Source organism: Mixta calida, assembly GCF_002953215.1.
Classification (GTDB): Bacteria; Pseudomonadota; Gammaproteobacteria; order Enterobacterales; family Enterobacteriaceae; genus Mixta; species Mixta calida.
Map to the genome: position 1 here is coordinate 3821544 of NZ_CP026378.1, position 57523 is coordinate 3879066.

Annotated in this window: 51 protein-coding genes, 1 other RNA gene and 4 pseudogenes (2 of these 56 only partly in view); 13 read left to right on the plus strand and 43 right to left on the minus strand. The window is 58.2% G+C overall.

The window, feature by feature from the left end:
• The 4 genes in view from dolP to C2E16_RS18265 are tightly spaced (at most 14 nt apart) and all read right to left on the minus strand, a layout consistent with a single transcriptional unit that may run on beyond the window.
• A protein-coding gene (gene dolP / locus C2E16_RS18250; RefSeq protein WP_038623981.1) for a division/outer membrane stress-associated lipid-binding lipoprotein crosses the window boundary here: on the minus strand, positions 1–110 show its 5' portion. It extends 463 nt beyond the left edge of the window; the window shows 110 of its 573 coding nt (coding positions 1–110); it begins with the start codon at positions 108–110; its stop codon lies off the left edge, out of view.
• A 13-nt stretch (positions 111–123) separates the two neighbouring features.
• Positions 124–711 carry a DnaA initiator-associating protein DiaA gene (gene diaA, locus C2E16_RS18255; protein WP_038623979.1) on the minus strand — a complete coding sequence of 196 codons (588 nt, stop codon included), beginning with the start codon at positions 709–711 and terminating at the stop codon, positions 124–126.
• A 14-nt stretch (positions 712–725) separates the two neighbouring features.
• Positions 726–1121, minus strand: a complete 396-nt coding sequence (locus C2E16_RS18260) for a YraN family protein (RefSeq protein WP_038623977.1) — start codon at positions 1119–1121, stop codon at positions 726–728.
• A complete protein-coding gene (locus tag C2E16_RS18265) occupies positions 1079–3169 on the minus strand; it encodes a penicillin-binding protein activator (RefSeq protein ID WP_104951595.1) in 2091 nt (696 codons plus the stop codon). The genes C2E16_RS18260 and C2E16_RS18265 overlap by 43 nt, the downstream gene beginning before the upstream one ends.
• Positions 3170–3230: 61 nt before the next feature.
• Here C2E16_RS18265 and rsmI point away from each other — a divergent pair, with 61 nt between their 5' ends.
• Positions 3231–4094: a 16S rRNA (cytidine(1402)-2'-O)-methyltransferase gene (rsmI, locus tag C2E16_RS18270; protein WP_038623973.1), complete on the plus strand. Its 864-nt coding sequence runs from the start codon at positions 3231–3233 to the stop codon at positions 4092–4094.
• 32 nt (positions 4095–4126) lie between these two features.
• Positions 4127–4504, plus strand: an RNA gene (gene rnpB, locus C2E16_RS18275) — RNase P RNA component class A.
• Between the two features lie 43 nt (positions 4505–4547).
• Here rnpB and C2E16_RS18280 read toward each other — a convergent pair.
• The 11 genes from C2E16_RS18280 to pmbA form a co-directional block, all read right to left on the minus strand.
• Positions 4548–6458 (minus strand): BglG family transcription antiterminator, encoded by a 1911-nt coding sequence (locus C2E16_RS18280; RefSeq protein ID WP_084970343.1) that lies wholly within the window; start codon positions 6456–6458, stop codon positions 4548–4550.
• Positions 6459–6516: 58 nt separating this feature from the next.
• Positions 6517–7662: a lactonase family protein gene (locus tag C2E16_RS18285; RefSeq protein ID WP_084970344.1), complete on the minus strand. Its 1146-nt coding sequence runs from the start codon at positions 7660–7662 to the stop codon at positions 6517–6519.
• Positions 7663–7692: 30 nt separating this feature from the next.
• Positions 7693–8433: a 2-dehydro-3-deoxy-phosphogluconate aldolase gene (gene dagF, locus C2E16_RS18290; RefSeq protein WP_038623967.1), complete on the minus strand. Its 741-nt coding sequence runs from the start codon at positions 8431–8433 to the stop codon at positions 7693–7695.
• Positions 8430–9551 (minus strand): DgaE family pyridoxal phosphate-dependent ammonia lyase, encoded by a 1122-nt coding sequence (locus C2E16_RS18295; RefSeq protein WP_103790947.1) that lies wholly within the window; start codon positions 9549–9551, stop codon positions 8430–8432. The genes dagF and C2E16_RS18295 overlap by 4 nt, the downstream gene beginning before the upstream one ends.
• The gene (locus C2E16_RS18300) at positions 9535–10668 is read right to left on the minus strand and encodes an amidohydrolase/deacetylase family metallohydrolase (RefSeq protein WP_038623963.1); all 1134 of its coding nucleotides are present in this window, start codon (positions 10666–10668) and stop codon (positions 9535–9537) included. Before C2E16_RS18300 ends, C2E16_RS18295 begins: the two co-directional genes overlap by 17 nt.
• 49 nt (positions 10669–10717) lie before the next feature.
• Positions 10718–11362, minus strand: coding sequence for a DUF4310 family protein (locus tag C2E16_RS18305; protein ID WP_038623961.1), 645 nt, complete (start codon positions 11360–11362; stop codon positions 10718–10720).
• Positions 11363–11376: 14 nt separating this feature from the next.
• Positions 11377–12153: a DUF4311 domain-containing protein gene (locus tag C2E16_RS18310; RefSeq protein ID WP_084970345.1), complete on the minus strand. Its 777-nt coding sequence runs from the start codon at positions 12151–12153 to the stop codon at positions 11377–11379.
• A gap of 33 nt (positions 12154–12186) precedes the next feature.
• Positions 12187–12486, minus strand: a complete 300-nt coding sequence (locus C2E16_RS18315; RefSeq protein ID WP_038623957.1) for a DUF4312 family protein — start codon at positions 12484–12486, stop codon at positions 12187–12189.
• 2 nt (positions 12487–12488) lie between these two features.
• The gene (locus C2E16_RS18320) at positions 12489–12845 is read right to left on the minus strand and encodes an SFCGS family glycine-rich protein (RefSeq protein WP_038623955.1); all 357 of its coding nucleotides are present in this window, start codon (positions 12843–12845) and stop codon (positions 12489–12491) included.
• Between the two features lie 57 nt (positions 12846–12902).
• Entirely contained in the window at positions 12903–13232 is a 330-nt protein-coding gene (locus C2E16_RS18325; RefSeq protein ID WP_052133845.1) for a glycine dehydrogenase, read from the minus strand.
• A 405-nt stretch (positions 13233–13637) separates the two neighbouring features.
• Entirely contained in the window at positions 13638–14978 is a 1341-nt protein-coding gene (gene pmbA, locus C2E16_RS18330; RefSeq protein WP_038623953.1) for a metalloprotease PmbA, read from the minus strand.
• 176 nt (positions 14979–15154) lie between these two features.
• On the opposite strand from pmbA, the gene yjgA reads away from it, so the two are divergent.
• A complete protein-coding gene (yjgA, locus tag C2E16_RS18335; protein WP_038623951.1) occupies positions 15155–15700 on the plus strand; it encodes a ribosome biogenesis factor YjgA in 546 nt (181 codons plus the stop codon).
• 96 nt (positions 15701–15796) lie between these two features.
• Here yjgA and mpl read toward each other — a convergent pair whose 3' ends face one another.
• Complete coding sequence (gene mpl, locus C2E16_RS18340; RefSeq protein ID WP_084970346.1) at positions 15797–17152, minus strand: UDP-N-acetylmuramate:L-alanyl-gamma-D-glutamyl-meso-diaminopimelate ligase; 1356 nt, start codon at positions 17150–17152, stop codon at positions 15797–15799.
• A gap of 169 nt (positions 17153–17321) precedes the next feature.
• Between mpl and fbp the strand changes: the two genes are divergently transcribed.
• The 3 genes from fbp to ppa all read left to right on the plus strand — a co-directional run bounded on the left by fbp (position 17322) and on the right by ppa (position 19563).
• Complete coding sequence (fbp, locus tag C2E16_RS18345) at positions 17322–18329, plus strand: class 1 fructose-bisphosphatase (RefSeq protein WP_038623947.1); 1008 nt, start codon at positions 17322–17324, stop codon at positions 18327–18329.
• A gap of 151 nt (positions 18330–18480) precedes the next feature.
• A complete protein-coding gene (locus C2E16_RS18350) occupies positions 18481–18930 on the plus strand; it encodes a DUF441 domain-containing protein (RefSeq protein ID WP_038629860.1) in 450 nt (149 codons plus the stop codon).
• A 102-nt stretch (positions 18931–19032) separates the two neighbouring features.
• Entirely contained in the window at positions 19033–19563 is a 531-nt protein-coding gene (gene ppa, locus C2E16_RS18355; RefSeq protein ID WP_038623944.1) for an inorganic diphosphatase, read from the plus strand.
• A gap of 63 nt (positions 19564–19626) precedes the next feature.
• Here ppa and C2E16_RS18360 read toward each other — a convergent pair whose 3' ends face one another.
• The 3 genes and pseudogenes from C2E16_RS18360 to tamA all read right to left on the minus strand — a co-directional run bounded on the left by C2E16_RS18360 (position 19627) and on the right by tamA (position 25467).
• Positions 19627–19983: a gamma-glutamylcyclotransferase family protein gene (locus tag C2E16_RS18360; RefSeq protein ID WP_038623941.1), complete on the minus strand. Its 357-nt coding sequence runs from the start codon at positions 19981–19983 to the stop codon at positions 19627–19629.
• Between the two features lie 2 nt (positions 19984–19985).
• Positions 19986–23755, minus strand: a pseudogene (gene tamB, locus C2E16_RS18365) (autotransporter assembly complex protein TamB).
• Entirely contained in the window at positions 23752–25467 is a 1716-nt protein-coding gene (tamA, locus tag C2E16_RS18370) for an autotransporter assembly complex protein TamA (protein WP_174705334.1), read from the minus strand. Before tamA ends, tamB begins: the two are co-directional and overlap by 4 nt.
• A gap of 531 nt (positions 25468–25998) precedes the next feature.
• On the opposite strand from tamA, the gene C2E16_RS18375 reads away from it, so the two are divergent.
• Positions 25999–27321, plus strand: a complete 1323-nt coding sequence (locus C2E16_RS18375) for a polyamine export protein PaeA (RefSeq protein ID WP_038623935.1) — start codon at positions 25999–26001, stop codon at positions 27319–27321.
• A gap of 83 nt (positions 27322–27404) precedes the next feature.
• Here C2E16_RS18375 and C2E16_RS18380 read toward each other — a convergent pair whose 3' ends face one another.
• Positions 27405–27611, minus strand: coding sequence for a DUF1107 domain-containing protein (locus tag C2E16_RS18380; RefSeq protein ID WP_038623933.1), 207 nt, complete (start codon positions 27609–27611; stop codon positions 27405–27407).
• A gap of 319 nt (positions 27612–27930) precedes the next feature.
• Here C2E16_RS18380 and C2E16_RS18385 point away from each other — a divergent pair, with 319 nt between their 5' ends.
• Positions 27931–28485: a YtfJ family protein gene (locus C2E16_RS18385; protein WP_038623931.1), complete on the plus strand. Its 555-nt coding sequence runs from the start codon at positions 27931–27933 to the stop codon at positions 28483–28485.
• A 1-nt stretch (position 28486) separates the two neighbouring features.
• Here C2E16_RS18385 and cysQ read toward each other — a convergent pair whose 3' ends face one another.
• Positions 28487–29230 carry a 3'(2'),5'-bisphosphate nucleotidase CysQ gene (gene cysQ / locus C2E16_RS18390; protein WP_038623930.1) on the minus strand — a complete coding sequence of 248 codons (744 nt, stop codon included), beginning with the start codon at positions 29228–29230 and terminating at the stop codon, positions 28487–28489.
• Positions 29231–29553: 323 nt separating this feature from the next.
• Between cysQ and C2E16_RS18395 the strand changes: the two are divergent.
• Positions 29554–31499: pseudogene (locus C2E16_RS18395) on the plus strand (bifunctional 2',3'-cyclic-nucleotide 2'-phosphodiesterase/3'-nucleotidase).
• A gap of 101 nt (positions 31500–31600) precedes the next feature.
• Here the strand turns inward: C2E16_RS18395 and fklB are convergent.
• A complete protein-coding gene (fklB, locus tag C2E16_RS18400) occupies positions 31601–32221 on the minus strand; it encodes an FKBP-type peptidyl-prolyl cis-trans isomerase (protein WP_038623926.1) in 621 nt (206 codons plus the stop codon).
• A 217-nt stretch (positions 32222–32438) separates the two neighbouring features.
• On the opposite strand from fklB, the gene C2E16_RS18410 reads away from it, so the two are divergent.
• On the plus strand, positions 32439–32981 hold the full coding sequence (locus C2E16_RS18410; protein WP_084970348.1) for an OapA family protein: 543 nt from the start codon (positions 32439–32441) through the stop codon (positions 32979–32981).
• Between the two features lie 89 nt (positions 32982–33070).
• Here the strand turns inward: C2E16_RS18410 and rplI are convergent, their stop codons facing one another.
• From rplI to yjfP, 5 genes are all read right to left on the minus strand, one after another.
• Entirely contained in the window at positions 33071–33520 is a 450-nt protein-coding gene (gene rplI / locus C2E16_RS18415; protein ID WP_038623917.1) for a 50S ribosomal protein L9, read from the minus strand.
• A gap of 40 nt (positions 33521–33560) precedes the next feature.
• Positions 33561–33788 (minus strand): 30S ribosomal protein S18, encoded by a 228-nt coding sequence (rpsR, locus tag C2E16_RS18420; protein WP_000135199.1) that lies wholly within the window; start codon positions 33786–33788, stop codon positions 33561–33563.
• Positions 33789–33792: 4 nt separating this feature from the next.
• On the minus strand, positions 33793–34110 hold the full coding sequence (gene priB, locus C2E16_RS18425) for a primosomal replication protein N (protein ID WP_038623910.1): 318 nt from the start codon (positions 34108–34110) through the stop codon (positions 33793–33795).
• Between the two features lie 6 nt (positions 34111–34116).
• A complete protein-coding gene (gene rpsF / locus C2E16_RS18430) occupies positions 34117–34512 on the minus strand; it encodes a 30S ribosomal protein S6 (protein WP_038623908.1) in 396 nt (131 codons plus the stop codon).
• Between the two features lie 345 nt (positions 34513–34857).
• On the minus strand, positions 34858–35607 hold the full coding sequence (gene yjfP, locus C2E16_RS18435) for an esterase (RefSeq protein WP_038629858.1): 750 nt from the start codon (positions 35605–35607) through the stop codon (positions 34858–34860).
• Positions 35608–35816: 209 nt separating this feature from the next.
• Between yjfP and C2E16_RS18440 the strand changes: the two genes are divergently transcribed.
• Both C2E16_RS18440 and bsmA read left to right on the plus strand, forming a co-directional pair.
• Positions 35817–37748: a methyl-accepting chemotaxis protein gene (locus C2E16_RS18440; protein ID WP_038623906.1), complete on the plus strand. Its 1932-nt coding sequence runs from the start codon at positions 35817–35819 to the stop codon at positions 37746–37748.
• A gap of 53 nt (positions 37749–37801) precedes the next feature.
• A complete protein-coding gene (gene bsmA, locus C2E16_RS18445) occupies positions 37802–38134 on the plus strand; it encodes a biofilm peroxide resistance protein BsmA (protein ID WP_038623904.1) in 333 nt (110 codons plus the stop codon).
• On the opposite strand, the gene C2E16_RS18450 is transcribed toward bsmA, so the two are convergent.
• The 16 genes and pseudogenes from C2E16_RS18450 to nnr form a co-directional block, all read right to left on the minus strand.
• On the minus strand, positions 38108–39733 hold the full coding sequence (locus C2E16_RS18450) for an isovaleryl-CoA dehydrogenase (protein WP_084970349.1): 1626 nt from the start codon (positions 39731–39733) through the stop codon (positions 38108–38110). The two genes, bsmA and C2E16_RS18450, sit on opposite strands and share 27 nt — an antisense overlap.
• Positions 39734–39873: 140 nt before the next feature.
• The gene (gene rlmB / locus C2E16_RS18455) at positions 39874–40608 is read right to left on the minus strand and encodes a 23S rRNA (guanosine(2251)-2'-O)-methyltransferase RlmB (RefSeq protein WP_038623900.1); all 735 of its coding nucleotides are present in this window, start codon (positions 40606–40608) and stop codon (positions 39874–39876) included.
• A gap of 77 nt (positions 40609–40685) precedes the next feature.
• On the minus strand, positions 40686–43121 hold the full coding sequence (gene rnr, locus C2E16_RS18460; protein WP_038623898.1) for a ribonuclease R: 2436 nt from the start codon (positions 43119–43121) through the stop codon (positions 40686–40688).
• Between the two features lie 16 nt (positions 43122–43137).
• Complete coding sequence (gene nsrR, locus C2E16_RS18465) at positions 43138–43584, minus strand: nitric oxide-sensing transcriptional repressor NsrR (protein WP_038623896.1); 447 nt, start codon at positions 43582–43584, stop codon at positions 43138–43140.
• A 207-nt stretch (positions 43585–43791) separates the two neighbouring features.
• A complete protein-coding gene (locus C2E16_RS18470; protein WP_084970350.1) occupies positions 43792–45090 on the minus strand; it encodes an adenylosuccinate synthase in 1299 nt (432 codons plus the stop codon).
• Positions 45091–45246: 156 nt separating this feature from the next.
• A complete protein-coding gene (locus C2E16_RS18475; RefSeq protein ID WP_084970351.1) occupies positions 45247–45447 on the minus strand; it encodes a DUF2065 domain-containing protein in 201 nt (66 codons plus the stop codon).
• A gap of 127 nt (positions 45448–45574) precedes the next feature.
• Positions 45575–45904, minus strand: coding sequence for a DHCW motif cupin fold protein (locus C2E16_RS18480; protein ID WP_038623890.1), 330 nt, complete (start codon positions 45902–45904; stop codon positions 45575–45577).
• A gap of 138 nt (positions 45905–46042) precedes the next feature.
• A complete protein-coding gene (gene hflC, locus C2E16_RS18485; protein WP_038623887.1) occupies positions 46043–47050 on the minus strand; it encodes a protease modulator HflC in 1008 nt (335 codons plus the stop codon).
• 3 nt (positions 47051–47053) lie between these two features.
• Positions 47054–48294, minus strand: a pseudogene (gene hflK / locus C2E16_RS18490) (FtsH protease activity modulator HflK).
• A 68-nt stretch (positions 48295–48362) separates the two neighbouring features.
• The gene (gene hflX / locus C2E16_RS18495) at positions 48363–49643 is read right to left on the minus strand and encodes a ribosome rescue GTPase HflX (RefSeq protein WP_084970353.1); all 1281 of its coding nucleotides are present in this window, start codon (positions 49641–49643) and stop codon (positions 48363–48365) included.
• An 80-nt stretch (positions 49644–49723) separates the two neighbouring features.
• Positions 49724–50035 carry an RNA chaperone Hfq gene (gene hfq / locus C2E16_RS18500; RefSeq protein WP_038623882.1) on the minus strand — a complete coding sequence of 104 codons (312 nt, stop codon included), beginning with the start codon at positions 50033–50035 and terminating at the stop codon, positions 49724–49726.
• A gap of 102 nt (positions 50036–50137) precedes the next feature.
• A complete protein-coding gene (gene miaA, locus C2E16_RS18505) occupies positions 50138–51088 on the minus strand; it encodes a tRNA (adenosine(37)-N6)-dimethylallyltransferase MiaA (RefSeq protein ID WP_104951597.1) in 951 nt (316 codons plus the stop codon).
• Positions 51081–52988, minus strand: a complete 1908-nt coding sequence (mutL, locus tag C2E16_RS18510; protein WP_104951598.1) for a DNA mismatch repair endonuclease MutL — start codon at positions 52986–52988, stop codon at positions 51081–51083. The genes miaA and mutL overlap by 8 nt, the downstream gene beginning before the upstream one ends.
• 81 nt (positions 52989–53069) lie before the next feature.
• Positions 53070–54734 carry an N-acetylmuramoyl-L-alanine amidase AmiB gene (gene amiB, locus C2E16_RS18515; protein ID WP_373996397.1) on the minus strand — a complete coding sequence of 555 codons (1665 nt, stop codon included), beginning with the start codon at positions 54732–54734 and terminating at the stop codon, positions 53070–53072.
• Positions 54734–55207: a tRNA (adenosine(37)-N6)-threonylcarbamoyltransferase complex ATPase subunit type 1 TsaE gene (gene tsaE, locus C2E16_RS18520; protein WP_038623878.1), complete on the minus strand. Its 474-nt coding sequence runs from the start codon at positions 55205–55207 to the stop codon at positions 54734–54736. The genes amiB and tsaE overlap by 1 nt, the downstream gene beginning before the upstream one ends.
• Positions 55204–56727 carry a bifunctional ADP-dependent NAD(P)H-hydrate dehydratase/NAD(P)H-hydrate epimerase gene (gene nnr / locus C2E16_RS18525; RefSeq protein ID WP_104951599.1) on the minus strand — a complete coding sequence of 508 codons (1524 nt, stop codon included), beginning with the start codon at positions 56725–56727 and terminating at the stop codon, positions 55204–55206. The genes tsaE and nnr overlap by 4 nt, the downstream gene beginning before the upstream one ends.
• Between nnr and queG the strand changes: the two are divergent.
• Positions 56726–57523 (plus strand): annotated as a pseudogene (queG, locus tag C2E16_RS18530) (tRNA epoxyqueuosine(34) reductase QueG) (it continues 341 nt past the right edge of the window). The gene nnr and the pseudogene queG sit on opposite strands and share 2 nt — an antisense overlap.

The window sequence follows — 57523 nt, forward strand, 5'->3', positions numbered from 1 at the left end:
GGATCGGTCGCCGTCTTGGTGGCAACAGCCGCGCTGCCCACCACCACGGCGGCGCAGCCCTGTAATACCAGGGCGGCAAGAATCACTGCCAGTGCTGATAATGCCTTCATTGCATCTCCTTATTTATTCCTGGTGTGGAAACAGAGTGTTATCAATCAAATCACACAGGCAGTTCACGGTAAGCATATGCATTTCATGAATCCTGGCGCTTCTGTGTGATGGAATGCGAATCTCCACATCCTGCGGTCCCAGCAGGCCGGCCAGCTCGCCGCCGTCATAACCGGTCAGGGCGATAATGGTCATATCGCGCGTGACCGCCGCCTCGACTGCTTTAACGATATCCCGGCTGTTGCCGCGGGTTGAAATCGCCAGCAGCACATCGCCCGTCTGCCCCAGCGCGCGCACCTGTTTGGCGTAGACTTCGTTATGCAGCCGGTCGTTGCCGATGGCGGTCAGCAGCACATTATCCGCGTTCAGCGCCAGCGCCGGCAGGCTGGGACGCTCCGCTTCATAACGGTTAATCATGCTGGCGGCGAAATGCTGCGCATTGGCTGCCGACGTGCCGTTGCCGCAACAGAGGATCTTGTTGCCGTTCAGCAACGATTGCACCATGGCGATCGCCGCGCGGGAAATCGCGTCGGGCAACGCCTCCGCAGCGGCGATCTGCGTTTGTATACTCTCAGTAAAACAGGCTTTAATTCTTTCCAGCACACTACCACCTGGTTCTAATTGTGGGCTTGAAACGCATCGGGCAGCCATGACAGCTGCTGCCCGGTAATGGCGACCACGTCGAAACGACAGTCAACCGTATCAAAACTGGCGTTGCGCGCCGCCAGCCACAGGGCCGCGCTGCGCAACAGCTTCTGCTGCTTGCGCCAGGTGATGCTCATCGCCGCGCCGCCAAAACGCGCGTCGCGACGGTAGCGTACCTCGACGAAGACCCACTGTCGCCCGTCACGCATAATCAAATCAAGCTCGCCAACACGATATCGCACGTTGGCGGCGACGAACACCAGCCCTTTCTGCTCCAGATAACGCCGCGCCATCAGTTCATAGCGCGCGCCCTTTTGCTGACGGCTTAGCTGGCCGGGACCACCTGTCCCTGACGATACTGGCTCCATGTCAACTTCCTGTTGATGACGCAATCCTGCGTGGCGCTCAGCTGCCCGGTGTTGCCGTCGATATGGAAACCGGGCATCTGACGCATTTCGCTGAAGTGGTTAGCCAGCGTCCAGGCGTCAATGCCCATCGCATAGAGGCGAACCAGCGAGTAATCGTTGTTGAAGCTACGTGCCGCCTGCTGCATCAGCCCCGGATTGGCGCCCGACAGCAGCGGAATATCGCTAAACTGCAAGCCTTCCATCTCCAGACGGAAATCGGGGCCCGTGCCCGCCTGGAAACTACGGGAGCTGGCATAGAGCGCCACGTTGCTGCGGCTGCTGACGCGCATGGCGATCATCGGCTTGATCAGTTGCAGTTCGCTCTGCGTCGCCACGATATAGACCGCGTCCACGCTGCCGCCGCTGCTGGCGGCCGCTTCCGTCGGCGCGCTGCTCTGCGGCGCCGGGATAGTCAGGCCAGCGATGGTCACGCCCTGCGGCTCGCTGGGCGCGGCGGCGACCGGCGTGCCGCTCAGGCTAATGCCTGCGCCGCTGTTGATGCCTTGCTTCAGCTCGGCGGTGGAGCCAAACGACTGTTGCAGCACCGTGCCGCCGCCCAGCGTTTGCCACTCCTGCGCAAAGGCTTTGCTGACGCGATCGCCCAGCGAGCTGCGCGGCACCAGCATCAGCGGCATGCGTTTGCCCTGCTGCCAGATATGATGCGCGGCGTCTCGCGCTTCGTCTTCAGGAGAAAGCGCAAAGTAGCAAAGATTCGGATGGTTCTGGATCGTTTCCGGCTCGTTAAGCGCCAACACGTTCAGCGGCGTCGAAGCGTCCGCTACCTGCTGCACGCTGCTTTTCAGCAGCGGGCCGACCACCAGCGTCGCGCCATCCTGCTGCGCCTGCGCAAGCACCTGCTGAATCGGCTGAGAGCTGGTGTCGTAAACTTTGACTTCGGCATTGCTGGCCGGCGCGGTGGAGACCGATGCTGGCGTCGGCGCGGCGGCCTGCGGCTGAGCGTCAGCGTTATCTGCTGGCACGGCGGAAGGACTGACCACGGCGTTAGCGTCGGCGTTCTGCGTATCGCTCGCCGGGGCGGCCACGTTCTGGGCGTTATCTGCCGCGCCTGCACCGCTTTGCGCATCGCCGCTCGCCAGCGAGACCGGATTCTGCGCGCTGCCGATCGCAGAGGCAGGCGCCGCGTTCAACAGGCCGTTTTTCGCGTCGTTGAAACCTTTCTGGATTGCGCTGGCGAAGACCTGCGCCTGACCGCTTAACGGCAGCAGCAGCGCGATCTTGCCGGTAGAGGCTGGCTGGAAGTTCTGCACCTGCCCCAGCGCGGTGGGCAGCGTTTTCGCTGCGGGATTCTGCGGATAACGCGTCTGCCAGTCGCTAATGCCCGCTTTCAGCATATCGGGATCGGTGCGGTTCGCTTTATAGATGCTAAGCAGATCGAGCCAGCCCTGCAGCGTATTTTCATCGGCGTTAATCACCAGGCTGCTCATCTGCTCCGGCGGCAACTGTTGCAGCGCCTGCCAGGTGGCGTCGATATTGTCCTGATGCGCTTTATCGCTCAATAGCGGCTCCTGGGCGATCAGCGCGCGCACCAGATCGAGCGAAGGGCGTCCCTGGCTGGCGGCTATTTTCAGGCCGTAATAACGCTGCTGCTGATCTTTCGACATCGCGGCGGGATCGAGCTTCGCCAGAATCTCCTGCGCGGTGGCGATATCCTGGCCGCCGAGGCGCAGCTGCGCGGTCAATAGCTGCAGCTCAAGACGCTGCACGTCGCTCAGCTGTTGCGGAAGCTGGCTCATCTGCTGGTTTGCCTGGGGATACTTCCCTTCATTCAGCAATGCACGTATCGCAAGTAATTGCCAGTCAGCCTTGTTATCATCTGGGCTTTGCTGCACCTGCTGCAGATAATAGTCGGATGTGCCCGTTGCCGGTCCTTGCACGTTTACCGCGGGAGCCTGCGGCCCCTGGCCGGTACAGGCCGCCAGAATCAGGCCAGCCAGCAGAACAGGCACAAAGCGTCCTGCTTTTTTTCGAACGACTTTTGAAGGAAGCATACTGTATCCAGTAAGTTTTTTTCAGGATGCTCAATATTAAATCGGCAATTCGGATGAAACAATGAAACAACACGATCGGGCAGAGATTTCTGCCAGCACGCTCTATATCGTTCCTACTCCGATAGGCAACCTGGGCGACATCACCCAGCGGGCGCTGACGGTGCTTACGAGCGTCGATCTGGTGGCTGCGGAAGATACACGTCATACCGGACTGTTGCTACAACATTTCGCCATCAATGCGCGACTGTTCGCATTACACGATCATAATGAACAGCAAAAAGCGGAGCTGCTGCTGAGCAAGCTGCAGGAAGGCCAGAGCATTGCGCTGGTCTCCGACGCCGGTACGCCGCTGATTAACGATCCTGGCTATCATCTGGTGCGCCGCTGCCGCGAGGCGGGCGTGCGCGTGGTGCCCCTGCCCGGCCCCTGCGCCGCTATCGCCGCGCTGAGCGCCGCCGGTCTGCCCTCCGATCGCTTCTGCTACGAAGGCTTTCTGCCTGCGAAAAGCAAGGCGCGCTGCGATACCCTGCGCGCGCTGGCGCAGGAGACGCGCACGCTGATTTTCTATGAATCCACGCATCGTCTGCTCGACAGCCTGCGCGACATGGTCAGCGAGCTGGGCGCCGATCGCTACGTAGTGCTGGCGCGCGAGCTGACCAAAACCTGGGAGTCGATTCACGGCGCGCCGGTAGCGGAGCTGGTGGCCTGGATTGAAGAAGACGAAAATCGTCGTAAAGGCGAGATGGTGCTGATTGTCGAAGGGCATCACGCCGATGAAGAAGCGCTGCCGGCCGAGGCGCTGCGCACGCTGGCGCTGCTGCAAAAAGAGCTGCCGCTGAAAAAAGCCGCCGCGCTGACCGCGGAAATTCACGGCGTGAAGAAAAACGCGCTCTATAAATATGCGCTCGAACAGCAAGAAGGATGACAAAGCGGTCAGAATGACCTATTATCCGCGCCGAAGCTGACCAGACAGTCGCCGCTTTGTCGTCGTCCTCCTTCGGGGGAGACGGGCAAAGGGGAGGAAAGTCCGGGCTCCATAGGGCAGGGTGCCAGGTAACGCCTGGGAGGCGCAAGCCTACGACCAGTGCAACAGAGAGCAAACCGCCGATGGCTCATTCGTGAGTACAGGTAAGGGTGAAAGGGTGCGGTAAGAGCGCACCGCGCGGCTGGCAACAGTTCGTGGCACGGTAAACTCCACCCGGAGCAAGGCCAAATAGGGGTTCACATGGTACGGCCCGTACTGAACCCGGGTAGGCTGCTTGAGCCAGTGAGCGATTGCTGGCCTAGATGAATGACTGTCCAAGACAGAACCCGGCTTACCGGTCAGCTTCACTCTTTAAAAAACCCCGCTTCGGCGGGGTTTTTACTTTCCTCAGCGCTACAGTCGGCTCAGACAGTCGAGCGCCACCGCTTTAAAGCTGTCAAAATCACTGCTGTCGCGCAGACGCGTCATGGCGCGTTCGCGCATAAAGGTGACGAACAGATCGTAAATCGCCATCGCTTCTTCATAGTCATCCTTGCTGATGGCCAGCAGGAAAATAACATATGCCGTCTCATCGCCCCAGGCGATGCCGTGCGGCGCCAGTACGGTATACACCACGCTTTTTTTCGCCAGCAGGCCCAACGAGTGCGGCAGCGCTATTCCCTCGCCCAACATCGTGCTGAGGATCGCCTCGCGTTCCTCAACCGAGGAGTAAAACGTCTCATCAACGAAGCCTTCCTGCTCAAGCTGCTGGCACAGCAGGCGGAACAGCTGCGTCTGATCCATCGGCCTGTCGATAATGCGGAAATGCCGATCGTCGAAGAACTTTTCCAGCATATAGGGTTTAGTCCGATCCACCAGTACCAGCTTGCCGAGCTGCTCCAGCTGGTAATCAGTAGGAAACGGCGACATCACCACTACCGGTTTCCCCTTTTCGCTGAGCCGCACGGTGGATATGACGAAATCTTCTTCAATCGTCGCCTGCGCTTCATATTCCCGCAGCGAGATAATGCGCGTCACCACAAGTTGCGGATATTTGCGCAGCAGCATCGCCTGGATCATGCGCACAGTAGAGTTGCCGGTATCGCACACCAGCAGCACTTCAGGATGGCGCTCGTAGCCCACGTTATAGTGACGCTCCAGCCCTACGCCGATATGCAATACCAGAAAACCGATCTCATTTTCGCTGATGACATAAGGGGTATATTTGCTCCAGCTGGAGACCGCCGCCAGCGTGACGTCGTATGCCATCGGATAGTGCTGCTTAATATTAGAAAGCAGCGGGTTCGGGATGGTTATCTGGTAACGCACACGGGTAATCATGGTCTTGATGTGCGTTAGCAGATCGGCGCGCAGCTGCTGATCGTCCTGCAGATTGTAGTTGTAGTGGGTATTGATGTAGCTGAGGATATAGTCCACCAGCGAATCGCCGTCATCGGCGCTGATGGCGCTGGGCGCAATCTCCTCAACGCGGCGCGCGGCGATATTCAGGCGCAGCCAGGCCTCTTCCGCCGGCGCGATCGCCTTACCGGCTATCGGCCGCATCAGGTTGATGATATGGCGCGCTGCTTCGTACACATCCTTATCCACCTCCTCGGCGCTAAAGTCGGAAAGCGGATAGCCTTCGCTAATGCGGCGCACCGCCACCGCGCAATAAAGCCGCAGATAGAGTTCGCCCTCATCGGTCATACGAATATTAAAGCGCGCGAAACAGTGTTGCAGCAGCGGTTGAAGCGTCAGCAGCATGCCGCTGTTCAACGCCTCCATTTGCAGCAGCGGGCTTTCGCTGTTTTCCTGCGCAATCTGATACAGCAGGTCGGTCAGACAGGTACGAATCGCCATCTCGCTGCCGAACAGCTTCATGCCATAGCGCGGGCGCGCCTCAATCGTCAGCTGATAGCGGCTAAGCCACTCCCGCACCTCGGCCATATCGCTTTGCAGCGTGGCGCGGCTGACAAACCACTCCTCCGCCAGATCTTCCAGCTTAATGGCCCAGGCGGAGGTCAGAAAACGCGTCAGCAGATAGTGTATTCGCTCGTTCGACGTGCGCGGCACGCGCAGCCGCGACGGCGTTTGCTGACGCAGCCGCTGGTAGCGCGCCGGATCGTGAATGCGTAGCTGATAGCCTTCGCCGCGGCTGAGAACAAACAGCGCGCCATGTTCAGCCAGCATCTCATTCAGCATGTTGATGTCGGTGCGCACGGTGCGCGTAGAGACGGAAAAACGCCGCGCAAGCTCATCCTGCGGCAGCGTTTCGCTTTGCAGCGTATCAAACAGTTGCGCCAGTCGCTGGTTTGGAAATCTCACGGCAGCTCTCCCCTGCTGGCAGCGCCGATGCGCTGCAAATGAATCTGTCAGCTTACCATCAGGGCGCGATCACCATCTGTGATGGCGCGCCAATGGCAATATAGTCATCGCTGAAATGGAGCTTCCCGCTCTCCTTGTCCCGCTGGAAACGGGTGATATTATCGCTGCGCTGATTCAGCACATAGAGGGTCTGCTCATCCGGCGAAAGCGTCAAGGTGCGCGGATAGTCGCCGCGCGTCCAGATATGTTCGACCAACGTTAACGCCCCGTCAGCGCCGATTTGAAAATGGGCGATGCTGTTATGCAGCCGGTTCAGGACATAAAGATGCTTTCCGGCCTTATCGATCGCCAACCCTGAAGCGAAGCTGGTGCCTTTATAGCCCGGCGGCAGCGAGGAAACCGTTGCCCCTTCCGCCAGCGCGCCCGTTTCGCCGTTCAGCCGATAGCGGGTCAGCGTCGAAGCCTCTTCATTAATCAGATAAAGCGATTTTCCGTCCGGTGTAAAGACGAAATGCCGCGGCCCGGCGCCTGCTGAAGAGGCGGCGATCCACGGCGGCGTGTTCGGCGTCAGCTTGCCCTGCCGATCGATCCGGTATTGGTAAATACAATCTAACCCTAAGTCGGTGCTGAACACATAGCGGCCGGAAGGATCGCTGGCGATCATATGCGCATGCGGCCCGTTATGATCGCTGATGGCAAAGCTGCCTTCCACGGCGGCCTGTGGCTGCGCGGCGCCGGGCGGCCCCTGATGCTGTTTGCTGTCGCTCGCCGCATCCAGCCCGCCGTCGGCGCACACCGGCAGCACCGCGATGCTGCCGCTTACGTAGTTCGCCACCAGCAAAAATTTGCCGTCAGGCGTCAGCGAGAGATAAACCGGACCGCTGCCTTCGGCGCTGGCCTGATTAATTTCCGTCAGCCCGCCCACCTTATCCAGCCGGTAAGCGGTAATCGTGCCTGGATCGCTTTCGCTGGCGACATACAGCACGTCGCCCTGCGCGTTGATCGTCAGCTGCGCCGCATCAGGCAGGCGGCTTACTGCGGTTTTGTCATGCAGCGAGCCGTCCGATGCAACGCGAAAGCGATAGACGCCCTCGCCGTGCGGCTGATGGGTGCCGACAAAAGCCCAGGGAGACGCCTCCGCCAGCGGCGCAACGCTGATTAATACCATAAGTGCAGGAAACAGTCGCATCGCTTTTTTCCTCATTTCTGGCGCGTTCGCCGCTGGCGACGCGGGTTAGCCTACCAGTTTTTTAGTGATGGCCAGCAACGTCCTGACATCGTCAGGTCGCGTGTCGCCGGACGCTTTATCAATAATCGAGCTGTAGATATGCGGGATAATTTTGCTGACCCCAGCATCCAGCGCAATCTGCAAAATCGCCTCATAGTTGTCCAGATCGATGCCGCCGGTCGGCTCCAGCCAGAAGTCGTGCTTCGCACAGGCCTGCGCGACCGCCGTAAACTCATCGACCGCCTTCAGGCCGCCCATCGGAAAATATTTAATGGAGCTGCCGCCCATATCTTTCAGCATGGCGATAGCCGTTTCTACCGGCACAATGGCATCCGGCGCCTGCGCGCTCAGCGGGCCGGTTGAGATCTTAACCCTGCCGGGCGTGCCGGTAGGCGATACCAGACCGTTCACCACCGTTTGCTGTTGGCCCAGCAGAGCGCGGCTGGTGGCGACGCCGGTAAAGACCTGGTTAACGTGCTGCGGCTGCACTTCACGGCTGATTTCGCTGACCATCGCCGACTGACGCGGATCGCCGGCGCCAAGGCCGACGGAAAGCGCGTTGTTGATCAGCGCGGCGTATTCACGCATATCTTTCACGGCGTGCTCTACGCTGGCGTAGTTTTTTGACAGCACGCCGACCAGCACGTGACCTTCAGCCGCCTGCCAGATGGCCTGCGCGTTCGCTTTCGATCCTGCCAGTACGTTCAGGCAGACACGGTTTTGATAAAAATCAGGCGTCAGCTTCATGCTTGTTTCGCTCCTGTAATCAGTGCCTTAATGCTAAGGAAAATGGTGTTGAGCTGTTCCGGCGTCACGCTGCGCACGTCCGCTTCGACAATGCCTTCGTTCGCCTTATAACCGCGGAAATAGATGGCGATCGCGCCCTCTTTCAGCGCCTGTACCAGCTCGCCGGTAGTTTGACCGATAGCCGCCTCGTCAAAATGGATCTCCGCGCGGGCGATATCACGGCCCGCGGCGTCCCACACCACGCGCGCGGTCACGCCGGTCAGACCGTTCAGGTTGTCGATAAAGGCGGACATCTTCTCGACCATCTGCGCCCCGCTCTCTTTTTCGCGCGTCAGGTAGTTTTCAATCGCCTGCGTCAGGCCGAGGATACCCTCTTTGCCGACCTTCATCGCCCGGCCAATGCCCGCCGACTGGCGTTTTACCCATTCAACGTACTGATGCTTGCCGACCACCAGGCCGCTGGTCGGCCCTTCGATCGCTTTGGCGCCGCTGTAGATCACCAGATCGGCGCCCTGCTGGTAGTAACGTTGCAGATCTTCTTCCGCCGCGGCGTCGACGATCAGCGGCACGTTATGCTTGCGCGCCACCGACGCCGCCTGCTCAACGCTGAGATGGCTCTTTTGCACGCAGTGGTGCGATTTTATATACATAATCGCCGCGGTTTGCGGCGTCACCGCAGCGGAAAGCTGCTCGGCGGAACATTCGTTGGCGTAGCCCGCCTCAACCAGACGGCCGCCGCCCAGCGCCACCATGGTGCCGACCGGCGCGCCAAAATTAACGTTGTGCCCTTTCGGCAGCACGATTTCATGCGGCACCGTCAGCGCGGCGGTATGCAGATTATCCAGCAGCCAGCGATCGTCTTTCACAATCACCGCCGCTACTGACTGCGCGATGCCCGCAGAGGCGCAGGAGACCACCACGGCGTTTTCCGCGCCGAGCAGACCGGCAATATAGGTGCCGGTTTTATCAACTAAATCTTTGATTTCAAAATAGTGATTCAGGCCATATTTTACCGTATCCACCACATCCGCCGACGGCGTGGAAACCCCCAGAATGGTCATGCGCCCGGAAGCGTTGATCACCTGCTTCAGGCCATACTTTTCATAAATCGAAGACATGATTTGCTTTCCCTTCATCGGTAACCTTCCACTGTCCGGCAACGACCGCCGCCAGCGGCACAAAATGTTGATGGCCCAGTACGCTTTCACCCTCTGAATCATCCAGCGGGCGCACCTCATCGCTAAAGGTAAACAGCGTGAGATCGGCGTCGTAGCCCGGCTCCAGGCGCCCTTTCCGCTTCAGGCGCAACCCTTCCGCCGCCTTCCAGGTCACGCAGTCGATAATCTGCGGCAGCGTCATTCCTACGCTAAAGAATTTCGACATGACGTGCGCCAGGCTTCTCACCGGGCCTTCAATACGGTTGCGGCAGTAAATATCGGAGCTGATGGTGTCGGGCAGGATGCCCTGCGCAATCGCCTGACGCGCCACTTCGAAACTGAAACTGGCGCTGCCGTGGCCGACGTCCAGCCGCACGCCGCGCGCGATCGCCTTTTTCACCGCCAGGCGCAGTTCACCCGCAGGCGTCAAAATACGGTTGGGTTTGCCGTTATAGCAGTGGGTAATAATGTCGCCGGAGGTGAGCAGGTCGGCGATTTCATCGAGATTCGGCGGGTTGTTGCCGATATGCACCATCAGCGGCAGGCCGCCGTTTTCCTGCTGGATCTCTTTGGCCATCTGCAACGGACGGACGCCGTTCTGCCCCACCACGCTGCTGCTGATGCGCGCTTTGATGCCGAGAATAAAACCGGGCAGGCGCTGTAGCGCATCCCTGACGCCGACTTTATCGATCTGGCTTAGATCGGCCAGTTCATTCTGCGTGACGATGCCGGTGCGGGCGATATTCAGCAGCGCGTAAACCTGCGTTTCCGCCTGGCGCGTCAGCTGATAAAAGTCATCGATATCGTCCGCGCCGGTACTGCCCGCATCCACCACCGTGGTGACGCCGGTCGCGACGCCGATGCGATCCGCTTCATCATGATAAATGGGTGATTTTGGGTAGCAGTGAACATGAGAATCGATCCAGCCCGCGCTGACCCACACGGTGCCGTCCAGCACCTTTTCCTGCTTCGCTTCGCCGACAACCTCGCCGACCGCAGCGATTTTTCCGTCCTGAATGGCGATATCGACCAGCCGTTCATCCACCAGTCTGGCGCGACGAATAATCAGATCAAACATGAGAACCTCTCTCTGGCGGGCCTGCTATAACGCGCAGGCCCGCGGTGAATTACAGCGCTACCGGGAAGATCGCGCCCAGCACCATCGCGCCCAGGATGGCGCCGCCGGTGATCGGTTTGTTCCAGAGGTAGAACAGCAGCGCGCCAATCAGCGAACCGAGGCCGATAGGAATGGAGGCACCCATAGCGGAGAGGATGATCAACGGTCCAAGGAAGCGACCGGAGGCGTTGCCCGCGCCCATCATTACGTCCGCCCCGTAGGTGGAGTCGCTCTGATTGATGGTGAATTTACGCGCCAGAATGATCACGTAGCCGATCGCCAGACCGATAACGAGGCCGGTCGCCAGCGACGCGGCGAAATTGGTAACCGGAAATTCAATGCCTGCGCCCAGCAGCAGCGCCGGTACGCCCAGCCCGACGCCGGTCTGGATCGCGCCGCCGATATCAAGAATGCCCACCAGCGAGCCTTCAATGATGCGCGCGAACAGGAAGCTGGCGCCGAAGGCGGCGACCGCGCCGTAAACACCGGTCTCCATGCCGGAGCGCAGCATCGAGACAAAGGCGACTTCGTTAAACGCACCGATGCCGTAGAGGTAGTACATATGGGTACCGGCGAACACGCCGGCGGACAGCAGGCCGACAAAGATCGGGAAAGACCAGTCCGCGTACCAGAATCCGCTTTTTGTTTCGTTCATCGTTATGCTCCCGATTATTTTCCGCTCAGTCCGTTATGGATCATCTCAAGCCAGTTCGGCGCACCCATATGGAACGATTCCAGCAGCTTAAGATCGAATCCGCGGAAGAAGCCGCTCAGCACGAACAGCAGTACAATAGAGAACATCATCACTTTGGTGACTTTGTTCCAGCCGCTCTCTTCCACGCCTTTGCCGATCAGGATGCCCAGCACCAGACCCGGCACGGCGTTGCCCATAATCAGCTGCGCGAGACCGCCGAAGATGGTGGCCCAGAAGCCCGATTTTTTACCGGCGTCAATCGCCGCCAGCCAGAAGATCACCGGCATCACGGTGTTGACCAGCAGGTTAGCCGCCGGCACCAGCACTTTCACCGCCGTGACCTGCAACGCTTCCGGCACTGCTGACGCGGTGGAATTCAGGAACGCCACCACGAACATGCCGATAAGGCCGCAGGCGATAGCCATTTTTTTCGGATCGTGCAGCGTTTCCGCCACGTTGCGGTTTTTCACCATCAGCGCCGCCGCGCCCCAGTTGGGGATAATGCGGTGATCCACATCCTGCGTGAAGGAGCCAGCCGCAACCGAAGAAGCCCATGCGTTAAAGAAGAAGCCGAGACCAAAAGAGAAGTGAGAGGCGGGATCGCCTTCACAGGAGTTTAATTCGCCCAGTGTTCGAAATGCGCCCATCCCCTGCGAGGTTGGCGCATGAAACATACGCGCGGCGCCGGCGCCAACGCCCACGCCTACCAGCCCGCCGATGACCAGCGACTTAAAGAGAATAATTAAAAACATCAGTCTTTCCTTATGTCTTATCGCCCAACGTTTTTATTGCGCTACCGTAAACTCCACCTTGTCAGTATCAATTACGGTAACGTTGACGGTAATTTCCAGCTCCACGCTGTAATTCCGCCGCTCACGTGCCAGAAAGAAAAACAGAAACTTTTCCTTTTTGACGCTCTGTTGCGCCCGAATAACCTTTACGTCCTGTGGTTCGATGCGCAGCAAAATTTTGTTCGTGGATTGCAGCACCTGCTGCTGAACGCGGCTGAGAGCATCGGCAAAGGCTTTGCCTCGCGTATCGCCTTTGCCTTTAACGAGAACCGAGGTCGTGAATTGTTCTTTCATACTCAGCTGCCGTACTTTTTATTCCAGGCCTGCACCAGCTTCTCGCCCAGTTCCTCTTTGTCCATAAAACCAAAACCCAGCACCGTCGCGCCTTCGTTAATCGCCGTTACGCCTTCGTCAATAGAGCGCATGCCGTGCCTGGCTTTATAGCCATATTTGTTTTGCGCCGTAATCGCGCCCGCGCCGCCGCTGCCGCAGAATGAAATGCCGAAATCGGCATTTTCTGCTTTCATTACGTCGCCCAGCTTCATATCCGCCGCCACGCCCGGGACAACCACCGCGCGTCCGCCCGCTTTTTCAATGCCAGCCGCGACTTTCTGTCCTTTACCTAAACGATCGCCAATCACTACGGTTACCATACTGCATTCCTTCTGTTGTATTTGCTGACTGCCGGCAGGGCTGCGCCTGCCCGATGATTAATTCGCTTTTGCCACTTCAAAATGCACCGAAAGCAACCACGCCTCTTCGCGCGGCAGATTGCCGAACAGATCGACCACCTGCTGTGCCAGACGCATCGACTCCGGCGAGATATCTTCAAACAGTTCGGCTTCCACTTCCGGCAACGGTTCGCCGGTTAGCGAACGCAGCGCCATCGCGCGTACGTGGGAGGCCAGCATCTGCTGCTGCACCGCATTTGGATAAATAGCCTCAGCGGTAAAAAGCGCCTCGATCTGTTTCATTACCCGCTCGGCGAGCGCTGCAATCTCCGCGTCGCTTGCCGACTTCTGTTCCGCTATGTTATTCACCTTCCCCACTCCTGATTAACTGACGTTCCATTTTTTCGTGTTGAAAACAAAGTACCGTTAACCCCTGCGAGTTTGTAGCCCGACTTTTTCCGCCTGAAAGTGGAAATAGAGGCGCAGAAGGTGCGCGAGGTCGCAAAAAATTATTTTGCGCATCTGCGCAGTTAAAAAAGATTATTTCTTGCAGGGCGGGTGCGAAAAACTCACGAAAAGGTAAGCCCCTGATTGTCAGATGGAATTAAAGCGCTAAAAAGAAAATGAAGAATAAGGAAATGTGATGAATGCGGGCGTGAACATCATTTTATTACGCGAAAATAACGTCAAATTAACGTTTATAACCGTGCAATAGAAAGAAAGACAGGCGAAAAAAAACGGGCGTTTTAAACGCCCGGTGCGGTTATTTAATGATTATTGTCCGGCGATGCTCATTTCCGGCAGCAGCACGGAGCCGCACTGAATATTGCTGCGCGTTTCAATATCGTTGCCGACGGTCACGATGTTGCGCCACATATCCTTCAGATTACCGGCAATGGTAATTTCGCTTACCGGATACTGAATTTCGCCGTTTTCCACCCAGAAGCCCGCTGCGCCGCGCGAGTAGTCGCCGGTAATGCCGCTAACGCCCTGACCCATCAGCTCGGTTACGACCAGGCCTTTGCCCATCTGCTTCAGCAGATCGTCAAAGCTGCTGCCCTGACCGGCGATGCGCCAGTTATGGATGCCACCGGCGTGACCGGTGCTTTGCAGCCCCAGCTTGCGCGCGGCGTAGCTGGTCAACAGCCAGCTTTGCAGCACCCCGTTTTTCACAATCTCGCGATCCTGCGTCCGCACGCCTTCGCTGTCGAACGGCGTCGAGGCCAGGCCTTTCAGCAGGTGTGGCTTCTCTTCAATGGTGAGCCATTGCGGCAGGATCTGCGTGCCCAGCGCATCGAGCAGGAAGGTTGATTTACGATAGACGCTGCTGCCGCTGATGGCGCCGACCAGATGGCCGAACAGCCCGGTCGCCACTTCCGGCGCGAACAGCACCGGCGCTTTCATCGTCGGCAATTTACGCGGGGCCAGACGAGAAAGCGTGCGGCGCGCGCACTCCTGTCCCACCCATTCCGGCGACTGTAAATCGCTCATCGACCGACCGATGGTATAGGCGTAGTCGCGCTCCATATCGCCTTCCGCTTCCGCAATCACGCAGCTGGAGAGCGAATGGCGGCTGGAGCAGTAGCTCTGCAACATGCCGTGGCTGTTGCCGAACACTTTAATCCCGACGTGGCTATTGAAGCTGCCGCCTTCGGTATTGGTAATGCGCTTATCTGCCTGTAGCGAAGCCTGCTCAGCGCGCGCCGCCAGCTCGATCGCTTTATCAGGATCGATCTCCCACGGATGGAAAAGATCGAGATCCGGCGCGTCGAACGCCAGCAGCTCGCGATCGGCCATGCCAGCGAAAGGATCGGGCGAGGTGTAGCGGGCGATATCCACCGCCGCCTGTACGGTACGTTTGATCGCATCGGGGCTGAGATCGGTGGACGAGGCGCTGCCCTTGCGGTTTTGCCAGTAAACGGTGATACCCAGCGCGCCATCGCTGTTGAACTCGACGTTTTCTACCTCACCATAACGCGTACTAACGCCGATACCCGTCGTTTTACTGACCGCTACTTCAGCGCCGTCGGTGTCCGCTTTCGCCAGTTCCAGCGCCTGGGCGACCGCCTGCTCCAGCACTTTACGTTGTTCTGCAACCTGAGTAAGTATTTTCATTGACCTACCATAATATGATGAGTACGGTCTGCCGCGCTGGCTTAGCCTGCTTAAACCAGATAATGCACGGCAACGCGTGAGTTGTATCCTTAATCTGGAGTCTAACAGACTCAGAGAACAATTTCGCAGTAGCCGCGTAACCTGATAGCATTAGCCTCTTTTTCAGGAGCCTGATAATGACGAAACACCCCGAAGAGTGGCTCGACGACGTACCGGATAATCAAGAAGAAGAAGATGAAGAGATTATTTGGGTCAGTAAGAGTGAGATTAAACGTGACGCCGAGGAGCTGAAACGCCTTGGCGCGGAGATGGTGGAACTGGGTAAAAATTCCCTGGATCGCCTGCCGCTGGACGAAGAGCTGCGCGACGCCATTGAACTGGCGCAGCGCATCAAGAAAGAGGGCCGCCGCCGTCAACTGCAGCTGATCGGCAAGCTGCTGCGCGCGCGCGATCCCGACCCGATCTACCAGGCGCTGGATAAGCTGAAGAACCGCCATAACCAGCAGATTGCGCTGTTCCACAAGCTGGAAGCGATGCGCGATCGTTTGGTGGAACAGGGCGATGATGCGATTGCCGACGTGCTGAACCTCTGGCCGCATGCGGATCGTCAGCAGCTGCGCAGCATGATCCGCAATGCGCAGAAAGAGAAAGCGGCCAATAAGCCGCCCAAGGCCTACCGGCAGATTTTTCAGTACCTGCGCGAACTGGCGGAAACCGCCTGATCTCGCGCCGCGTTACGCTCTTTCTGTTGGAGCGTAGCGCTGGCCTTCCCCTTCTGTCTTCCCGCGCCCTTTACGACGCGGGTTGATAAACGCCGACTATTTGCCCAGACGATCCAACAGTTTCTGATGAATGCCGCCGAAACCGCCGTTGCTCATCACCAGAATGGTGTCGCCCGGATGCGCATGTTTGGCGATGGTTTCCACCAGCGTATCGATATCGGCGCTCCAGAACGCGGGCTGAATACAGGCGTCCGCCACTTCCGCCACCTGCCACGGAATATGATGCGGCTGATAGAGGAACACCTCGTCGGCGCGCCCCAGCGCGGGGGCTAAATCTTCTTTGCTGACGCCGAGCTTCATGGTGTTGGAGCGCGGCTCCAGTACGGCGAGGATGCGGGCGGTGCCGCCAACTTTGCTGCGCAGCGCCGCCAGCGTCGCCAGAATCGCCGTAGGATGGTGTGCGAAGTCATCGTACACCTTGATGCCGTTCGCTTCGCCGCGTAGCTCCAGACGGCGACGTGCATTGATAAATTCATCCAGCGCGCGTCCGGCGTCTTCCGGTTTCACGCCGACATGACGCGCCGCCGCAATCGCCATCAGGCCGTTATGCATGTTGTGCTCGCCCACCAGAGACCAGTTCACTTCCGCTACGCGCTCGCCGTCCAGCCAGGCTTCCCAGCGCGACGCGTCCGGCGTCAGCTTTTTCGCCTGCCAGCGGCCATGTTCGCCTACGGTCTCCTGCTCGCTCCAGCAGCCCATCGCCATGACCTGCTTCAGGTTGGCGTCATGCTCCGGCAGCAGAATTTTTCCCTGTCCCGGCACGATGCGCACCAGATGGTGGAACTGTTTCTGAATCGCGCGCAGATCGTCAAAGATATCCGCATGGTCGAATTCAAGGTTATTCAGGATCAGCGTGCGCGGGCAGTAGTGGACAAATTTAGAACGCTTGTCGAAAAAGGCGCAGTCATATTCATCCGCCTCGATAACGAAGAATGGGCTTTTTCCTAAAGTGGCGGAAACGGAGAAATTCCCCGGCACGCCGCCGATGACAAAGCCCGGTTCCAGCCCGCAGGCCTGTAAAATCCACGCTGTCATGCCGGCGGTGGTGGTTTTGCCATGGGTGCCGGCGACGGCGATCACCCAGCGGTCGCGCAGCACGAAATCATGCAGCCACTGCGGCCCGGACATATAGGGAATGTTGCGCTCCAGCACCGCTTCCACGCAGGCGTTGCCGCGCGTCATCGCGTTGCCGATGATCACCAGATCCGGCGCGGGCTCGAGCTGACTGGCGTCGTAACCCTGAATTAAATCAATACCTTGATTCTCCAGCAGCACGCTCATCGGCGGATAAACATTGGCATCGGAGCCGGTCACTTCATGGCCCATCGCCCGCGCCAGCATCGCCAGCCCGCCCATAAAGGTGCCACAGATACCAAGGATATGAATACGCATAAAAGGTCCGTTTACGAAAAAAGTTCGGAACACAGTGTAACGCCGAGCGACGCGGGAAGAAACGGATTTGGCCTATGGTCTTTGCGGTTCATTCGGCTAAACTGCCATGGCATACGTTGCAGCTTTGTACCCTATGCTGCTATTCCATCGTAGATTCAGGGATTGTGTTATGAAAACATTAGGCGAATTTATCGTCGAGAAGCAACACGACTTTCCGCATGCCACCGGTGAACTGACCGCGCTGATCTCCGCTATTAAGCTGGGCGCTAAAATTATCCACCGCGATATTAATAAAGCCGGTCTGGTTGATATTCTGGGCGCCAGCGGCGTGGAAAACGTTCAGGGCGAACAACAGATGAAGCTCGATCTGTTCGCCAACGAAAAGCTGAAGGCGGCGCTCAAAGCACGCGGCATCGTCGCCGGCATCGCCTCTGAAGAAGAAGACGAGATCGTCATCTTCGAAGGCGTGGAAAACGGTAAGTACGTGGTATTGATGGACCCGTTGGATGGCTCGTCCAACATCGACGTAAACGTTTCCGTCGGGACGATTTTCTCAATTTATCGCCGCGTAACGCCGCCAGGCACGCCGGTGACGGAAGCAGACTTTATGCAGCCGGGCAATAAGCAGGTCGCCGCCGGCTATGTGGTTTACGGCTCGTCAACCATGCTGGTCTACACTACCGGCTGCGGCGTGCACGCCTTCACCTACGATCCGTCGCTGGGCGTTTTCTGCCTGAGCCAGGAACGCATGACCTTCCCGGAGAAGGGCTACACCTACTCCATCAACGAAGGCAACTATATTCGTTTCCCGCAGGGCGTGAAGAAGTACATCAAGTTCTGTCAGGAAGAAGATAAAGCGACCCACCGCCCTTACACGTCGCGCTATATCGGCTCGCTGGTGGCGGATTTCCACCGTAACCTGCTGAAAGGCGGCATCTATCTCTACCCCAGCACCGCCAGCCACCCCAGCGGCAAGCTGCGCCTGCTGTACGAATGCAACCCGATGGCGTTTCTCGCCGAACAGGCGGGCGGCAAAGCGAGCGACGGTAAAAACCGCATTCTCGATTTGCAGCCGGAAGCGTTGCATCAGCGTAGCCCGTTCTTCGTCGGCAATGATGCGATGGTTGAGGATGTGGAGCGCTTTATGCGTGAATATCCAGACGATCATCAGTCCTGATGAGTATCAAGCCGCCTGCCTTCCGCAGGCGGTTTTTTTTGCCGGCATGCCCGCCGCGTCCCCGCCTCGTTATGCCACACGCGTCTCGCGCCTGTTTCAATCCGTTGTTATAGTGACGGCTTCCCTGTTTGGCTTGCATGCGGAGCGTGCGATGACGGCCTATGCGTCTGTTTTGATATTAGTTGTACTCGGCGGCCTCAGCCTGCTGGTCCATAACACGGCGGTGACGATCTCTATCGCCATTCTGCTGCTGCTTAAAGTGACGCCGCTTTCCCAATTTTTTCCGTACGTGGAGAAACAGGGGCTGACCCTGGGGATCATTATTTTAACGGTGGGCGTGATGGCGCCGCTGGCCAGCGGCTCGCTGCCGGCCAGTACGCTGCTGAAATCGTTTCTCGACTGGAAATCGCTGTTGGCGATCGTGGTGGGCATTGTGGTGTCCTGGCTGGGCGGCCGCGGCGTGGCGCTGATGAGCAGTCAACCGACCATCGTCGGCGGTTTGCTGATCGGCACGATTATCGGCGTTTCCCTGTTTCGCGGCGTGCCGGTGGGGCCGCTGATCGCCGCCGGCCTGGTTTCGCTGTTTATTTTCAATAAATAGCCGCGGCTGGAGCATTCCGAAAGCCGAAAAAGGGGGCATACTTTCATTGCCAGTTGGCTATAATAGCCGTCACTCAACTTATGACGAATGAAGGAAAGCGAGATGAGTTTGAACCAGGTTCCAGCCGGTAAAGACCTGCCAGAAGATATCTATGTCATCATCGAGATCCCGGCCAACGCCGATCCGATCAAATATGAAGTGGATAAAGAATCTGGCGCGCTGTTTGTTGACCGCTTTATGTCGACCGCTATGTTCTATCCGTGCAACTACGGCTACATCAACCACACCCTCTCCCTGGATGGCGATCCGGTTGACGTGCTGGTTCCGACCCCTTACCCGCTGCAGCCGGGTTCCGTGATCCGCTGCCGTCCGGTCGGCGTGCTGAAAATGACCGACGAATCTGGCGAAGACGCCAAGCTGGTTGCGGTACCGCACACTAAACTCTCTAAAGAGTATGATCACATCAAAGATGTGAACGACCTGCCGGAACTGCTGCGCGCGCAGATCACCCATTTCTTTGAACACTACAAAGATCTGGAAAAAGGCAAGTGGGTTAAAGTCGACGGCTGGGATAACGCAGAAGCGGCTAAAGAAGAGATCCGCACCTCTTTCGAGCGCGCGGCGAAGAAATAATTTGCCCGGTGAGTTCGCTCACTACGCTGATACAAAAACACCGCCCCACAAGGCGGTGTTTTTTTATTCCCCGGATGAAGCCTCATCCCGCCGCAGCCAGTCGCCGCTTGAGATGCGCGTCAGTCCTGCGACCGAACGTTGATACACATACATCCAGGCGCTGCCGTACGGCGTCTGAATCAGCTGGCGCTTGTATTCGCCGCCGCTGGTTCGAAGCGCGTCCAGTTCGCCCAACGTACTGGCGTCAATCCGGTAAACTTCCCCGTACACCGTGCCCTCGCCCGGCACGACGCCGGGATAGAGGCCCAGGTTGTAAAGGTCGTAGCCCTCAATCTGATGATCGCCGAGCCACTGCGCGTTTGTCATCCAGTGACTGTTTCCCTGTTTGCGCCGTAAACTGCCGTAGACAATTATTCGCATTGCTAAAACTCAAACTGATAGAGCAAATCGAGTGCCTGGTCGATGCCGGACACTGCTTCCAGATAGAGTTTGGGCATCAGGCGATAACGCAAGGTTAAAGTCGCCAGTGAATCAAAGATGCCAACCCCATATTTTACTTGTAGCCCCGGCAGTACGTAGCCGCTGACCTGCACCTGCTGGCTGTCGCCAACACCGGCAGTGTCAAGGGCGAGATTACTGACGCCGAAGGTCTCGCCGATTTTACCCACAACCTGACCACTTTGTGCAACCCCTAAACTCACCAAAGCTGAAGACAGGGCATTACTGTCGCCGTTGGTATCGAGTCCCTGACCGCGCAACAGATAAGAAAGCGCCTCCTGCTGCGACATCGCCGGATCGGAGAAAATCTCCGCTTTCGGCTCGTCCGCCAGGCCGGTCACGCGCAGACCGGCGGTGACGCCATCCTCGGTCGCCTCCGGGTTACGGATCGCTTCCAGGTTGACATACGGCTGGTCCGGCGGGCCGGCGAACTGCAACTCGCCTTTGCGCACCACCAGATCCTGTCCATAGGCGTGGAAGCGGCCGGATGGAATGTTGATCTGGCCGTTCAGCCCCAGACCGCGCTTATCCTGCACCAGCTTCAGATCGCCGTTCAGCTTCGCCTTCAGGCCGAACGCGCTGAGACGCACATCGTCGCCGACGTGAATAATCAGGTTGCTGTTGATGGGAATCGCCGCCGTTTGCGGTGCGACCGGCTTGAGGTTTTCATCCAGCAGCACTTCATCGGAAGAGACGCCGGTTGCGCTCTCCGGCACCTCCTGTACGATAATGCGCGCCCAGGGCACATCGACGCGGCCATCGAGATTGAACGCGACGGGCGAGGCTTCAAAGGTGAGATCCGGCGACACGTCCATGCGCACCATCGGCGGCACGGTAACCCGCACGCGATCGCCGCGCGCGGCGATGCGGGCGCGCCAGTTATCCAGCTGGCTCCAGTCCGCGTCGCCATTGAGATTGATCTGCCCGTGCGCCGTCTGGATCAGTCCTTCCAGCGTGGAGCGCATGCCGTTAAACACCATATTGAGATTGGCGCTGTTCAAATCGACCGGCATAAAGCTGCCGTCGATATCCACGTCGCGCAGCCCCAGCTGACCATAGACCTGCGGACGTTGCAGGTCGCCCCCCAGCCGCAGGTTGCTGCTGAGTATGCCCGCCACTTTTTCGCCGCGCATCAGCGCCGGATTCAGCAGCGCCAGCGAAATGTTATTGATGTTGATATTGCCCGACAGAGTACGACGTTTCTGCGGATCGCCGATCTGCACTTTACCGTCGAACTGGCCGTTGTTGGCGATGCGCAGCAGCCAGTCCAGCTCGGCGCGGCCGTCGCGCATGCCAGCGTTAAGGTTCAGCGTATCGAAAGCGATCGGCAGCGCGTTGCCCTGCACATCCTGCGTCACCTTCACGCCGCGTCCCTTCAGCGCCACGCGTCCGGTCGGCAGCGAGCCGTCGCTGCGCCAGCTGACGTCGGCGTCGCCGCTGAACAGGCCCACCAGCTGCGTTTCATCAGGCAGGAAAGGCCGCACCATCGCCAGGTCGAAACGGTTCAACTCGACGCGCGCATGGCCTTCCGGCCCCGCCTCGATCGGCTGCGGCACGCAGAGCTGCGCGTTCGGGTTGCGCCAGCAGTGCGCGCCGATGGTGGCGGTCTGGCGAGCGTTCAGGTAGTCGATGGACATGGCGCGCGTCAGACGCCATTCGCCGACCGGCGTATCGAAGACGGTGTTGTTCAGCGTGCCCTGCCAGCGCTGCTGCTGACGATCGAAGCTGCCGTTCAGCATCAGCTGGCCGGAAACCGGCTCGCCGTTCACCTGAAGCTTCAGCTGATGCTTTTTCTCATCGCCGTCGGCATCCAGCGTCAGGCGACTGATGGTCAGTGAGGCCTGCTTCAGCTGATCAACGCGCAGCGCCAGCTTGCCCGCCACGCGATCGCTGGATCGCACGTCGCCTTCCAGCCGGACGCGGGCGATGTTCAGTTCCTGCCAGCGCAGGCCGGTGGCGGTGAGATCCGCCAGCAGCTCCGGCGCCTGCAGCGTGCCGCGCGCTTTGATGATGCCTTTCGCCACGCCGCCAAGACCGGGCAGCGCATTGTCCAGGTGCGGCGCGTCGATCGTGGCGTCCAGATTCAACGCGTCGCCCAGTTCGCCCTTCACGTTCAGGTTGTTGCGGCCCAGCACCAGCTTGATGCCGGGAATATTCCACTGGTTATAACTATTGCCGTACAGGGTGCCGTCGGCGGAAACTGCGTTCTGCTTCACCTTGCCGCGCAGCTGCAGTTCCGGCACGCGCATCTGCCAGCTGCCGCCGTAGACACTGCCGCGGGTGGTGACTTTGCCGTCCAGCGTGGCGGGCCAGTCGGGATACTGCTGCGCGGTATTGATGCCGGAGAGAGTCAGTTCGCTGCGCCAGCTGATCGCTTTACTCCAGTCCACCACGCCGCTGAGATCGGCATGGCCCTTCAGTGCCGAAAGACGCAGCTTATCCAGGCTGAACTGCTCAACGTTGCCCTTGCCGTCCAGCGTCAGCCCGGCTGGCGGGATCGCCTCGCCCTTCAGCGCGGCGCGCAGCGACATCACATAATCGGTCGCCTTGCCGCTAAAGCTGAAGTCCAGATTATCGGCCTGATACTGCGTCGCGCCGGTCAGCGGCCAGCGCAGCTGCGGGCTGGTCAGCTTCAGCTGCAACGGCAGCCCGGCGGTCGCCAGTTCGGTTTGGCCGCTCAGCTGCGCATCGAGCGGGCCGGACAGGTTGAGCGCCAGCTGAAGCTGCTGACGCATCGCGCCGCCCAGCGTCATTTTAATCTTCTCCCCTTCAGCGGCTCCACCTTGAGCGCGCCGTTCAGGGTGAAATCGACCGGCCAGTTATCCGCCAGCCGCGCCTCTCCGTTGGCTTTTACCTGTCCCTGCGGCGAATCGATATCCAACGTTTGCAGCTGCAGCAGACGATCCTGCGTTTTCGCTTTCAGCAGCAGCCGGTTCACCGCCAGATCGGTATCGCCGGTGAGACGCAGCTGCTCGCCGACAATTTCCTGTACCTCGATATCGAGCGGCAGGCGGAAATCGGGCATTGAGGGCAGCAGCGGCTGGTCAAACATCGCCTTCAGCGTTTCGCCCAGCGGTTTTTCCTGCGGCTGAGGCTGCTGAATCTTCGGCTGCACCACCTGCTCATTGGCGACCTTCGCCGCTTTCGGCAGCGCCACCAGCAGGCTCTGAATATGCGTCGGGGTAAGCGTCAGCGCACGCTCCTGCCAGTGCAGTCCGCTGGTGAAATCCAGCAGCGAAATGGCAGTGTCGTCAACTTTAACGTTAATATTGTGTAGGCTGAGATGGCGCAGCGTAATCGGATAAGGCGTGCTGATCTCGCCTGAGCCGCTTTCCTCTTCCGGCGGCGGTTCGCCAGCGGGCGTCATCTTGCTGCTGTCGACCACGACATTGACATCCTTCAACCCCAGATCGTTGACGCAGAAGGCGGAGTTTTTCAAACAGCCCAGCTGCACCGCCAGATGAAATTCGCCCGCGCTGACCGTCACGCCCGGCATCTCATACTGCACGTCTTTGAGCGTCAGGTTGCGCCAGCCGCCGTCCACCTGTTTGATAGAGAACCCTGGCACCCAGCGCGCCGCGCCGTTCAGCAGCAGATGCAGACCGGGCGTGGTGCCCACCAGAAACAGCACGCCGCCCAACAGCACCGCTAAAAAGATCAGAATCCCGATCAGGACCTTTTTCCATAGCTTCATAGTTCAGGCCCCAGTCCGATGTAAAACTGCAATCCGTGTTCCTCTTTATCGCCGATGGGCCGCGCCAGATCGAACTTGATCGGCCCCACGGGCGACTGCCAACGGACGCCGATGCCAGCGCCGGTTTTGAAGTTGCTCTGCTTAATATCGTTAACCGCCTCGCCGGAGTCGACGAACACCGCGCCCCACCACTTGCCGGTCACGTTGTACTGATACTCCAGCGATCCGGTCGCCAGCTTAGAGGCGCCGGTCAGCTTGCCGTCCTCGTCGCGCGGCGAGATGCCTTTGTATTTATAGCCGCGAATACTGCGGTCGCCGCCGGCGAAGAAGCGCAGGTCGGGCGGCACTTTTTCGAAATCGTTGGTTTCGATCCAACCAAGATTGCCGCGCGCGACAAAGCGGTGCCGCTCGGCCAGCGTGCGGATCCAGACGTTTTGCGCCTGCAAGACGAGGAAATCGACGTCGGAGCCCCAGGTGGTGTCGGAGATATCAACGGAGTAGCGCTGCGAATCGCCCCATGACGGCATCAGGCCGCCGCGCGATCGGGTGCGGTTAACGCTGACGCCGGGATAGATCAGCATGGTGGTGTTGGTGACGTTGGCCTGGGTAAAGTGGTCCAGGCTCCAGCGCAGGTTGACCGCTTTTTGCCAGCCGGTGCTGTTATCCCAGTAGCGCGACAGCGCCAGCGTGGTGGTGTCCGCTTTAGTGTCGTTGAGGTCGGTGCGCTTCAGGCCGCCCTGCACCAGATAATATTGTTCCAGCGGATTTTTCAGCAGCGGCACCTTATAGCTGAAATCAAGCTGCTGCTCCGGGGCGGAGATATTAGCGCTGGTGGTCAGGCTGTGGCCGCGCGAGTTGACCCAGGGTTTGCGCCAGGTGGTTTTCAGGCGCGGGCCGACATCCGTAGAGTAGCCAATACCGGTTTCAATGGTGTTTTCCGTGCGCGGCGATACTACGCCGCTGAGCGGCAGTACTTTATCCGGCGTGGTTTTGTCGAATTCCGGCGCCACCACTACCGAGTTGAACCAGCCGGTAGCCGACAGGCGGCGGTTCAGCTCCGCCAGATCGCGCGAGCTGTAGTAGTCGCCTTTTTTAAACGGCACCAGATGTTGCAGATATTCTTCGCGGATTTGCGAACCTTCGAACGTCACATCGCCGAAGCGGTAGCGCTTGCCGCTGTCGTAATCGAGATCCCAGTAAGCTTCGCGTCGCTCCACCGACACCCCAAGCTGGCTTTTCTTAAAATCGCCGTCAAAGTAACCGTTGCGCAGCGCCAGGTTGGTAAAGCCGCTTTTGAAGCTGTCATACTTGCCATGGTTGAGGATAGTGCCGTTTTTGGGCCTTCCCTCTTTTACCCACTGTTGATAATCGGCGTCGTTGCGCGCATCGCCGCGCAGGATAATGGTGCTGCCGGCGATTTTCACCGGTTCGCCGGGCGCCACCCGCGCGATCAGCACCGGCCTGCCGCCCCGCGCAGGCGCCGGACGGCTCTCAAAATCGATATCAGGCTCGTAGTAGCCCAGCGCGCGCAGTCCTTCTTCTATCGCTTTTTTTACGCGCGCGCGAAAACGTCCGTCCGCCGTGACCTCATCGGTATCAATGGTGGAAAGCCTCGCCCGGACGTTTTTCTGTAGCTCCCCGTTTAACCCTTCAAGCTGTAAGCGGATATTGGCTGCCTGAGCGGCAGGCGCGGCAATCAGCAAACAGGTCATGTAACAGACATGAATTCGTGGCACGCTTACTCCTGTTAATGCTGCCAAATCCCCATATTTTTTAGGGACAAATAACATCGCCAACCCACAAGCGCTTATGTCGACGTCAAGTTTGTCTAACAGCATAGCTGTATGCCTGACGCACCGGCCGCGTGGACGCCAGGATAAAAAATGCTGTTAATGCAAATTTCGCACGTATTGTCCGCAAACCCGCGCTGCGTTACAACCGGGAATGCTTATTCTGTGCGCATCGGTAGTGGAAAGCCTTATTTTCTCAGACGCAACCTGGCCGCTTGTTTTTTGCGCGCCGCGCCGCTGCAACAGCGCTGGCGGGCGCTATAGCGCTACTGCTATAATCGACGGCAGCCTTTACAACAGCTTTTGTCATTCCTTTCTGCCCCGACCCTGCGTGTCGAACCGGCGCAGACATTTTTGGCACGGATAGCTCAGCATAACCGTAAGGTCCGGCGATACCGCTTCGCGCGCTGCCCAGGCCAAAAATGACAAGTATCAAAAACCAATGGACTCTATATGTTAGATAGCTTGCTTGTCATACTCGTGTTGATTGCGGTCAGCGCCTTTTTTTCACTTTCGGAAATATCGCTGGCGGCCGCGCGTAAAATCAAACTCAAACTGCTGGCCGATGAAGGCAATATCAACGCGCAGCGCGTGCTGAAAATGCAGGAAACGCCGGGCATGTTCTTTACCGTCGTGCAAATCGGCCTGAACGCCGTCGCCATCCTCGGCGGTATCGTCGGCGACTCCGCTTTCTCCCCGTCGTTTCGCAACCTGTTCGATGGGCTGGTTTCTGCGGAGCTGGCCGATCAGCTGAGCTTTATCTGCTCGTTTACCCTGGTGACCAGCCTGTTTATTCTGTTCGCCGACCTGACGCCCAAACGAATCGGGATGATTGCGCCGGAAGCGATCGCGCTGCGCATTATCAATCCGATGCGTTTCTGTCTGCTGCTGTTCCGCCCGATGGTGTGGTTTTTCAACGGCATGGCCAACATGATTTTCCGCCTGTTTAAAATCCCGATGGTGCGTAAAGACGATATCACCTCCGATGATATTTATGCGGTGGTGGAAGCGGGCGCGCTGGCCGGGGTGTTGCGCAAGCAGGAACATGAGCTGATCGAGAACGTGTTTGAACTGGAATCGCGCACCGTTCCCTCTTCCATGACCTCGCGTGAAAATGTCATCTGGTTCGATCTGCATGAAGATGAAAACAGCCTGAAGACGAAAATCGCCCTTCATCCGCATTCAAAATTTCTGGTCTGCAACGGCGATATCGACCATATCGTCGGCTATGTCGATTCCAAAGAGTTGCTGCTGCGCGTGCTGGGCAATCAGAGTATGGCCCTGAACAGCGGCGTGCAGATTCGCTCCGCGCTGATCGTGCCTGATACCCTGACGCTTTCTGAGGCGCTGGAAAGCTTCAAAACCGCTGGCGAAGATTTCGCCGTGATCATGAACGAGTATGCGCTGGTGGTGGGCATCATTACCCTTAACGACGTGATGACCACGTTGATGGGCGATCTGGTCGGCCAGGGGCTGGAAGAACAGATTGTCGCACGCGACGAGAACTCATGGCTGGTTGAAGGCGGCACGCCGATTGACGATGTCATGCGCGTACTGGATATCAATGAGTTTCCGCAGTCGGGCAACTATGAAACCATCGGCGGCTTTATGATGTATATGCTGCGTAAAATCCCGAAACGCACCGATTTCGTCAAGTTCGCCGGCTATAAGTTCGAAGTGGTGGATATTGACAGCTACCGTATCGATCAGCTGCTGGTGACGCGTATTGATGAGCGTCCGGCAACCCTGACAATCAGTAAAGAAACGGAAGAGTAACAGAGAAAGCTTAGCGGGGAGGCGGTCAGACGTTTTCGGACCGCCTTACAGCATCAGGGCGCGATTGCCGCGCCCCGGTATCATCACTGATACTCAGCCTGCAGTCGAAGCACCTGACGGTTCACTTCCGACATCACGCTATAGTGCTGCTTATCCTTTACGCGCGGTACGAGAATCTTGCCTTTATCAAACTCGAACGCGCCCACATCCTTGATATAAATCCTTCCTTTAAACAATGTTTTAACGTATTTAGCGATCTGGAAAGGATTATAACGCTGAAAAATCTTCATCTTACTTTCAACTCCTGAAAAATTAATACGCTTCGCCGTTGCCAAAATCGGTACGCGCCCATGAAGCGTCAAATGCCGATAAACTATAGAACATCATCCGTTTCCTGTGTTCCTAAAATTAAAGTTTTTTACTGAACTGACACATCATTACAGGAGACTCTGTTATCACTGCCTTTTAACGCAGTATAAACGCTCTGCCGACAGCAATTTGTGCAGTCCGCCGCAAAGCTGGCAGGCCGGCGAGACAGCAGCATCATGGCTGCTTATTATTTCAGAAACATGACCAAGTGGTCCGATCACCTGCTGAAAGGAAAAAATAATGACTCGCGTCTCGTTTGCCCTTGTATTGAGCCTGTTGTTGCCTGTAACCGGCAGCGCCCACGATTTTATTAACGGCCAACGCGTTGCGCCGGTAGGCATCAGTGATAAAGGAGAACTTAACTATCAACAGGATTCGTTCAGCTATCGCACCTGGAACAGCGCCCAGCTCATCGGCAAGGTACGGGTCTTGCAGCACATCGCCGGACGCTCATCGGCGAAAGAGAAAAACGCAGCGCTGATCGAAGCGATCAAGCAGGCGAAGCTGCCGCACGATCGCTACCAGACCACCACCATTATCAATACGGACGACGCCATTCCCGGAACCGGTATGTTCGTGCGCAGCAGTATTGAGAACAATAAAAAGCAGTATCCGTGGTCGCAGTTTATCGTCGACAGCGACGGCGTCGCCAAACGCGCCTGGCAGCTGGAGAAAGGCGGCTCTGCGGTGGTGGTGCTGGATAAGGATGGGCGGGTGCGCTTTGTTAAAGATGGCGCGCTGACGCAGGAGGAGGTGCAACAGGTGATCGCCCTGTTGCACCAGCTGCTTAACTAGTTCAGAAGATGGAGACGCGAAAGCCTGGGTTAAGGAAAGATTCGCGCGGCGCGTAGTCCAGCGGGCGCCCTTTCCAGTCGTGGACGTGCGCGCCGGCGGCGATCGCCACCGCATGTCCCGCGCCGGTATCCCAGATATTGGTCGGCCCAAAGCGCGGATAGAGCTGCGCTTTGCCTTCCGCCACCAGGCAGAACTTCAGAGAGGAGCCGATAGAGATAGTTTGATGCTCTCCCAGCTGCTTCAGATACTCTTCCAGCTCGTCCCCGTCGCGGTGGGAGCGGCTGACCACCACCAGCGGCGGCCGGGCGTCACGGATCTTAATCTGCGTTTTCTGCCCTGCCTCTTCTTTCCATGCCTTTCCATCAGCCGCCGAATACATCACCCCCAATACCGGCGCATAGACCACGCCCATCACCGGCTTACCCTGTTCAATCAGGGCAATATTGACGGTGAACTCCCCGTTGCGCTTAATAAATTCTTTGGTGCCGTCCAGCGGATCGACTAACCAGTAGCGCTGCCAGTGCTGACGCACTTCCCAGCTCTGCGGATCTTCTTCTGAGAGCAGCGGCGTTTCCGGCGTCAGTTGTTGCAGGCCGCGCATAATAACGTTGTGCGCCGCCATATCGGCGGCGGTCACTGGCGAATCGTCAGATTTGTGAGAAACGTCGAGCGGAGCCTCGCCATTGTAGACCTTCATAATGGCGTCGCCCGCTTCGCGCGCCAGTTGGCAAATTTGCTCTAACATTTTCCACCTCTTTATTGATGATCAGGATAAGCCCTGCGCCAGCGCCAGGCTTACTGCGTAGGATCATACTCTTTAAGCATAGCATCTGACGCTTGATCGCCCTTTGCCGCGCTCATCAGCCTGCCCTGTCCACAGATTATTTATTTATCAATAGCATACTTAACGCGCCGCTGTCATTACTCTTGCGGCGACGGCGCTTTTTAGCGTCTGATGATGGCGGCCTGAGGGATTATTTATCTGTTCGCCGTCACACATTTATACGAAGAAACGTCACGTTTGCCGATTATTTTGAGAATGTTAACGGACTATTTTCAGGAGGAAAAATGATTAAAGGCATAACGCTACTGGCTCTGTCGGCTGTTTCGATGGCGGTTTCCGCCGCGACGGTAGATCTGCGCATCATGGAAACGACCGATCTGCACAGTAATATGATGGATTTCGATTACTACAAAGATAAGCCCACCGACAAGTTCGGCCTGGTGCGCACCGCCACGCTGATTGCCGCCGCCCGCGCGGAAGTGAAAAACAGCGTGCTGGTTGATAACGGCGACGTGATTCAGGGCAGCCCGTTGGGCGACTATATGGCGGCGAAAGGACTCAATACGGGAGAGACGCATCCGGTCTGGCAGGCGATGAACCGGTTGAACTACAGCGTCGGCAATCTCGGCAACCATGAATTTAATTACGGCCTCGACTACCTGCAAAAGGCGCTGGCGGGCGCGCACTTCCCCTATATTAATGCCAATATTATCGATGTTGCCACCGGCAAACCGCGCTTTACGCCGTGGATTATCAAGCCCGAGCAGGTAACCGGACGGGACGGCAAAACCCATACGCTAAAGGTGGGCTATATCGGTTTTGTGCCGCCGCAAATCATGGTGTGGGACAAAGCGAACCTGGCGGGCAAAGTCACGGTGGAGGATATTACCGAAACGGCGCGTCGCTGGGTGCCGGAAATGCGTAAACAGGGCGCCGACGTCGTGGTCGCCATCGCTCACTCCGGCCTCTCCAGCGAGCCTTATCACGCGCTGGCGGAGAACTCCGTCTGGTATCTTAGCCAGGTGCCCGGCATTGACGCCATTATGTTTGGCCATGCGCATGCGGTCTTCCCCAGCGACGACTTCGCGGCCATTCCCGGCGCGGATATCAAACAGGGCACCCTGAACGGCATACCGGCGGTGATGCCCGGCATGTGGGGCGATCATCTTGGCGTGGTCGATCTCACGCTCAGCAATGACAGCGGCAAATGGCAGGTGACGCAGGCGCGCGCCGAGGCGCGGCCAATCTATGATAAAGCCGCGAAAAAATCGCTGGCGCAGGAGGACGCGGCGCTGGTCGAGGCGCTGGCCGACGCGCATCACGCCACGCGCGATTTTGTCGCCAGGCCCATCGGCAAATCCGCCGACGTGATGTACAGCTATCTGGCGCTGGTGCAGGACGATCCGACGGTACAGGTCGTGAATAATGCGCAGCGCGCATACGTAGAACATTTTATTCAGGGCGATCCCGACCTGGCGGAGCTGCCGGTGCTCTCTGCTGCCGCGCCTTCAAAGCTGGCGGACGCAAAAACGATCCGGCCAGCTATACCGAAGTGGAAAAAGGCGATCTGACCTTTCGTAACGCTGCCGATCTCTATCTCTATCCCAATACGCTGGTGGTGATGAAGGTTAACGGCGCGCAGGTTAAAGAGTGGCTGGAGTGCTCCGCAGGCCAGTTTAATCAGATCGATCCGCAGCAGCGGCAGCCGCAGGCGCTGCTTAACTGGAACTATCGCACCTATAACTTCGACGTTATCGACGGCGTGAACTACCAGATCGATGTGACGCAGCCGGCGCGCTACGATGAGGAATGCCAGTTAATTAACCCGCAGGCGTCGCGTATTAAAGACCTGACCTGGCAGGGCAGACCGATTGATGAGAAAGCCACCTTCCTGGTCGCTACCAATAACTACCGCGCCTGGGGCGGCAAGTTCGCCGGCACCGGCGAAAAATATATTGCGTTTTCTTCGCCGGATGAAAACCGCTCGGTGGTTTCAGCCTGGATTAGCGCGCAAACCCGATCGCAGGGAGAGGTGCGTCCGCAGGCGGATAACAACTGGCGGCTGGCTCCTGTGCAGAGCAACGTGCCGCTGGATATTCGCTTTGAAACCTCGCCGAGTGAAAAGGCCGCTGACTTTATCGCACGCTATGGCGTCTGGCCCATGCGCTATCTGCAACAGGATGAGAACGGCTTCGCCATTTATCGCCTTGACCTGCAGAATAAGAAATAGCGCTCTCTGTTAGCGAACGGCCTAAAGAAAAAAGCCAGCATACGCTGGCTTTTTATTATGCTACTGCTGCTGTGATTGACCGGCTTTTTACACCGCGAGCGTTAAATGATATCCAGCAGTTCAACGTCGAACACCAGCGTGCTGAACGGCGGGATAGAGGCGCCAGCGCCGCGCTCGCCGTAGGCCAGGTTGTGCGGGATGGTTAATTCCCATTTTGAGCCAACCGGCATCAGCGTCAGGGCTTCAATCCAGCCGGCGATCACGCCGCTGACCGGAAATTCCGCCGGTTCGCCGCGCGCAACGGAGCTGTCGAATACGGTGCCGTCGATCAGTTTGCCGGTATAGTGAACGCGTACATGATCCTGACGAGACGGAATCGGTCCGGTTCCCTGGTGAATGACGCGGAACTGCAGGCCAGACTCGGTGCTGTTCACCCCTTCACGCTGGCTGTTTTCCTGCAAATACGTTTGTCCTTCCGCCGCCATCGTCTCCTGGCGCTCACGGCGAACGGCGTCAGCACGCTCGTGGATTTCACGCAGCGCACGATGTACGACGTCAACCGGCACCGCAGGCGCATTCCCTTCCAGCGCATCGCGCAGGCCCGCCAGCATCGCTTCCGGCAGTAATCCCTGCAGGCCGGAATCCAGCAGCTGCTGCCCTACCTGCAAACCGATACCGTAGCTGGCCTGAGCTTCAAGGCTGTCAAAAGAAGGGGTCGTCATAATTTATCCTTTCATCATTGCATCAAAAGAGCGGGCAGCATATCAGCCCACGCTGCGGCGGTAAAATATGCATTCTCTCAATGACTTTTCGTAGCGAAAAGGAAACAATAGCGCCATCGCAATTTTTGTAATCCAGACAGGCACTTTGCCTCTTTTTTGCCCATAATTCATCGTTGAAAGTAACTGCGACGCGCCCGAGGTGCTGGAGGTAAATGTAATGCATAACGAATCCCATCCTGGCATCCGATCACGGCTGACAAGCATCTGGCATCTGCCGGACCGCATCAGCTGGATGAGTCCCCTGCCGCCAGCGCATCGCCGCGGCATTATTCTGGCTTTGTTGGTGATGCTGGTGGCCTTTCTCTGGCCTGAGCCCTCTCCGCACGATACGGCTCCCCGCCCGACGAACACGGTCGGCAGCAAAGAGGTGCCGTTGCAGGCCGAGATTTATAATAATTCCCCTGCTGCTCCACAACCGGCGACGCCGCAAAAAGATGAGGATCGCTGGCAAAGTTATCAAATTGCCTCTGGTCAGACGCTGGCGCAGTTGTTTCGCGATAATAATCTGGAGGTGAATGATGTTTTCGCCATGGCGCGGGTTGAGGGCGATGATAAACCGTTGAGTAATTTGCATAGCGGTCAGCAGGTAAAAATTCGTAAGGATGCAAACGGCGTAGTGACCGGATTAACGGTTGAAGGTGAAAATGGGCCGGTGCTCTTTACCCGTCAGACCGACGGTACTTTCCTGCGCGCGCAATGACCTGCGCGCCGCCGCAACCGATCTCACCGCTGATAGCGATACAAAAAAAACGCCGGCTCAGGGCCGGCGTTTTCTTATTACTGAATTACTTACTCAGCAACGATGTTCACGTTCAGCTTAGCAAATACTTCGCTGTGAACCTGGAAGCTCACTTCGTGCTCACCGGTGGTGCGCAGAACGCCGTTCGGCAGGCGAACTTCGCTTTTCGCCACTTCAACGCCAGCCGCAGTTACTGCGTCAGCGATGTCGCGGGTACCGATAGAACCGAACAGTTTGCCTTCGTCACCCGCTTTAGAAGCGATGGTCACGGTGCCCAGCGCGTTGATTTTCTCAGCGCGAGCGTTGGCTGCAGCCAGAACGTCAGCCAGTTTGGCTTCCAGTTCGGCACGGCGAGTTTCGAAGAACTCAACGTTTTTCTTGGTTGCCGGCACAGCTTTGCCCTGCGGAACCAGGAAGTTACGAGCATAGCCCGCTTTAACGTTGACCTGATCGCCCAGGCCGCCCAGGTTTGCTACTTTATCAAGCAGAATAACTTGCATTACCTTATCCTCTCAAAGTCGATAATTGGACAGTGGCCGATTACTGATGACGATCAGTGTACGGCAGCAAAGACAGGTAGCGCGCGCGCTTGATAGCACGAGCCAGCTGACGCTGGTATTTAGCGCGAGTACCGGTGATACGGCTCGGTACAATCTTACCGCTTTCAGTGATGTAGTTTTTCAGCGTAGCGATATCTTTGTAGTCGATCTCTTGAACGCCTTCCGCGGTGAAACGGCAGAACTTGCGACGACGGAAATAACGTGCCATTTGGCTAGTCTCCAGAATCTATCAATTCAATCTGCTCGGCATGCAGCACGATTTTACTCAGGCCATTGCGCCCTTGGTGGCTGCAAATAAAGCCTTCAACGGTTACCTGCGTGCCGACCGTTATATGTTGAGTAATCGCCTGATTCGCCTGTCCGCTGATAATCACGGGCATACGACACCAGGCCTGCCGGAAGAATCCGGCCTCTTCCTGCTGCGAGCGATGCTCAAGCACCAGCTGGCAGTGTGGAATCCCTGACGGACTTACTTTTTGCAACGGCGTCCTGCACACAGTGCCGGACAAACGCAGCCGGTTCGCCGTCACGGTCGATTACTCTTCAGAATCCCCGGCATCTGCATCGTCAGAGGTTTCGTTAGCGAAATCTTCACGACGCTCACGGCGCTCGTCTTTCGCTTTAACCATCGGAGATGCTTCGGTTACGGCGTTTTTGGTACGCATAACCATGCTGCGGATAACGGCGTCGTTGAAGCGGAAGTTAGTTTCCAGCTCATCGATGACTTCCTGCGGCGCTTCAACGTTCATCAGAACGTAGTGCGCTTTGTGCAGTTTGTTGATCGGGTAAGCCAGCTGACGGCGGCCCCAGTCTTCCAGACGGTGAATCTTGCCTTCTGCACCAGTGATGGCACCAGTGTAGCGCTCGATCATGCCCGGAACCTGTTCGCTCTGGTCAGGATGAACCATAAAGACGATTTCGTAATGACGCATCGAGTTTGCTCCTTACGGATTATTCAGCCTCCTGTCAGGGTCAGCCGCGGCCCATGGAAGCAAGGAACGTTATAGGCTGTGTCCCGCAGCTGTCGTAAGCGGCGACAAAAGCGTGTTAGCAAGGCGGTGAGGACAGAAAACGGACTTCCTGACAACGCAGATAACATGGTTTTGCAGCGCGGCTCATTCAACAGCTGTGAGACACAGCCTGCTAATGCGGCTGAAAAATTGACGCGTAATCATACTGGCCCACGGGGGAAACTCAAGCGGGATTCACATTAAAAATGCATTTAGCGGCGAGGCTGACCGGGAAAGGCGTCAGCCTGCTGGAAACAGGGTGATTAATCAAAGGGATGACTGGAAGAAATCAACCAGAGACCGCAGCGCCAGCGGCGTAATTTTATGGCCGACGTTGGCTTCGGTGAGCCAGGTAAGCTGATTATCGAGCTGCGCATCGCGCAGGGCCGCCTTCAGGCGCAACGTTTCCGCCGTCGGCACGAGCTCGTCCGCTTCGCCATGCCACAGCAGCAGCGGACGATCCCCCAGCCTGGCGAGCTGACGGCTGGGATCGTAGTCCGCCAGCGGCGCAAGGCGCTGGCTCAACGCCTTCTGCTGTTCCGGCGTCTGTGCCTGAAAAGGCGGAAACAGCGTCTGGCTCAGCGACATGAAATAGCCGGAGCCCATCAACGAGGCGACGCGGTCGATCTGCGGATAACGCGCCATCGCGCCCAGCGCGGTCATGCCGCCCATTGAGGCGCCCGCCACGCCGAAATGCCCCGCTTTGATCCAGCCGCGCGCCCGCAGCGCATTTTCTATCTGTGCCGTTTCATCGATATTGCTGAGCAGAATCTCCCAAAAGCGGGTCAGGCGTCGGGCGTCATCGCCGTCGTAGCGCGAACCATGGCCATCGGCGTCCGGCATAATCACACGAAAACCGGCCTGCGCCAGCGCGACGGCGGCCCAGGCGTACACCTCTTTAGAAGAGAGATAACCATGCCAAAATATCACCGTCGGCAGCGCGCGGTCACGCTCTCCGGCGGGCGCGGCGTGCAGGCATTCAATCCCGCCGAGCGGCTCCGTAGTGAGCTCAATCATCACTTCTGCTGTTGCATTTTCCAGGTTCATTTCGCTTCGCCCTTTTTCCGTTGCTGTTGAAAAAATAGCCTTTGATTATAAGCCGTTACCCGTCATCTTTATGAACGCTGTGAAAAAAGTTTCCTTTCCCCTGCGGTTTGTAGGGTAAAACTTGGCCAGTTTCGGCCGTTTAACGAGATCCCATAATACAATCCTAAGGGTAATAACTCATGAAGTGTCTTTCACTTAGCCGCGCCAGTTTGGGCGTCAAGCTATCGATAATGACCTCCTTGAGCGTGGCCGTGCTTTTTCTCATCCTCACGCTCGCTTTAAGCAATAACGCAGCCAAACAGCTTCAGGCGTTAACGCTGGAAAATATGGAAAACCAGGTGGCGGGCATCGCCGATATGGCCGGCATGTTTAACGCAACGCTCAGCGAAGAAGTAGCTAACTACACCAACCTGTTCCAGAGCTTCCTGCCGAAAACCTTCAGCCGCGACGAAAGCGCGCGTATTACGGTCGGCGATTTTTCCACGCCGACGCTACGCGCCGGCTTAAAAACGCTGAACCTTGATGAAGAGGTAGTGGATGATTTTCTTGCACGCACCGGCGCGATCGCCACGATTTTTGTGCGCGACGGCGACGACTATATTCGCGTCGCCACCTCGCTGCGTAAAGAAGACGGCGCGCGCGCGATGGGCACCCGTCTCGATCGCCAGAGCCCGGCGTTCGCACTGGTGAACAAAGGCGAAGCTTACCGCGGCCTGGCCGCACTGTTCGGCAAACGCTATATCACGCAATACCAGCCGGTCACCGATGCCAGCGGCACGGTGGTCGGCATTCTGTTCGTCGGCGTGGAGATCGGCAAACAGGTCGCCCTGATGCGCGATAAGGTGCTGGATAAATCCTTCAGCGATACCGGCCGTTTTATGGTAATGAGCGGCGCGCCGGATCAGACGCGCGGCAAATGGCTGTTCCATCCGCATGAAGAAGGCAAAACGGCGCGCTGGACGCCGGACGTGATGCAGCAGCTCACCTCGCAGCAGAGCGGCACGCTGGAAACCGTATTGGATGGCGAATCGCGCATTGTCGCCTGGCAGCGCCTGCCCGGCTGGAACTGGATTATCCTCGGCGACGTGGATAAAGACAGCCTGCTGGCGCCGATTACGTCCGCGCGCAACACCTTCCTGCTGCTCGGACTGGGCCTGGTGATTCTGTTTGCGTTGAGCTTCGTAGTGATTACCCGTCGCTGGGTCAGCACCCCGCTACAACAGGTAATCCATCTGGCGGAACAGTATGCGGACGGCAATCTACAGGCGACGCTGCAAACGCGCCGCAATGACGAAATCGGCCAGCTGATCGCCGCCATCAACGGCATCGGCGACGGCCTCGCGCGTATTGTTTCGCAGGTGCGCACCGCCGCGCAGGAAATTAGCCAGGGCACTGACGCCATCGCCATAAGCAGCGAAAATATCAGCGAGCAGATCACCCGCCAGGCCAGCAGCGTGGAGGAAACCTCTGCCAGCATGGAACAGCTCGGCGCGACGGTGGATCAGAATGCGGCAAACGTCTCGCAGGCGCTGCAGCTGGTAGCGGAAGCGGCGACCGCCGTACAGCAGGGCGATGAGAAGGTCGCCCACTCGGTCAATACCATGTCGGCGATTAAAGTCTCCTCTCAGAGCATCGCCGATATTACCCACGTGATTGAATCGATCGCCTTCCAGACCAACATTCTGGCGCTGAACGCGGCGGTAGAGGCGGCGCGCGCCGGTGAGCATGGTAAAGGCTTCGCGGTCGTGGCTGCCGAAGTGCGTGCGCTGGCAAGCCGCAGCGCGCAGGCGGCGAAAGAGATCGATTCGCTGATCGCCAATTCTCTCAACAGCGTAAACCAGGGACATATGCTTTCTGAGCAGACCCGCAGCGCCATGGAAAACATCGTCACGCGCATTGAACAGGTCAAAGCGCTGATGGGTGAAATCAATATCGCATCGCAGGAGCAGTCCGCCGGCATCGGCCAGGTGAATATTGCCATGACGCAGATTAGCCAGGCGACGCATCAAAACACCGAACTGGTGGCGCAGTCGGAAGATACCGCCCATGAGCTGAGCAAGAAAGGGCATCATCTTACCGAGCTGGTTAGCGTTTTCACGCTGAAAGGCTAACGAATCAGTGGGGATCGCATACACTTTAACGATCCCCACTGTGAGGACCCCTTATGCGCACGCTTTTTTTTCTGCTGTTAACCCTGACGCTCAGCGGCTGTAGCGCGCTGCGTCCAACGCCTGAGGCGCCGCCGCCGCCAACCCAACAGGCGCAGGAGATCAATCGCGGTCAGAGCATCGGTTTGCCGCGGCTAGGCAGCATCACCAGCACTTCACGCGGCTCGCCGGACGACGCCCAGCGCGAAATTGCCCGCAAAGCGAACGCCGCCGGCGCCGCCTACTATCAAATTGTCGCGCTCACCGAAACCGTCATGCCCGGCCTGTGGTACGCCTCAGCGGTGCTCTATGGCCCAGCGGCTTCAGCCGCCGGTAGCGCGCAGCAGTAAACGCTCGCTGACCGTTTCGTTAATCAAAGAAGGGCCGCGCGCATCAAGATAGTGACGGCACCATGCGTCCGCCAGCGGCGGCTCCCGCTCGGTCAACAATAGCTGGGCGGTCGCCAGCAGCAGCAGCTGTGCGGTGATGTCGCGCGCCTGCGCCTCCTGCGGTTTACGCAGACGCAGCTGCAACTGTCGCCAGCGCCGATCGAAATGACGGTTCAACCCTTTTACCGCTTCAAACTGCGCGGCCAACATCTCCGGCAGCGCAGGCTGTTTTCTGAAGACGCGCAGCACATCCAGACACATCACGTTGCCGGCGCCTTCCCAAATGCTGTTGACCGGCGCTTCACGGTAAAGCCGGGGCAGTTCGCTCTCTTCGCAGTAACCGATGCCGCCGACGATCTCCATCGCCTGCGCGACAAACGGCGCGCCCTCTTTGCAGATACCGAATTTTGCCGCCGGGGTAAACAGCCGCGCCCAGGCGCGCTGCTGCTCATCCTCCGGCTGCGACCAGGCGTGGGCGAGACGCATCAACAGCGCCGTCTGTCCCTCCAGCTGCAACGCCTGCTGGCAAAGCAGCTGGCGCATCAGCGGCTGATCGACCAGCGCTTTCCCCATCACCTGACGCTGATGCGCATGGAAAAGCGCGACAGAAAAGGCGCGGCGCATCAGGCTATGGCTGCCCAGCGCGCAGTCAAAACGGGTATAGCCGCCCATTTTTAAAATCTGGCGCACCCCTTCCCCTTCTTCGCCCAGCAGCCAACCGAGCGCGCCGTCAAATTCGACCTCGCTGCTGGCGTTGCTGCGGTTGCCCAGCTTCTCCTTGAGTCGTTCAATACGCACGGTGTTGCGCGTGCCGTCCGGCAGCAGACGCGGCAGGAAGAAACAGCTGATGCCGCCCGGTGCCTGCGCCAGCACCAGATGCGCATCGCTTTGCGGCACGGAAAAGAACCATTTATGGCCGGTAAGACGATACGCTTCCCCGCTGCCGCGCGCGCCGGTGGGTTCGGCGCGCGTGGTGTTGCTGAGAACGTCAGTGCCGCCCTGCTTTTCCGTCATGCCCATGCCGATCAGCAGGCCGCGTTTTTGCGGCGCAGGCTGTAAATGCGCGTCGTAACGATCGGAAAGCAGCGGCGGCAGCCAGTCGGCGAACAGCGGCGGCAGGCTCGCCTGCAACAATGGCGTCGCGCCGAAGGTCATGGTGATCGGGCAGAGCGTGCCGGATTCCACCTGGCCGTGCAGCATAAAGCGCGCGGCGCGGGCGACGAAAGCGCCGGGCCGGGCGTCCGCCTGCCAGGGCAGATTATGCACGCGATTAGCGCACAGCCCCTGCATCAACAGATGCCAGGCGGGGTGAAAGCGCAAATCGTCCAGCCGTTCGCCGCGTGCGTCGTAGCGCAGCAGCTCAGGCGGAAAGGCGTTCGCCAGCCGTCCCAACTCCAGCGATTCGCTGCTGCCGAGCTGCTGTCCGACCGAGGCCAACAAATCCAGATCCCACGAGGCGCCATAGCGCGTCACGGCTTCACGCAGGGGCGTATCGGAAAGAAACAGGTTGCTGTTGCTGAGGGGAAAAGGCTGATTGAAAACGGTATGGGTGAAAGGCATAACGGGATCTCCATACGGAAACCCCGCTTAAGGCCAGGCCGGGCTTCCGGGTTGTCCTGCAGTAGTTTAATTATGCAGAAACCCGTGGAAGATGCCCGTGATGGCGTGTCGTTTCGGGGCGTGGGTCACGCCCCGAAGAATTAGCCGCGACGCTGACGCACCGCTTCAAACAGACAGATGCCGGTCGCGACGGACACGTTCAGCGACGACACGCTGCCCGCCATCGGCAGGCGAATCAGATCGTCGCAGTGTTCGCGCGTCAGACGACGCATCCCTTCGCCTTCCGCTCCCATCACCAGCGCCAGCGGGCCGGTCATTTTGCTCTCCCACAGGTCGTGCGTCGCTTCGCCGGCGGTGCCGACGATCCAGACGTGATACTCCTGCAGCAGACGCATAGTGCGCGCCAGGTTAGTGACGCGGATCAGCGGTACGTTTTCCGCCGCGCCGCTGGCGACCTTTTTCGCTGTAGCGTTAAGCTGCGCCGAGCGATCTTTCGGCACGATCACCGCGTGCACGCCCGCCGCATCGGCGCTGCGCAGACAGGCGCCGAGGTTATGGGGATCGGTAACCCCGTCAAGAATCAGCAGCAGCGGCGATTCGATAGAGGCCAGCAGGTCGGGCAGATCGCCTTCCTGATAGTGTCGGCCCGGCTTCACCTGGGCGATGATACCCTGATGCACCGCGCCTTCAACTTTGCTGTCGAGCCACTGGCGGGTGGCGACCTGAATAACTATGCCCTGCGCTTCCAGCGCGGCGATCAGCGGCTGTAAACGACGATCGTCGCGGCCTTTCAAAATCCAGACCTGCTGAAAACGTTGCGGGTCGCGCTCTAGCAGCGCCTGTACGGCGTGAATGCCGAAAATTACTTCACTCATGTTTTATCCGATGCTGGTTACGGGCGGCCCTGCCGCCCTCTGGCCTGCGGCGCGACAGGGTTCGCCTGTGTTACCGCCTATGCCTCTTTTTTCTTCGCTGCGCGCTTCGCTTTGGTCGCGGCGGCGATTTTACGGGTTTTATCCGAAGGTTTTTTCGCTTTTTTCTCGCTTTTCGGCTTAGCGGCTTTTTTTCCTTCGCCGCGGAACGCTTCGTTCGGTTCGAAGTTGGCGTTTTTACGCATCTCGCGACGGCGTTTGTTATGGGCGCCGGCGCCGCCTTTTTTCGCCTTTTCACGCTCGGTTTTACCTTCGCCGCGCGGACGACGCTGGCTGGAGATCAGGGCGAAATCGATTTTGCGCTCATCCATATGCACCGCTTCCACGCGCACTTCAACGGTATCGCCAAGACGATAGGTGCGGCCGCCCGATTCGCCAATTAAACGCTGTCCGACGGCGTCGAAACGGTAGTAGTCGTTGTCCAGCGTAGAGACATGCACCAGCCCGTCGATAAACAGATCGTTCAGGCGCACAAAGAAGCCGAAGCTGGTAACGCTGGCGATGATGCCGGTAAAGGTATTGCCGACCTGATCCTGCATAAAGTCGCACTTCAGCCAGTCCGCCACGTCGCGCGTCGCTTCATCGGCGCGGCGTTCGGTCATTGAACAGTGCAGGCCCAGCTGCAGCATCTGCTGCATATCGTAATGGAAACCGCCGGTCGGCGTGCTGTTGCCTTCCAGCGTGCCCGCCTGCTGCGCCAGCAGATATTTGATCGCTCGATGCAGCAGCAGATCGGGATAGCGGCGGATCGGCGAGGTAAAATGCGCATAGGACGACAGCGCCAGGCCAAAGTGACCACGGTTTTCCGGGTCGTAGACCGCCTGCTTCATTGAACGCAGCAGCATCGTTTGCAGCATTTCGTGATCGGGACGATCGGCGATGGTTTCCAGCAGCTCGGCATAATCCAACGGCTGCGGTTTATTGCCGCCCGGCAGCGACAGGCCCAGCTCGGCCAGCACGGAACGGAAGCTTTTGATGCTGTCGTCGCTGGGACGATCGTGATCGCGGAACAGCGCCGGCTCCTGATGCTTCTCAACAAAGCGCGCCGAGGCGATGTTCGCCAGAATCATACACTCTTCAATCAGCTTGTGCGCATCGTTACGCACCGTACGCTCTACGCGCTCAATACGGCGCTCAGCGTTGAAGATGAATTTGGCTTCTTCGGTTTCAAACGAGATGCCGCCGCGCTGCTCACGCGCTTTCTCCAGCACCTGATACATGCTGTGCAGCTCTTCCAAATCCTTCACCAGCGGCGCATATTGCTCGCGCAGTTCCGGGTTGCCCTGCAGAATCGCCCACACCTTATTGTAGGTCAGGCGCGCATGGGAGTTCATCACTGCTTCATAGTGCTTATAGCCGGTCAGCTTGCCGCTGGCCGAAACGGTCATTTCGCACACCATGCAGAGGCGATCGACCTGCGGATTCAGCGAGCAGAGACCGTTGGAAAGCACTTCAGGCAGCATCGGCACCACCTGCGACGGGAAATAGACCGAGGTGCCGCGGTTATGCGCTTCGTTATCCAGCGGCGTGCCGGGACGCACGTAGTAGCTGACGTCGGCGATGGCGACCCACAGGCGCCAGCCGCCGCCGCGTTTTTTCTGGCAGTAAACGGCGTCATCAAAGTCGCGCGCATCTTCGCCATCGATGGTGACCAGCGGCAGCTGACGCAAATCGACGCGCCCCTGCTTCGCCTCTTCCGGCACCTCTTCGCGCAGCGTGGAGACCTGAGATTCAACTTCCGCTGGCCAGACGTGTGGGATTTCATGGGTACGCAGCGCCATATCGACCGCCAGGCCGGTGCCCATATCGTCGCCCAACACTTCGGTAATCTTACCGATCGCCTTGGTGCGGCGCGTTGAACGCTGCACCAGCTCGACGACCACGACGGAGCCCATACGCGCACTCATGATCTCTTCCGGCGGGATCAGAATATCGAAGCTCAGACGACTGTCGTCCGGCACCACAAAGCCGACGCCGGCTTCGGTGAAATAACGGCCAACGATCTGGCTGTTGCGCGGCTCCAGCACGCGCACTACGCGCGCCTCGCGGCGTCCCTTACGGTCGGCGCCCTGCGGCTGAGCCAGAATAATGTCGCCGTGCATGCAGAATTTCATCTGCTCGGCGGAGAGGTAGAAATCGTCTTTCTGTCCTTCAACGCGCAGGAATCCGTAGCCGTCGCGGTGGCCAATCACCTTGCCGCGCAGCAAATCGAGACGTTCAGGCAGGACGTAGCACTGGCGACGGGTAAAAACCAGCTGTCCGTCGCGCTCCATGGCGCGTAGACGGCGACGCAGCGCTTCCAGCTGCTCTTCGCCTTCGATATTCATTTCGGCCGCCAGATCTTCGCGGCTGGCCGGTTTTTCACGTTTTTCTAAATGCGCGAGAATAAACTCGCGACTGGGAATCGGGTTTTCGTATTTTTCAGCTTCTCTTTCCTGAAAAGGGTCTTTTGACATAGCGGTTCCTCCGTTGTCAGCAGCCGGCCAGCGTTGAAGCCTCAGGCGCCGGCAGCAAAATTTTATAAAGCGGATGGTTATCCCTCACCAGGTCGGCCAACGTATAATTATCCAGCTCCCGCAGGAACTGTTCTGTCGCCGCGTTCAGCGCCTGTCGCAAACGGCAGGCGGGCGTAATAGCGCAGATATCACAATTCACCAGCTGCAGCGGCTCCATTTCACGTACAACCTGTCCGACAACAATTTCCGAGGCGGGTTTACCCAAACGAATGCCGCCGTTTTTACCCCGTACGGCGGCGACATAGCCCAGACGGCTCAGCTGGTTAATAATTTTAACCATATGATTGCGCGACACGCCGTAGGTGTCAGTAACCTGGGTGATGTTCGTCATCTGGCCGGCCGGTAATGCCGCCATATAAATCAGGGCGCGTAGGCCGAAATCGGTAAAACTCGTCAACTGCACAATAACCTCGGTGAATTTCCGGTGAATTTCATCCGCTTAGGATAATTATTATCTAATGATGATAAACCAGCCCATTAAATTGAGGGCATTTTTTTAAGCAAGCCGGATTTCAGGAAAAGCGATAAGCAAAGTGGGCGGGAATAAAGAGCGGAGCGCCTGCTGTAACACAGAAGATAAAGGCCGGACACTGTCCGGCCTTTCGCGCAATCAGGCGTCAAACGGATGACGCAGGATCATGGTTTCGCTGCGATCCGGGCCGGTAGAGATAATATCAACCGGCACGCCCGTCAGTTCTTCAACACGCTTAATATAATCGCGCGCTGCCTGCGGCAGAGCGTCAACCGATTTCGCGCCAAAGGTGCTTTCGCTCCAGCCTGGCAGGGTTTCATAAATCGGTTCGATGCCTTCCCACCCTTCCGCGGCCAGCGGCGTAGTGGTAACTTCGCGGCCATCCGGCATACGGTAGCCCACGCAGATTTTAACCTCTTTCAGGCCATCCAGCACGTCCAGCTTCGTCATGCAGAAGCCGGACAGGGAGTTAATCTGCACCGCGCGGCGCACCGCAACCACGTCCAGCCAGCCGGTGCGACGACGGCGGCCGGTGGTGGCGCCGAACTCGTTGCCTTTTTCACACAGGAATTCGCCAACGTCATCAAACAGTTCTGTTGGGAAAGGACCTGCGCCGACGCGGGTGGAGTACGCTTTGATAATGCCCAGCACGTAATCCACATAGCGCGGACCGATGCCGGATCCTGTCGCTACGCCGCCTGCGGTGGTGTTGGAAGAGGTCACATACGGATAGGTGCCGTGATCGATATCCAGCAGCGTGCCCTGCGCGCCTTCGAACATGATCAGATCGCCGCGCTTACGCGCGTTGTCCAGCAGGTCGGACACGTCTACTACCATGCTGGTCAGGATATCGGCGATATCCATGACATCTTTCAGTACGGTGTCGTAATCTACCGCCTCTTCTTTGTAGTAATGCACCAGCTGAAAGTTGTAAAAATCAACGATCTCTTTCAGCTTGGCGGCGAAGGTTTCTTTATTGAAAAGATCGCCCACGCGCAGGCCGCGACGGGCCACTTTATCTTCGTAAGCCGGGCCGATGCCGCGACCGGTGGTGCCGATCGCCTTCGCGCCGCGCGCTTTCTCGCGCGCCAGATCCATCGCAACGTGATATTGCAAGATCAGCGGGCAGGCTTCAGAGAGTAACAGACGTTCACGTACCGGGACGCCACGCTCTTCCAGACCTTTCATCTCTTTCATCAGCGCAGCCGGAGACAGCACAACGCCGTTACCGATGATGCTGGTGACGTTTTCACGCAGAATGCCAGAGGGAATTAAGTGGAGAACGGTTTTTTCACCGTTGATGACAAGCGTATGACCCGCATTGTGGCCGCCTTGATAGCGCACAACGTATTTAGCGCGCTCTGTCAGAAGGTCAACAATCTTACCTTTGCCTTCGTCACCCCATTGGGTGCCCAGTACGACAACGTTCTTACCCATTTTCTTGAAACCACCGATTGCTTAAAAATGGATTCTACCACCATGATTTTCCACTTTCAGCACTTTTAGCATACGATTGCGCAGTTTTTTGATCGAGATTTGGCCTGCGTCAGGTTACCGTTTTAGCGCCTGTTTGCGCTGCGCCTGGATATAGGATTAACTGCCGCCGTGCACACTCAACATATAGTAAATCACCGCGCCAGCCACCACTAACCCGCCGCCAAAGCGGTGCAGCAGACGATCCGGCAGCTGGGCCATGGTGACGATCATGCGACGCCAGAGACGCGGCCACAGCATCGGTCCCAGCCCTTCCAATACCAATACCAACGCCAGCGCCATCCATATGGTTGTTTTCATTATTTCTCGATAATCAACGCGAAGAAGCTGGCGATTATGCACACTGGCGGATAATCCGTAAATATGAGGCTGAAGGAAGCGACGGGAAAAAGCGTGACGGAATATATCACGCCGCTGACAGCAGTCCTTAATCGACGATAAACAGCTTCGCGCCGCCGGGAGAAGAGGAGCGATGCGCTTCGGCGTTGTCCGCCACCTGATAGCTCATGCCCGGCGTTAAAATAAAGGTGCGGCCATCTTCCAGCTCGGTATGCAGCTCCCCTTCGAGGCAGTAAAGAATATGCCCTTTATCGCACCAGTGATCGGCCAGATAACCAGCGGAATATTCGACGATCCTGACGCGAATATCGTTAAAGCGTTGGGTACGCCACAGCGCGTATCCCCGCTCGCCCAAATGCTTTTCCGATACGATTTTATGCCAGTCCGTAGTGCCGAAAGGAAGATTGTTGATTTGCATACCAGCCTCTGTGTAAGGAAACGATAGAAAACGATTTTTACAGCGTAAGGACAAATGGTACTTAAGCAGAGCGGGCGCTCTGTTACGACATGACAGCAGGATAAAAAAGCCGACGCAAGGTCGGCTTTTTTAGCAGGATTAACGTGCCGGGGAGGCGGAAGGCGATTTCATGTAGCGGAAGAAATCGCTGTCCGGGCTCAGCACCATCACGTCCTGGTTATCGCTGAAGCTTTTCTCATAGGCGCGCAGGCTGCGGATAAAGGCGTAGAAGCCCGGATCCTGGCTGAACGCGTCGGCAAACAGCTTCGCCGCTTCGGCATCGCCTTCACCACGGGTGATCAGCCCCTGACGCTGTGCTTCCGCCAGCGTGCGAGTTACCTGATAATCTGCCTGAGCGCGCAGTTTTTCCGCTTCTTCCTGACCTTGCGAACGCTGACTACGCGCTACCGCTTCACGTTCGGCGCGCATACGGTTGTAGATAGCGTCGGAAACCTCGGTCGGCAGATTAATCTGCTTGATGCGCACATCCACCACTTCGATGCCCAGCGCCGCCATACTGTTCGGATTGATCGACGGTTCATCGGTCTTGGTTTCACGCGCGACGCGTGCCGCAGCATGCGCAATCGCATCGTCCGCCGCTGGCGTCTGGACTTCGTCATCGCGTCCGGCGCTGCCGGTATTGAGCGCGTCGCGCACGTCGGTCGTCAGGCGGCCGCGTGAATCAGTGACGATATCTTTCACGTCGAGGCGGCCCATTTCAGAACGCAAACGGTCGCTAAACTTGCGTTTCAGCAGCACTTCCGCCTGTGAAACATCGCCGCCGCCGGTAGCCAGATAGTAACGGCTGAAATCGCTGATGCGCCATTTGATATAAGAATCGACGATCAGATCCTTTTTCTCTTTGGTCACAAAGCGATCGGCCTGGTTATCCATGGTCTGAATACGGGCGTCCAGCGTTTTAACGGATTCCAGGAACGGAATTTTAAAGTGCAGGCCCGGCGCAAACACCAGCGGCTTGTTCTCATCGTCACGCAGAACTTTGCCGAAACGCAGCACGATGCCGCGCTGGCCTTCCTGAACCACGAACAATGACGCGTACAGCACCACCAGTACAACAATAATTAATACGATTAATGGCTTACGCATCGTTTACTCTCTCCCTTCGCGCTGGGTGTCGTTGCGCAGTGCGTTGGCACGACGCTGATCCATAATGTCGTCCGGGCTGAACGACGAACCGCTGCTGGCGCGATCGTTGCTGACAGAGGTCGACGGCAGGCGCATCAGGCTGCTGCTCTCCTGGCTGCTACGGGTTGAGCTGGAAGAACCCTGACCGCGCATCAGCTGATCCAGCGGCAGCACCATCAGATTGTTGTTGCTGTTGCTGACCAACACTTTACGGGTATGGCTCAGCACGCGCTCCATCGTTTCGATATAGAGACGCTCTTTAGTGATTTCCGGCGCGGCTTTATATTCCGGCAGGATTTTCGCGAAACGCGCCACTTCACCCTGCGCTTCCAGCACGGTGCGCGCTTTATAGGCCCGCGCCTCTTCCAGAATACGCTGCGCCTGGCCGTTAGCGCGCGGCTGCACTTCATTGGCGTAGGCTTCCGCCTCACGGACGTATTGCTCGCGGTTTTCACGCGCGGCAATCGCGTCGTCAAACGCCGCCTTTACCTCTTCCGGCGGACGCGCCGCCTGGAAGTTGACGTCCAGCACGGTGATGCCCATGTTGTAGGGCCGAATGGTTTCGTCGATTTCGCGCTGCGTTTCGCTACGCACCACGGTACGGCCTTCGGTAAGAATGCGATCCATGCTGGAGCGGCCAATCACGCCGCGCAGCGCGCTGTCTGTCGCCTGACGCAGGCTGTCGTCCGCGCTGGTAACCGCAAACAGATAGCGTTCCGGGTCGGTAACGCGGTACTGCACGTTCATCTCGACGCGCACGACATTTTCGTCAGAGGTCAGCATCACGCCGGACGCGGCCAGTTCGCGCACCGCCTCGACGTTAACCGCCTGCACCTGATCGATAAAGGTCGGTTTCCAGTTCAGGCCCGGCTCAACCAGATGGCTGAACTGACCAAAACGCGTTACGACGCCGCGCTCGGCCTCTTTAATGGTGTAAAAGCCGCTCGCCGCCCAGATAACCACGGCCGCGACGGCCACGATACCTACCAGCTTGCCGCCGTTGCCTGAGCCGCGTGAATTATCGCCGCCCTTGCCGCCACCGCCCAGACCGCCAAGTTTTTTACTCAGCTTACGGAAGATATCATCGAGATCGGGAGGCCCCTGATCGCGTCCTCCCTTGTTTCCCCAGAGTTGCCGCCTTGATTATTGCTGCTTCCCCACGGGTCGCGGTCTTGTCCGTTATTACCGGGCTGATTCCACGCCATGTTTATACTCCATTTATTGTGTGTGCGGTGTTATCCCAGGCCGGGATACGCGTTTCAGGCAACATCAGTCAAACAATATAATCCACCAGCGTCGGCTCCTGTTTGCACAGGCGGCGCCAGTCAACAATCGGCAGGCGAATCATCAATCCTACGCTGCCATCTTCTTCATTCCATTCTTTTTCAATGGCCTGCAGCTGATAAAATCGGCTGCGCAGGCGTCCCGCCTCCGGCGGCAGACGCAGCTCGTACTGCGCAATTTCGCCGGAAAGCCGTTCGGTCAGCGCCTGGAACAGCAGCGGCAGACCCGCACCGCTTTGGGCTGAGAGCCAGACGCGCACCGGTTGATTTTCATCGTTGCGATCGATGCGCGGCTCAAAGCCGTCAAGCATGTCGATCTTATTCATCACCTGCAGCATCGGAATTTCGTCGGCTTCGATCTCTTCGAGAACGGTTTCCACCGCCTCGATGTTTTCATCCATGCGCACATCGGCGGCATCGATGATATGCAGCAGCAGCGCCGCCTGACGCGTTTCCTGTAGGGTCGCTTTAAAAGCGGCTACCAGGTCGTGCGGCAGATGACGGATAAAGCCGACGGTATCGGCCAGCACGACTTCGCCGACGTCGGAAACGTCGATGCGGCGCAGCGTCGGGTCCAGGGTGGCGAACAGCTGATCGGCGGCATAGACGTCGGCGGAGGTCACGCTGTTGAACAGCGTTGATTTGCCGGCGTTGGTGTAGCCCACCAGCGATACCGTGGGGATATCCGCCTTCGCGCGCGCCTGTCGCCCCTGATCGCGCTGTTTTTCCACGCGCTCCAGACGCGACAAAATCTGGCTGATGCGATTACGCAGCAACCGACGGTCGGTTTCCAGCTGGGTTTCACCCGGTCCACGCAGGCCGATGCCTCCTTTCTGACGTTCAAGGTGGGTCCAGCCGCGCACAAGGCGCGTGGCGAGATGGCGAAGCTGGGCCAGCTCTACCTGCAATTTACCTTCGTGAGTGCGGGCGCGCTGGGCGAAGATATCCAGGATCAGACCGGTACGGTCAATCACACGACATTCGCACAGACGCTCAAGGTTGCGTTCCTGAGCCGGCGACAAGGCATGGTCAAAGATGACGACTGAAGCGCCGGTGGCTTTCACCGCTTCAGCGATCTCGACAGCTTTACCTTCACCGACAAAATATTTGGGATGTGGCGCTTTGCGGCTACCGGTTATCACGCGCAGCGCTTCGACGCCTGAGGAAGAGACCAGCGTTTCGAATTCCTGCAGGTCTTCTGTCTCTTTGTCTTGCGAGAACCAGATGTGTACCAGTATGGCCTGCTCACCGGCATCATAACGGTCAAACAAGCTTAAACCTCTCTAATTGATTGACCAAAACGGGGAAGGCCATTAATACTTTCCCCGTTTTGGCAGTACGATAACAGGGCTTACTCAGCGCTGTCACCGTCTTGCTGTTGCGGCTGCGATTGCGCTGCCTGATTATTGCCGCCGTGATGATAGTTGCTACCGCCACCTGCATTGTTGCTATGGTGGGAGACTGCACGGGACGGAACGACGGTAGAGATAGCGTGCTTATACACCATCTGGCTGACCGTATTTTTCAACAAAATGACAAACTGATCGAAAGACTCAATCTGACCTTGCAGTTTGATACCATTCACCAAATAAATTGAAACCGGAACACGCTCGCGACGCAGTGCGTTCAGGAACGGGTCTTGTAAAGATTGCCCCTTAGCCATTCTATCTTTTCCTTATATGCTTGTTGTTTATTACTAAGAACCCTGCGGCTCTAAAAACTGCGTAAAAAAATTTGCGCACGATAACGGATCAATTGTACACATTCACCCAAGGTTCGCACCAAGAACCTGTAATACCTTGTTAAGCGCCTGGTCCGAATGTTCGCTGTCAAGCCAGTGAACATTCTGCCAGCCGCGTAGCCAGGTGATTTGGCGCTTGGCGAGTTGTCGGGTCGCGCAAATTCCCCGATAAACCATTTCGTTGTAATCAATCTCGCCTTCAAGGTAGGACCACATCTGGCGATATCCGACACAACGAATGGAAGGCAAATCCGTATGCAAATCTCCCCTTGCAAACAGCGCGCGCGCTTCGGCTTCAAAACCTGAAGCCAGCATTTGTTCAAAACGCAACGCAATACGCTGATGCAACAATTCACGGCTCGCCGGAGCGATAGCGAACTGAATGACATCGTAAGGCAACGCCTCACCCGCGGTTTTCGTCAGTTCTGTTAAAGTTTTACCCGAAATAAAAAAAACTTCCAGTGCCCGCGAGAGTCTCTGGGGATCATTCGGATGAATACGAGCGCCAGCAATGGGATCAATTTCACATAATTGGCGGTGCAGGGCTTCCCATCCCTGTTCACGCGCCGTTTGCTCTATCCGTTCGCGCACCTCCGGATCGGCCGAGGGCAACGGCGACAATCCTTCCAGCAGCGCTTTGAAGTAGAGCATGGTTCCACCAACAAGCAACGGAATTCGCCCTTTTGAGGTAATCTCCGCCATTTCCGCTAACGCATCGCGACGAAAGTCGGCCGCCGAGTAGGCTTCCGACGGATCGCGGATGTCCAGCAGACGATGGGGCGCCTGCGCCAGCTCCTCCGCGGATGGCTTGGCAGTGCCAATATCCATGCCGCGATAAATCAGGGCTGAATCAACGCTTATCAGCTCTACCGGCAACTGCTTGCGCAGCGAAATCGCCAACGCCGTTTTGCCGGAGGCCGTCGGCCCCATCAAAAAAATCGCCTTAGGCCGGCCCGCCATTCTGCTTTCACTCATGCTTCAGGGCGTTTAACGCCTTTTCTGTGTCGATCGGTTGTAATAAACCCGGAGGTGGCGATTTTAATAGCGCCGGACAGAGCCGTTCGACATCCGCCAGCAGCGCTATCGCCTGTGAATGATTCCAGTGCGTATGCTCTACCTCAGCCTGACGCGCCAGCCATTGGGCTAACAGCGTCGAGGAAATATCCTGCTGACGGGCGAGATAGCCTAACAGTTCTGGAATCAAGTTTTGTAAATTTTGTTGGCGCAATGGTAAAGGCACCGCGCGTAGCGTCACATGCTGCCCATCGCTTTGCAAATCAATACCCAACAGGCGCAGCAGCTCATCGTGCCGCTGCATTGCCTGTCGTTCCGCCTGGGCCAGCTTTAACCTGACCGGAATCAGCAACGGCTGAGGCTTCAGCCCTTCGGCGCCCGGTTCCAGCTGCGCCTGACGCAACCAGCGCGACGCCACGGTTAAGGCGATCAGCGCCAGCTGGCCGTCCCGCTCCACCACCGCGTAGCTGTCGTGCAGCACCGTCAATACCCGCCCCAGGCTCTGGCTATGGGCGCGCAGCGGCGCGGCGACAGGCTCCTGCGCGCGCGACGGCGTTTTTTCTGCGGGCGTCGGCGTTTGCAGCAGCTGCTGATAAAGCGCGCCCTCGCGTTTTTGATAACCGGGCTGCTGCTGCGGCCAGCCTGTCAACGACGCCGCGGCGCGACCGCCTGCGCCGCCGCCATTACCGGCGCGCGGCGCGGCGGCGGAGACCGAGGGCTGACGTGGCGGCGAGGTCTCAGCGGGCGCTGACGGCTCGACCGGCGTCGGCGGCGGGCTGGAAAAGTGATTGCCGCCCGCAGCCTGACGGTTTTCCGGCTGCCAGCGCGGCGCCGCCTCCGTCGTCAGCGGCAGGCTTTCCGCGCCGCTCTCTTGCAGCACGCTGATCACGCCTTGATAGATAAAATCATGCACCAGCCGCGACTGATGGAAACGCACCTCATGCTTAGCAGGATGCACGTTCACATCGACCTGATGCGGATCGATATGCAGATAAAGCACATAGGCGGGCTGATGATCGCCGCCCAGCTTTTCCTGATAGGCCTGGCGAATAGCATGGTTGATCAGCTTATCGCGCATCATGCGGCCGTTTACGTAGCAGTATTGCAGCTCGCTGACCTGACGCGCGCCAGCCGGATCGGCCACCCAGCCGCGCAGCGCCAGATCGCCATGCTGCCATTCTATTTTCAGCGCATGATCCATAAAGGTGGCGCCGCAGATAGCGCCCAGACGCCGCAACTGTTGGCTTTCCTGCGCGGCGGCGCGGTACTGACGCACCAGCTTGCCGTTATGGGTCAGGGAAATGGCGATATCGAAACGCGCCAGCGCAATACGCCGCACCACCTCATCAATATGAGCGAACTCGGTCTTTTCGGTGCGCATAAACTTGCGGCGCGCAGGCGTGTTGTAAAAGAGGTCGAGCACTTCCAGCGTGGTGCCAGGCGGATGCGCGGCGGGTTTGACCGTCACCGTCATATCGCGCCCTTCGGCATACGCCTGCCAGGCTTCCTGCTGTTCAGCGGTGCGCGAGGTCAGCGTCAGGCGCGAAACGGAGCTGATGCTCGCCAGCGCCTCGCCGCGAAAGCCCAGGCTGACGATCGCTTCCAGATCGTCCAGCGACGTGATTTTACTGGTGGCGTGACGCGCGAGCGCCATCGCCAGTTCCGCTTTGCTGATGCCGCAGCCGTTGTCACGGATGCGAATCAGCTTCGCGCCGCCCTTTTCAATATCGATATCGATACGCGTGGCGCCAGCATCGAGGCTATTTTCCACCAGTTCCTTAACGACCGACGCCGGTCGCTCGACCACTTCACCGGCGGCGATCTGGTTGGCTAACTGCGGCGGCAGGATCTGAATGGGCATGGGGCACTATCCTCAATCTGGCGTGAAACAACGGTTGTCGCGCTGCGTGGCGGCCGCGGGCCGTCATGCGGCCCGCGGCGGTCAGGAGGCGGGGATCTTTAGCGTTTGCCCCAGCATCACATTGGTAGACTTCATATTATTGGCCTGCATGATAGCCTGCGCGCTGACGCCGTAATGCACCGCAATGGCGGTCAGCGAATCGCCGCGCACCACTTTATGACGCTGCGGACGGCGGCTGGAGGCGGCTGAAACGGCGGTCGTGCCACCGCTGGCAGGCACTTTCAGCCGTTGCCCTACCCAGACGCTCTGCTTTTTCAGCTGGTTCAGCTGCGTCAACGTGGTCATGGAAACGCCATACTGCGCGGCGATGCCCGACAGCGTTTCGCCGCGCTTCACGACGTGACGCTTCACCGGCCCGGTATAAGCGACCGGCGTGCTGGAACGATTGGCTTCGACTTCAACCGCCGTTGCGGACGGCAACGGTCGGTTTTCCTGCTTTGGGACAGATTGCAGCGGATGCGTCAGGAAGTAGCTGCGCAGGCCGCGATAAATCGACCCGGCAATCTTCTCCTGATACGCACTGCTTCCCAGCAGCCGCTCCTCCGAAGGGTTACTGATAAAACCCGTTTCCACCAGCAGCGAAGGGATATCGGGCGAACGCAATACGCCCAAGCTGGCATGCTCCGGTCGCCGCTTGTGCAGCGAGCCGACCTGTTGCAGCTGCTGAATTACCTTCTTCGCCACATCATAACCGACGCGCTGAGAGTGGCCGAACTGTAAATCCAATACCGCCTGGCTCAGATAAGGGTCCGCCTGGCTGTTAGCCAGCAGATCGCCTGCCCCGCCCAGCAGCTCAGACTGTTTCTCATGCTGTTCAAGCCAGTTCGCCATTTCGCTGTTGGCGCGGCGGTTCGACAGGACCCAGACCGATGCGCCGCGCGCGCTGCGGTTTGGCGCGGCGTCGGCGTGGATAGAGACCAGCACGTTGGCGTTTTGCTTACGCGCCACGTCAGAGCGCCCCATCACTGAAATAAAGTAGTCGCCGTCGCGCGTCAGCACGCCTTTAAACATCGGATCGTCATTAAGCATCGCTTTCAGCTTGCGGGCGATGGCGATGGTGACGTTCTTCTCTTTCAGGCCATTCATGCCGATGGCGCCGGGGTCCTGTCCACCGTGACCGGCGTCAATAGCGACAATCACCGTATCGTTAGAGGTGCTGTTGCTCTGTCCCGGCGCGATGCGGCTGTTGCTGTTGGTCACCGTGGTGACCTTATCGCCGTCAAAGGGATTGTGCGCTGGTGTGGTCGGCTGTGGACGGCTGCGCGTCGCGGTGTTGACCGGCGCGCGGGCGGCGGCGCTCTGTTTGCCGGTAATGGTAAACACGACCTTGTAATTGTCGCCGTTGCGCTGCGTAACGGCGCGCGTTTTACCGGACCGGGTCAGCTCAAACACCAGCCGAATGCTCTGCGCATCTTTCGGTTGGCTGGTGCGAATGCGTTTCACCAGATTATCGCCGCTGAAATTCAGCGGCAGCCCCTGAATTACGCCGGACTGACGAATATCCAGCACCACGCGGTCCGGGTTATGCAACGGGAAGAAGCCGTAGATGGGCTGGCCGTTAAAGCTCAGCGTCACCGTTGCCTGACTATTGCCGTTTGAAACCTGAATATCGGACAGACTGGCCGCCAGCGAGGAGCAGGAGAACAGGCACAGCAGCATCAACAGCATAACCTTGATGCGCGCCATTATGCGGAGTCCTTCTTCAGCGCCAGCGCGACCAGTCTTTCGCCGAGCGGCGAATGCGCTTCCAGCTTCGCTTCGCGCGCCTGGCTGACATAGCTCAGGGTCAGCGACAGGTCGGGCTCAGGCAGCACGCCCGCGCCCTGCTGCGGCCATTCCACCAGGCAAACGGCGTCGCCGGCGAAATAGTCGCGAATGCCCATAAACTCCAGCTCTTCCGGGTCGGCCAGCCGATAGAGATCAAAATGATAAACGGGCCGCGCCAGCTGCTGATAAGGCTCCACCAGCGTATAGGTCGGGCTTTTCACGTTGCCCTGATGACCCAGCGCCTGCAAGAATCCGCGGCTGAAGGTGGTTTTTCCGGCCCCTAAATCGCCGTACAGATAGATGACCACCGCGCTGTCGCAGGCGCGGGCAAGTTGAGCGCCCAGATCGAGGGTTGCCGCCTCGTCAGGCAATGCGATAACACAGGTATTCATGCTTTATTGTTTAACATCTCAGGATTAACAAATCGAAACAGCTCGGAGAACAGATCGGTCGCCAGCATTCCACGCGTGCCAAAGCGCGCCGCTACCGCATCCGCCGCCGCGCCATGTACCACACAGCCCGCACAGGCAGCATCATACAGCGTCAGCTTCTGGCCGCACAGCGCGCCGATGATGCCTGACAGCACGTCGCCCATCCCGCCTGAAGCCATGCCCGCATTGCCGACGTCGGCGAAGGCTATTTCACCGCTTTCACTGGCGATAATCGTGCCTGCGCCTTTCAGCACCGCCACGCCACCGTAGCGCTTCACCAAGCGTTGAGCGGCAAGTAAGCGATCACTCTCAATTTCAGCGGTCGACAGGTTCAACAGTCGCGCCGCTTCGCCGGGATGAGGCGTAATGATGCGATTCTGACGTTTATCGGGATTGAATGCCAGCAGGTTAAGCGCATCTGCATCCCACAGCATCGGTTTCTGAGAATTTTCTATTTTCCGCAGCGCCTTTTTGCCCCACTCTTTCTGGCCCAGTCCCGGCCCGACAACAATCATGTCGGCCCATCCCTGCGCCTGCTGGAGCGCCTCATCCGTCAGTTCATCCACCATAATCTCCGGGCGGGCGGCGAGAATCGGCACGATGTTATCTTTGTGAGTAAGCGCTCGCACCAAACCTGCTCCGGCGCGCAATGCTGCTTCCGCCGTCATCCGTATTGCTCCGGCGGTGCCGCGATCGCCGCCGACCACCAGCAGGCGTCCCTGATCGCCCTTGTGCGAGGTGGGTCGACGCGGATGCAGCCAGCGAGTCAGCGCCTGCGCGTCGTAACGCGCCATCGGCGCCTGCTGACCGCTAAGCCAGGACTCAAGGCCAAGCCCGTGATAGTGCAGCTGGCCGACATAGTCGCGCGCTTTGCCGGTCACCTGCCCCGGCTTAATGGCGATCAGCGCCAGCGTGGCTGCCGCCTCGATGACTGCGCCAGGGGCAGTGCCGTTGGCGGCGACCAGGCCGGAAGGCATATCAATGGAGAAAACCGGCGCTGCATGGCGGTTCGCCTTCTCAATCAACCGGGCGTAGCTTTCCGTCGGCGCACGATTCAGGCCGGTGCCCGACAGCGCATCGACGATAATATCCACCTGCTCCGGCCAGACAGCCTCCGCATCATGCACTTCGCCACCGGCCGCCAGCCAGCCTTCGCGCGCCGCCTGCGCTTCTTCCGGCAGCGGGCGTTCGCTGTCACAGGCCAGCAGTGTCACCTGAAACCCCGCTGCCTGCGCCAGACGCGCCACGACATAGCCGTCGCCGCCGTTATTGCCATGACCGCAAAGTATCAGCCAGTGTTGCGCCTGCGGCCACTGTCTGCGAATCAGGTCGAAAGCGGCGGCGCCCGCGCGCAGCATCAGTTCGTATAAGGTAATGCCTAACGTGTCCGCGCCTTCGGTTTCCAGACGACGCAGCGCCTGCGCAGGCCAGACAGAGTGTGGTAAACTACAGGCGTTTTCCTTCTCGGTATTATCAGTCATGTCACACCCTCTCGATCTTCAACAGCTTGCTCAGGATATAAAACAGTGGGGACTGTCGCTCGGCTTTCAGCAGGTCGGCATCTGCGACACCGATCTCAGCGTGGAGGAGCCGCGTCTGCAGGCCTGGCTGGATAAGCAATATCATGGCGAAATGGAGTGGATGGCGCGACATGGCATGATGCGCGCCCGCCCGCATGAACTGCTGCCTGGCACCCTGCGCGTAATCAGCGTGCGGATGAACTACCTGCCGGCGAAAGCCGCCTTTGCCAGCACGCTAAAAAATCCCCGTCTGGGTTACGTCAGCCGCTACGCTTTAGGTCGCGACTATCACAAAGTATTACGCAATCGCCTGAAAAAGCTCGGCGATTTAATCCGTGAGCGCTGCGAAGCGGCGAATTTTCGCCCGTTTGTTGATTCCGCCCCCTTTTGGAGCGGCCGCTGGCGGCGAAAGCAGGACTCGGCTGGACAGGTAAGCACTCACTTATCCTCAACCGCGAGGCGGGCTCCTGGTTTTTTCTTGGCGAACTGTTGATCAATTTGCCGTTGCCGGTCGATCAGCCGCAGGAAGAACAGTGCGGGCGCTGCGTCGCCTGCCTGACCACCTGCCCGACCGGCGCCATCGTTGAGCCTTACGTGGTAGATGCGCGCCGCTGCATCTCCTACCTGACCATCGAGCTCGAAGGCGCGATACCAGAAGCGTTTCGACCGCTAATCGGCAACCGAATCTACGGCTGCGACGACTGTCAGCTGATCTGTCCCTGGAACCGCTTCGGCCAGCTGACCGACGAGGATGACT

Excerpts from the sequence above, each read along its gene's own strand:
- C2E16_RS18260 (WP_038623977.1), bottom strand. The coding sequence starts at position 1,121 with ATGGAGCCAGTATCGTCAGGGACAGGTGGTCCCGGCCAGCTAAGCCGT.
- C2E16_RS18265 (WP_104951595.1), bottom strand. The coding sequence starts at position 3,169 with ATGCTTCCTTCAAAAGTCGTTCGAAAAAAAGCAGGACGCTTTGTGCCT.
- rsmI (WP_038623973.1), top strand. The coding sequence starts at position 3,231 with ATGAAACAACACGATCGGGCAGAGATTTCTGCCAGCACGCTCTATATC.
- C2E16_RS18285 (WP_084970344.1), bottom strand. The coding sequence starts at position 7,662 with ATGAGGAAAAAAGCGATGCGACTGTTTCCTGCACTTATGGTATTAATC.
- dagF (WP_038623967.1), bottom strand. The coding sequence starts at position 8,433 with ATGAAGCTGACGCCTGATTTTTATCAAAACCGTGTCTGCCTGAACGTA.
- C2E16_RS18295 (WP_103790947.1), bottom strand. The coding sequence starts at position 9,551 with ATGTCTTCGATTTATGAAAAGTATGGCCTGAAGCAGGTGATCAACGCT.
- C2E16_RS18300 (WP_038623963.1), bottom strand. The coding sequence starts at position 10,668 with ATGTTTGATCTGATTATTCGTCGCGCCAGACTGGTGGATGAACGGCTG.
- C2E16_RS18305 (WP_038623961.1), bottom strand. The coding sequence starts at position 11,362 with ATGAACGAAACAAAAAGCGGATTCTGGTACGCGGACTGGTCTTTCCCG.
- C2E16_RS18310 (WP_084970345.1), bottom strand. The coding sequence starts at position 12,153 with ATGTTTTTAATTATTCTCTTTAAGTCGCTGGTCATCGGCGGGCTGGTA.
- C2E16_RS18315 (WP_038623957.1), bottom strand. The coding sequence starts at position 12,486 with ATGAAAGAACAATTCACGACCTCGGTTCTCGTTAAAGGCAAAGGCGAT.
- C2E16_RS18320 (WP_038623955.1), bottom strand. The coding sequence starts at position 12,845 with ATGGTAACCGTAGTGATTGGCGATCGTTTAGGTAAAGGACAGAAAGTC.
- pmbA (WP_038623953.1), bottom strand. The coding sequence starts at position 14,978 with ATGAAAATACTTACTCAGGTTGCAGAACAACGTAAAGTGCTGGAGCAG.
- yjgA (WP_038623951.1), top strand. The coding sequence starts at position 15,155 with ATGACGAAACACCCCGAAGAGTGGCTCGACGACGTACCGGATAATCAA.
- mpl (WP_084970346.1), bottom strand. The coding sequence starts at position 17,152 with ATGCGTATTCATATCCTTGGTATCTGTGGCACCTTTATGGGCGGGCTG.
- fbp (WP_038623947.1), top strand. The coding sequence starts at position 17,322 with ATGAAAACATTAGGCGAATTTATCGTCGAGAAGCAACACGACTTTCCG.
- C2E16_RS18350 (WP_038629860.1), top strand. The coding sequence starts at position 18,481 with ATGACGGCCTATGCGTCTGTTTTGATATTAGTTGTACTCGGCGGCCTC.
- ppa (WP_038623944.1), top strand. The coding sequence starts at position 19,033 with ATGAGTTTGAACCAGGTTCCAGCCGGTAAAGACCTGCCAGAAGATATC.
- C2E16_RS18360 (WP_038623941.1), bottom strand. The coding sequence starts at position 19,983 with ATGCGAATAATTGTCTACGGCAGTTTACGGCGCAAACAGGGAAACAGT.
- tamA (WP_174705334.1), bottom strand. The coding sequence starts at position 25,467 with ATGACCTGTTTGCTGATTGCCGCGCCTGCCGCTCAGGCAGCCAATATC.
- C2E16_RS18375 (WP_038623935.1), top strand. The coding sequence starts at position 25,999 with ATGTTAGATAGCTTGCTTGTCATACTCGTGTTGATTGCGGTCAGCGCC.
- C2E16_RS18380 (WP_038623933.1), bottom strand. The coding sequence starts at position 27,611 with ATGAAGATTTTTCAGCGTTATAATCCTTTCCAGATCGCTAAATACGTT.
- C2E16_RS18385 (WP_038623931.1), top strand. The coding sequence starts at position 27,931 with ATGACTCGCGTCTCGTTTGCCCTTGTATTGAGCCTGTTGTTGCCTGTA.
- cysQ (WP_038623930.1), bottom strand. The coding sequence starts at position 29,230 with ATGTTAGAGCAAATTTGCCAACTGGCGCGCGAAGCGGGCGACGCCATT.
- fklB (WP_038623926.1), bottom strand. The coding sequence starts at position 32,221 with ATGACGACCCCTTCTTTTGACAGCCTTGAAGCTCAGGCCAGCTACGGT.
- C2E16_RS18410 (WP_084970348.1), top strand. The coding sequence starts at position 32,439 with ATGCATAACGAATCCCATCCTGGCATCCGATCACGGCTGACAAGCATC.
- rplI (WP_038623917.1), bottom strand. The coding sequence starts at position 33,520 with ATGCAAGTTATTCTGCTTGATAAAGTAGCAAACCTGGGCGGCCTGGGC.
- rpsR (WP_000135199.1), bottom strand. The coding sequence starts at position 33,788 with ATGGCACGTTATTTCCGTCGTCGCAAGTTCTGCCGTTTCACCGCGGAA.
- rpsF (WP_038623908.1), bottom strand. The coding sequence starts at position 34,512 with ATGCGTCATTACGAAATCGTCTTTATGGTTCATCCTGACCAGAGCGAA.
- yjfP (WP_038629858.1), bottom strand. The coding sequence starts at position 35,607 with ATGATTGAGCTCACTACGGAGCCGCTCGGCGGGATTGAATGCCTGCAC.
- C2E16_RS18440 (WP_038623906.1), top strand. The coding sequence starts at position 35,817 with ATGAAGTGTCTTTCACTTAGCCGCGCCAGTTTGGGCGTCAAGCTATCG.
- bsmA (WP_038623904.1), top strand. The coding sequence starts at position 37,802 with ATGCGCACGCTTTTTTTTCTGCTGTTAACCCTGACGCTCAGCGGCTGT.
- C2E16_RS18450 (WP_084970349.1), bottom strand. The coding sequence starts at position 39,733 with ATGCCTTTCACCCATACCGTTTTCAATCAGCCTTTTCCCCTCAGCAAC.
- rlmB (WP_038623900.1), bottom strand. The coding sequence starts at position 40,608 with ATGAGTGAAGTAATTTTCGGCATTCACGCCGTACAGGCGCTGCTAGAG.
- rnr (WP_038623898.1), bottom strand. The coding sequence starts at position 43,121 with ATGTCAAAAGACCCTTTTCAGGAAAGAGAAGCTGAAAAATACGAAAAC.
- C2E16_RS18470 (WP_084970350.1), bottom strand. The coding sequence starts at position 45,090 with ATGGGTAAGAACGTTGTCGTACTGGGCACCCAATGGGGTGACGAAGGC.
- C2E16_RS18475 (WP_084970351.1), bottom strand. The coding sequence starts at position 45,447 with ATGAAAACAACCATATGGATGGCGCTGGCGTTGGTATTGGTATTGGAA.
- C2E16_RS18480 (WP_038623890.1), bottom strand. The coding sequence starts at position 45,904 with ATGCAAATCAACAATCTTCCTTTCGGCACTACGGACTGGCATAAAATC.
- hflC (WP_038623887.1), bottom strand. The coding sequence starts at position 47,050 with ATGCGTAAGCCATTAATCGTATTAATTATTGTTGTACTGGTGGTGCTG.
- hfq (WP_038623882.1), bottom strand. The coding sequence starts at position 50,035 with ATGGCTAAGGGGCAATCTTTACAAGACCCGTTCCTGAACGCACTGCGT.
- miaA (WP_104951597.1), bottom strand. The coding sequence starts at position 51,088 with ATGAGTGAAAGCAGAATGGCGGGCCGGCCTAAGGCGATTTTTTTGATG.
- mutL (WP_104951598.1), bottom strand. The coding sequence starts at position 52,988 with ATGCCCATTCAGATCCTGCCGCCGCAGTTAGCCAACCAGATCGCCGCC.
- amiB (WP_373996397.1), bottom strand. The coding sequence starts at position 54,734 with ATGGCGCGCATCAAGGTTATGCTGTTGATGCTGCTGTGCCTGTTCTCC.
- tsaE (WP_038623878.1), bottom strand. The coding sequence starts at position 55,207 with ATGAATACCTGTGTTATCGCATTGCCTGACGAGGCGGCAACCCTCGAT.
- nnr (WP_104951599.1), bottom strand. The coding sequence starts at position 56,727 with ATGACTGATAATACCGAGAAGGAAAACGCCTGTAGTTTACCACACTCT.